General features: G+C 59.7%; 67 protein-coding genes and 1 pseudogene (1 of these 68 running past the window's edge). 30 read left to right on the top strand and 38 right to left on the bottom strand.

Annotation, left to right across the window (positions count from 1 at the left end; all coding sequences use genetic code 11):
• The 19 genes from HB376_RS03110 to HB376_RS03025 form a co-directional block, all read right to left on the bottom strand.
• Window positions 1-610 carry the 5' portion of a phage portal protein gene (locus tag HB376_RS03110; protein WP_213761968.1) on the bottom strand. 698 nt of this gene lie to the left of the window's left edge, so only the first 610 of its 1,308 coding nucleotides appear in the window; its start codon is at window positions 608-610; its stop codon lies off the left edge, out of view.
• 7 nt (window positions 611-617) lie between these two features.
• Window positions 618-2,330 carry a terminase large subunit gene (locus HB376_RS03105; RefSeq protein WP_213761967.1) on the bottom strand — a complete coding sequence of 571 codons (1,713 nt, stop codon included), beginning with the start codon at window positions 2,328-2,330 and terminating at the stop codon, window positions 618-620.
• Between the two features lie 3 nt (window positions 2,331-2,333).
• Window positions 2,334-2,804 (bottom strand): terminase small subunit, encoded by a 471-nt coding sequence (locus tag HB376_RS03100; RefSeq protein WP_213761966.1) that lies wholly within the window; start codon window positions 2,802-2,804, stop codon window positions 2,334-2,336.
• A gap of 179 nt (window positions 2,805-2,983) precedes the next feature.
• Complete coding sequence (locus tag HB376_RS03095) at window positions 2,984-3,379, bottom strand: HNH endonuclease (RefSeq protein ID WP_213761965.1); 396 nt, start codon at window positions 3,377-3,379, stop codon at window positions 2,984-2,986.
• Between the two features lie 282 nt (window positions 3,380-3,661).
• Window positions 3,662-4,210, bottom strand: coding sequence for a hypothetical protein (locus tag HB376_RS03090; protein WP_213761964.1), 549 nt, complete (start codon window positions 4,208-4,210; stop codon window positions 3,662-3,664).
• Between the two features lie 51 nt (window positions 4,211-4,261).
• A complete protein-coding gene (locus tag HB376_RS40755; RefSeq protein WP_255631137.1) occupies window positions 4,262-4,408 on the bottom strand; it encodes a hypothetical protein in 147 nt (48 codons plus the stop codon).
• A 27-nt stretch (window positions 4,409-4,435) separates the two neighbouring features.
• The gene (locus tag HB376_RS40750) at window positions 4,436-4,663 is read right to left on the bottom strand and encodes a hypothetical protein (RefSeq protein ID WP_255631136.1); all 228 of its coding nucleotides are present in this window, start codon (window positions 4,661-4,663) and stop codon (window positions 4,436-4,438) included.
• 26 nt (window positions 4,664-4,689) lie between these two features.
• Entirely contained in the window at window positions 4,690-4,926 is a 237-nt protein-coding gene (locus HB376_RS03080; RefSeq protein ID WP_213762303.1) for a hypothetical protein, read from the bottom strand.
• A 79-nt stretch (window positions 4,927-5,005) separates the two neighbouring features.
• Window positions 5,006-5,341, bottom strand: coding sequence for a hypothetical protein (locus HB376_RS03075; RefSeq protein ID WP_213761963.1), 336 nt, complete (start codon window positions 5,339-5,341; stop codon window positions 5,006-5,008).
• Window positions 5,338-5,712 carry a DUF1364 domain-containing protein gene (locus tag HB376_RS03070; protein WP_255631157.1) on the bottom strand — a complete coding sequence of 125 codons (375 nt, stop codon included), beginning with the start codon at window positions 5,710-5,712 and terminating at the stop codon, window positions 5,338-5,340. Before HB376_RS03070 ends, HB376_RS03075 begins: the two co-directional genes overlap by 4 nt.
• A gap of 56 nt (window positions 5,713-5,768) precedes the next feature.
• Complete coding sequence (locus tag HB376_RS03065) at window positions 5,769-6,128, bottom strand: DUF4406 domain-containing protein (protein ID WP_213761962.1); 360 nt, start codon at window positions 6,126-6,128, stop codon at window positions 5,769-5,771.
• Entirely contained in the window at window positions 6,125-6,673 is a 549-nt protein-coding gene (locus HB376_RS03060; RefSeq protein ID WP_213761961.1) for a hypothetical protein, read from the bottom strand. Before HB376_RS03060 ends, HB376_RS03065 begins: the two co-directional genes overlap by 4 nt.
• A 2-nt stretch (window positions 6,674-6,675) precedes the next feature.
• Complete coding sequence (locus HB376_RS03055; RefSeq protein ID WP_213761960.1) at window positions 6,676-7,239, bottom strand: DUF1064 domain-containing protein; 564 nt, start codon at window positions 7,237-7,239, stop codon at window positions 6,676-6,678.
• Window positions 7,236-7,430, bottom strand: a complete 195-nt coding sequence (locus HB376_RS03050; RefSeq protein ID WP_213761959.1) for a hypothetical protein — start codon at window positions 7,428-7,430, stop codon at window positions 7,236-7,238. The genes HB376_RS03055 and HB376_RS03050 overlap by 4 nt, the downstream gene beginning before the upstream one ends.
• Window positions 7,427-7,690, bottom strand: coding sequence for a helix-turn-helix domain-containing protein (locus tag HB376_RS03045; RefSeq protein WP_213761958.1), 264 nt, complete (start codon window positions 7,688-7,690; stop codon window positions 7,427-7,429). The genes HB376_RS03050 and HB376_RS03045 overlap by 4 nt, the downstream gene beginning before the upstream one ends.
• A gap of 154 nt (window positions 7,691-7,844) precedes the next feature.
• Window positions 7,845-8,846 (bottom strand): helix-turn-helix domain-containing protein, encoded by a 1,002-nt coding sequence (locus HB376_RS03040; RefSeq protein ID WP_255631135.1) that lies wholly within the window; start codon window positions 8,844-8,846, stop codon window positions 7,845-7,847.
• Window positions 8,843-9,121, bottom strand: coding sequence for a hypothetical protein (locus HB376_RS03035; RefSeq protein ID WP_213761957.1), 279 nt, complete (start codon window positions 9,119-9,121; stop codon window positions 8,843-8,845). The genes HB376_RS03040 and HB376_RS03035 overlap by 4 nt, the downstream gene beginning before the upstream one ends.
• A complete protein-coding gene (locus HB376_RS03030) occupies window positions 9,118-9,579 on the bottom strand; it encodes a phage regulatory CII family protein (RefSeq protein ID WP_213761956.1) in 462 nt (153 codons plus the stop codon). Before HB376_RS03030 ends, HB376_RS03035 begins: the two co-directional genes overlap by 4 nt.
• A 172-nt stretch (window positions 9,580-9,751) precedes the next feature.
• Window positions 9,752-9,913 carry a hypothetical protein gene (locus tag HB376_RS03025; protein WP_213761955.1) on the bottom strand — a complete coding sequence of 54 codons (162 nt, stop codon included), beginning with the start codon at window positions 9,911-9,913 and terminating at the stop codon, window positions 9,752-9,754.
• A gap of 89 nt (window positions 9,914-10,002) precedes the next feature.
• Between HB376_RS03025 and HB376_RS03020 the strand changes: the two genes are divergently transcribed.
• Window positions 10,003-10,293 (top strand): hypothetical protein, encoded by a 291-nt coding sequence (locus tag HB376_RS03020; RefSeq protein WP_213761954.1) that lies wholly within the window; start codon window positions 10,003-10,005, stop codon window positions 10,291-10,293.
• A 41-nt stretch (window positions 10,294-10,334) separates the two neighbouring features.
• On the opposite strand, the gene HB376_RS03015 is transcribed toward HB376_RS03020, so the two are convergent.
• A complete protein-coding gene (locus HB376_RS03015; protein WP_213761953.1) occupies window positions 10,335-10,700 on the bottom strand; it encodes a hypothetical protein in 366 nt (121 codons plus the stop codon).
• Window positions 10,700-10,963: a YdaS family helix-turn-helix protein gene (locus HB376_RS03010; protein ID WP_213761952.1), complete on the bottom strand. Its 264-nt coding sequence runs from the start codon at window positions 10,961-10,963 to the stop codon at window positions 10,700-10,702. Before HB376_RS03010 ends, HB376_RS03015 begins: the two co-directional genes overlap by 1 nt.
• A 70-nt stretch (window positions 10,964-11,033) precedes the next feature.
• Between HB376_RS03010 and HB376_RS03005 the strand changes: the two genes are divergently transcribed.
• The 20 genes from HB376_RS03005 (at window position 11,034) to HB376_RS02920 (ending at window position 23,855) form a co-directional block, all read left to right on the top strand.
• The gene (locus tag HB376_RS03005; RefSeq protein ID WP_213761951.1) at window positions 11,034-11,786 is read left to right on the top strand and encodes a S24/S26 family peptidase; all 753 of its coding nucleotides are present in this window, start codon (window positions 11,034-11,036) and stop codon (window positions 11,784-11,786) included.
• A gap of 84 nt (window positions 11,787-11,870) precedes the next feature.
• Window positions 11,871-12,479: a hypothetical protein gene (locus HB376_RS40745; protein WP_255631133.1), complete on the top strand. Its 609-nt coding sequence runs from the start codon at window positions 11,871-11,873 to the stop codon at window positions 12,477-12,479.
• A gap of 736 nt (window positions 12,480-13,215) precedes the next feature.
• Window positions 13,216-13,461 carry a hypothetical protein gene (locus tag HB376_RS02995; RefSeq protein WP_213761950.1) on the top strand — a complete coding sequence of 82 codons (246 nt, stop codon included), beginning with the start codon at window positions 13,216-13,218 and terminating at the stop codon, window positions 13,459-13,461.
• Window positions 13,462-14,204: 743 nt separating this feature from the next.
• Window positions 14,205-14,375, top strand: a complete 171-nt coding sequence (locus HB376_RS02990) for a hypothetical protein (RefSeq protein WP_213761949.1) — start codon at window positions 14,205-14,207, stop codon at window positions 14,373-14,375.
• Window positions 14,372-14,524: a hypothetical protein gene (locus HB376_RS02985; RefSeq protein ID WP_213761948.1), complete on the top strand. Its 153-nt coding sequence runs from the start codon at window positions 14,372-14,374 to the stop codon at window positions 14,522-14,524. Before HB376_RS02990 ends, HB376_RS02985 begins: the two co-directional genes overlap by 4 nt.
• The gene (locus HB376_RS40740; RefSeq protein ID WP_255631132.1) at window positions 14,521-14,646 is read left to right on the top strand and encodes a hypothetical protein; all 126 of its coding nucleotides are present in this window, start codon (window positions 14,521-14,523) and stop codon (window positions 14,644-14,646) included. The genes HB376_RS02985 and HB376_RS40740 overlap by 4 nt, the downstream gene beginning before the upstream one ends.
• A gap of 608 nt (window positions 14,647-15,254) precedes the next feature.
• The gene (locus tag HB376_RS02980) at window positions 15,255-15,782 is read left to right on the top strand and encodes a PRTRC system protein E (RefSeq protein ID WP_213761947.1); all 528 of its coding nucleotides are present in this window, start codon (window positions 15,255-15,257) and stop codon (window positions 15,780-15,782) included.
• A gap of 11 nt (window positions 15,783-15,793) precedes the next feature.
• Entirely contained in the window at window positions 15,794-16,006 is a 213-nt protein-coding gene (locus tag HB376_RS02975; protein ID WP_213761946.1) for a PRTRC system protein C, read from the top strand.
• The gene (locus HB376_RS40735) at window positions 16,003-16,185 is read left to right on the top strand and encodes a hypothetical protein (protein WP_255631169.1); all 183 of its coding nucleotides are present in this window, start codon (window positions 16,003-16,005) and stop codon (window positions 16,183-16,185) included. The genes HB376_RS02975 and HB376_RS40735 overlap by 4 nt, the downstream gene beginning before the upstream one ends.
• Entirely contained in the window at window positions 16,182-17,225 is a 1,044-nt protein-coding gene (locus HB376_RS02970; RefSeq protein WP_255631156.1) for a PRTRC system protein F, read from the top strand. The genes HB376_RS40735 and HB376_RS02970 overlap by 4 nt, the downstream gene beginning before the upstream one ends.
• Complete coding sequence (locus tag HB376_RS02965) at window positions 17,222-17,935, top strand: PRTRC system protein B (RefSeq protein WP_213761944.1); 714 nt, start codon at window positions 17,222-17,224, stop codon at window positions 17,933-17,935. The genes HB376_RS02970 and HB376_RS02965 overlap by 4 nt, the downstream gene beginning before the upstream one ends.
• Before the next feature lie 4 nt (window positions 17,936-17,939).
• The gene (locus HB376_RS02960; protein WP_213761943.1) at window positions 17,940-18,731 is read left to right on the top strand and encodes a PRTRC system protein A; all 792 of its coding nucleotides are present in this window, start codon (window positions 17,940-17,942) and stop codon (window positions 18,729-18,731) included.
• Window positions 18,728-19,456 (top strand): PRTRC system ThiF family protein, encoded by a 729-nt coding sequence (locus HB376_RS02955; RefSeq protein WP_213761942.1) that lies wholly within the window; start codon window positions 18,728-18,730, stop codon window positions 19,454-19,456. Before HB376_RS02960 ends, HB376_RS02955 begins: the two co-directional genes overlap by 4 nt.
• 1 nt (window position 19,457) lies before the next feature.
• Entirely contained in the window at window positions 19,458-19,817 is a 360-nt protein-coding gene (locus tag HB376_RS02950; protein ID WP_213761941.1) for a hypothetical protein, read from the top strand.
• A 188-nt stretch (window positions 19,818-20,005) separates the two neighbouring features.
• The gene (locus tag HB376_RS02945) at window positions 20,006-20,581 is read left to right on the top strand and encodes a hypothetical protein (protein ID WP_213761940.1); all 576 of its coding nucleotides are present in this window, start codon (window positions 20,006-20,008) and stop codon (window positions 20,579-20,581) included.
• On the top strand, window positions 20,578-20,778 hold the full coding sequence (locus HB376_RS02940) for a hypothetical protein (protein WP_213761939.1): 201 nt from the start codon (window positions 20,578-20,580) through the stop codon (window positions 20,776-20,778). Before HB376_RS02945 ends, HB376_RS02940 begins: the two co-directional genes overlap by 4 nt.
• Window positions 20,779-21,178: 400 nt before the next feature.
• On the top strand, window positions 21,179-21,766 hold the full coding sequence (locus HB376_RS02935; protein WP_213761938.1) for a hypothetical protein: 588 nt from the start codon (window positions 21,179-21,181) through the stop codon (window positions 21,764-21,766).
• Between the two features lie 20 nt (window positions 21,767-21,786).
• Window positions 21,787-22,344, top strand: a complete 558-nt coding sequence (locus HB376_RS02930) for a hypothetical protein (protein ID WP_213761937.1) — start codon at window positions 21,787-21,789, stop codon at window positions 22,342-22,344.
• A 219-nt stretch (window positions 22,345-22,563) separates the two neighbouring features.
• Complete coding sequence (locus HB376_RS02925) at window positions 22,564-22,764, top strand: excisionase (protein WP_213761936.1); 201 nt, start codon at window positions 22,564-22,566, stop codon at window positions 22,762-22,764.
• Window positions 22,761-23,855: a tyrosine-type recombinase/integrase gene (locus tag HB376_RS02920; RefSeq protein WP_213761935.1), complete on the top strand. Its 1,095-nt coding sequence runs from the start codon at window positions 22,761-22,763 to the stop codon at window positions 23,853-23,855. The genes HB376_RS02925 and HB376_RS02920 overlap by 4 nt, the downstream gene beginning before the upstream one ends.
• A gap of 207 nt (window positions 23,856-24,062) precedes the next feature.
• On the opposite strand, the pseudogene HB376_RS02915 reads toward HB376_RS02920, so the two are convergent.
• Window positions 24,063-24,341 (bottom strand): annotated as a pseudogene (locus tag HB376_RS02915) (response regulator); the annotation flags it as partial.
• Window positions 24,342-24,723: 382 nt separating this feature from the next.
• Here HB376_RS02915 and HB376_RS02910 point away from each other — a divergent pair.
• The gene (locus HB376_RS02910; RefSeq protein ID WP_213761934.1) at window positions 24,724-26,193 is read left to right on the top strand and encodes an MFS transporter; all 1,470 of its coding nucleotides are present in this window, start codon (window positions 24,724-24,726) and stop codon (window positions 26,191-26,193) included.
• A 129-nt stretch (window positions 26,194-26,322) separates the two neighbouring features.
• Complete coding sequence (locus HB376_RS02905; RefSeq protein ID WP_213762302.1) at window positions 26,323-26,493, top strand: hypothetical protein; 171 nt, start codon at window positions 26,323-26,325, stop codon at window positions 26,491-26,493.
• 81 nt (window positions 26,494-26,574) lie between these two features.
• On the opposite strand, the gene HB376_RS02900 is transcribed toward HB376_RS02905, so the two are convergent.
• Window positions 26,575-26,847 carry a hypothetical protein gene (locus HB376_RS02900; RefSeq protein WP_158936157.1) on the bottom strand — a complete coding sequence of 91 codons (273 nt, stop codon included), beginning with the start codon at window positions 26,845-26,847 and terminating at the stop codon, window positions 26,575-26,577.
• Between the two features lie 339 nt (window positions 26,848-27,186).
• Here HB376_RS02900 and motA point away from each other — a divergent pair, with 339 nt between their 5' ends.
• Complete coding sequence (gene motA, locus HB376_RS02895; protein ID WP_213761933.1) at window positions 27,187-28,056, top strand: flagellar motor stator protein MotA; 870 nt, start codon at window positions 27,187-27,189, stop codon at window positions 28,054-28,056.
• Between the two features lie 60 nt (window positions 28,057-28,116).
• Window positions 28,117-29,190, top strand: coding sequence for a flagellar motor protein MotB (gene motB / locus HB376_RS02890; protein ID WP_213761932.1), 1,074 nt, complete (start codon window positions 28,117-28,119; stop codon window positions 29,188-29,190).
• Here motB and HB376_RS02885 read toward each other — a convergent pair.
• Window positions 29,179-29,547, bottom strand: coding sequence for a nuclear transport factor 2 family protein (locus HB376_RS02885; protein ID WP_213761931.1), 369 nt, complete (start codon window positions 29,545-29,547; stop codon window positions 29,179-29,181). The genes motB and HB376_RS02885 overlap by 12 nt on opposite strands.
• 379 nt (window positions 29,548-29,926) lie before the next feature.
• Here HB376_RS02885 and HB376_RS02880 point away from each other — a divergent pair, with 379 nt between their 5' ends.
• The gene (locus HB376_RS02880) at window positions 29,927-31,102 is read left to right on the top strand and encodes a porin (RefSeq protein WP_213761930.1); all 1,176 of its coding nucleotides are present in this window, start codon (window positions 29,927-29,929) and stop codon (window positions 31,100-31,102) included.
• Between the two features lie 104 nt (window positions 31,103-31,206).
• Here HB376_RS02880 and HB376_RS02875 read toward each other — a convergent pair whose 3' ends face one another.
• On the bottom strand, window positions 31,207-32,862 hold the full coding sequence (locus HB376_RS02875) for a bifunctional aspartate transaminase/aspartate 4-decarboxylase (protein ID WP_213761929.1): 1,656 nt from the start codon (window positions 32,860-32,862) through the stop codon (window positions 31,207-31,209).
• Window positions 32,863-33,598: 736 nt separating this feature from the next.
• Between HB376_RS02875 and HB376_RS02870 the strand changes: the two genes are divergently transcribed.
• Window positions 33,599-36,268: an excinuclease ABC subunit UvrA gene (locus HB376_RS02870; protein ID WP_213761928.1), complete on the top strand. Its 2,670-nt coding sequence runs from the start codon at window positions 33,599-33,601 to the stop codon at window positions 36,266-36,268.
• 103 nt (window positions 36,269-36,371) lie between these two features.
• Here HB376_RS02870 and HB376_RS02865 read toward each other — a convergent pair whose 3' ends face one another.
• The 3 genes from HB376_RS02865 to HB376_RS02855 form a co-directional block, all read right to left on the bottom strand.
• On the bottom strand, window positions 36,372-37,433 hold the full coding sequence (locus tag HB376_RS02865) for an alkene reductase (protein ID WP_213761927.1): 1,062 nt from the start codon (window positions 37,431-37,433) through the stop codon (window positions 36,372-36,374).
• Window positions 37,434-37,502: 69 nt separating this feature from the next.
• Window positions 37,503-37,799, bottom strand: coding sequence for a metalloregulator ArsR/SmtB family transcription factor (locus HB376_RS02860; protein ID WP_213761926.1), 297 nt, complete (start codon window positions 37,797-37,799; stop codon window positions 37,503-37,505).
• Between the two features lie 121 nt (window positions 37,800-37,920).
• On the bottom strand, window positions 37,921-38,604 hold the full coding sequence (locus HB376_RS02855) for a dihydrofolate reductase family protein (RefSeq protein ID WP_213761925.1): 684 nt from the start codon (window positions 38,602-38,604) through the stop codon (window positions 37,921-37,923).
• A gap of 170 nt (window positions 38,605-38,774) precedes the next feature.
• Here HB376_RS02855 and HB376_RS02850 point away from each other — a divergent pair, with 170 nt between their 5' ends.
• Window positions 38,775-39,686 (top strand): LysR family transcriptional regulator, encoded by a 912-nt coding sequence (locus HB376_RS02850; protein WP_213761924.1) that lies wholly within the window; start codon window positions 38,775-38,777, stop codon window positions 39,684-39,686.
• Window positions 39,687-39,710: 24 nt separating this feature from the next.
• Here the strand turns inward: HB376_RS02850 and HB376_RS02845 are convergent, their stop codons facing one another.
• The 8 genes from HB376_RS02845 to HB376_RS02810 all read right to left on the bottom strand — a co-directional run bounded on the left by HB376_RS02845 (window position 39,711) and on the right by HB376_RS02810 (window position 50,212).
• Window positions 39,711-41,084, bottom strand: coding sequence for an MFS transporter (locus HB376_RS02845; protein WP_213761923.1), 1,374 nt, complete (start codon window positions 41,082-41,084; stop codon window positions 39,711-39,713).
• Between the two features lie 233 nt (window positions 41,085-41,317).
• Complete coding sequence (locus tag HB376_RS02840) at window positions 41,318-42,124, bottom strand: enoyl-CoA hydratase-related protein (protein WP_213761922.1); 807 nt, start codon at window positions 42,122-42,124, stop codon at window positions 41,318-41,320.
• A gap of 3 nt (window positions 42,125-42,127) precedes the next feature.
• Window positions 42,128-43,678, bottom strand: a complete 1,551-nt coding sequence (locus tag HB376_RS02835) for an AMP-binding protein (protein ID WP_213761921.1) — start codon at window positions 43,676-43,678, stop codon at window positions 42,128-42,130.
• Entirely contained in the window at window positions 43,671-44,213 is a 543-nt protein-coding gene (locus tag HB376_RS02830) for a 2Fe-2S iron-sulfur cluster-binding protein (protein ID WP_213761920.1), read from the bottom strand. The genes HB376_RS02835 and HB376_RS02830 overlap by 8 nt, the downstream gene beginning before the upstream one ends.
• On the bottom strand, window positions 44,210-45,025 hold the full coding sequence (locus HB376_RS02825) for an FAD binding domain-containing protein (protein ID WP_213761919.1): 816 nt from the start codon (window positions 45,023-45,025) through the stop codon (window positions 44,210-44,212). Before HB376_RS02825 ends, HB376_RS02830 begins: the two co-directional genes overlap by 4 nt.
• Entirely contained in the window at window positions 45,022-48,111 is a 3,090-nt protein-coding gene (locus HB376_RS02820; RefSeq protein ID WP_213761918.1) for a molybdopterin cofactor-binding domain-containing protein, read from the bottom strand. Before HB376_RS02820 ends, HB376_RS02825 begins: the two co-directional genes overlap by 4 nt.
• Window positions 48,108-48,731, bottom strand: coding sequence for a UbiX family flavin prenyltransferase (locus tag HB376_RS02815; protein ID WP_213761917.1), 624 nt, complete (start codon window positions 48,729-48,731; stop codon window positions 48,108-48,110). The genes HB376_RS02820 and HB376_RS02815 overlap by 4 nt, the downstream gene beginning before the upstream one ends.
• A complete protein-coding gene (locus tag HB376_RS02810) occupies window positions 48,731-50,212 on the bottom strand; it encodes a UbiD family decarboxylase (protein ID WP_213761916.1) in 1,482 nt (493 codons plus the stop codon). The genes HB376_RS02815 and HB376_RS02810 overlap by 1 nt, the downstream gene beginning before the upstream one ends.
• Window positions 50,213-50,464: 252 nt before the next feature.
• Between HB376_RS02810 and HB376_RS02805 the strand changes: the two genes are divergently transcribed.
• Window positions 50,465-51,385, top strand: coding sequence for a LysR family transcriptional regulator (locus HB376_RS02805; RefSeq protein ID WP_213761915.1), 921 nt, complete (start codon window positions 50,465-50,467; stop codon window positions 51,383-51,385).
• A 13-nt stretch (window positions 51,386-51,398) separates the two neighbouring features.
• Here HB376_RS02805 and HB376_RS02800 read toward each other — a convergent pair whose 3' ends face one another.
• A complete protein-coding gene (locus HB376_RS02800; protein ID WP_213761914.1) occupies window positions 51,399-51,791 on the bottom strand; it encodes a VOC family protein in 393 nt (130 codons plus the stop codon).
• Window positions 51,792-51,817: 26 nt separating this feature from the next.
• Window positions 51,818-52,186 carry a YciI family protein gene (locus HB376_RS02795; RefSeq protein ID WP_213761913.1) on the bottom strand — a complete coding sequence of 123 codons (369 nt, stop codon included), beginning with the start codon at window positions 52,184-52,186 and terminating at the stop codon, window positions 51,818-51,820.
• 220 nt (window positions 52,187-52,406) lie between these two features.
• On the opposite strand from HB376_RS02795, the gene HB376_RS02790 reads away from it, so the two are divergent.
• Complete coding sequence (locus HB376_RS02790) at window positions 52,407-52,805, top strand: DUF6232 family protein (protein WP_213761912.1); 399 nt, start codon at window positions 52,407-52,409, stop codon at window positions 52,803-52,805.
• Window positions 52,806-53,468: the final 663 nt, after the last annotated feature.

Genomic DNA, 53,468 nt, shown 5'->3' with positions numbered 1-53,468 from the left:
CATTGATTCCATCGAGCGACAAATCTCGAAGGTGGAATACCTCGCGCGCCGGAAGCGTGATCAGGTCGCCGGACGGAGTGGTGTAGTCATAGACCATCTGCCACGCAGCCGTCAGCCGGGGCTTTGTCGAACCACGATCCATCGGAATCAGCCGGATCGGCCTGTTACCCGACCAAATAGCGCGTGCAAAGGCCTGCCCGTCGAGCAGCGCGCGAAGTTGCAAAAGACTCTTGAATTCGATCGGCGTCTGCCAATCGTTCGGCTTGTACTTGAGCAAACGGTGCGCCGGGTTGTCGGTCTGCACTTGCTTCTTGTCGTCGCTGCTTTGCAGGTTCAACGGCAGCATGCCGATCGCTTCGGAGATCAGCGTCACGCATCGCAGGACGGCCATGTTTCGCAGCGCGTGCGCGGCCCGCGGATCGCGACCGTCAAGCTCGCCGCGCCGGATGTACTCAAGCAGGCGCGGGTCATCAAGTCCGGTGAAGGTGGTGCCCCCTTGTGACGTCTCGGCACGCGGGAGAATCGGCTCAGCACGTTCCTGAGTAGATTCTTGAGGACGAGTTTGGGCCTCCGGCGAAGCACTGCGCCGGAAGAAATCGAACAAACTCATTTACACCTCAAAGAAATCGGATACCGCGCGACTCATACACCGACTGGCCTTGCGCCGGCGGGTTGAGCGACATGAGCGATACCGCATCGAATATAGCCATCAGCGGATCAATCTTGCCCGTCCCGCTCGCCTGTTTTGTGATGTTCACTGCATTACCCACCGGCACAACACGCGCATTGCCGACGCACCACGCCATCAAACGTTGGCCGCCGTGAACTAGCACTCCGCCGTCCCCGATACCTTCGTCGAGGCCGCGGCCGCTCGCCGCGGCGACGCGTCGTTCAGTCGTCTTAATCGCGCCTGACAGTTTCCAGCCCTGCGAAATTCCGATCACCTTGTCTTCCGGCACGCCGGCCGCGCTGAGCGCATCAAGCACCCCACCGATACCGGCTGGATCAGCGCCAACCTTGTCCAGCAGGCCCGCCTTCTGGATGGTCGACACAATCTCCGCGACATCCTCGACGTCGTCGCCGATCTGCTCTACGACCGTCAAATCACCTTCCCGCTCGAAGTCGCGCAGCGTGTCGGCGATCTCCTTGCGGCGCTCAAACACGGATGGATGCGCCCATGCGTGCGTCCATGCGAGCCAGTTGCGCGTGCCGCGCTCGCGCCCAACGACCGCGAGCCCGAGCAAGTCATCCAATCCGCCACCGTCGATGCCGACGTCAATCACTTCGCAGCGGTCGATCAGACCTTCGAGCGTCAAGCCGGGCACATGCGCCGCATCCTCCCAAAACTCTGCTCCCGCCCAACGATCACTGCGCAGTGCCAGGCCGATTTCCACATTGGCGTGCTTGGCGAGGAAGCCGCGGAACGATCCTTCGCCGCCCTCTTGGGCCTTGCGAAACTCGCGCTCCAGATATGCCTGATCAACCGAATAGCCGAAATTCGGATTGACCATCGCGAGGTTTTCGACCCGCAAGTGCTCTTTGCGCTTCACCATTTCAGGCGGGTGCTCAAAGATCACCGGCACGAAACACGGGTCAAGGATCTTTCCATCGCGCACGTCGCGCGCGTAACGCAACTTCTGCAAAAAGACGCCCGCCGGCGGATCGTTCGATTGCGTCGTAAGGTAAATCACGAAGCCTTCTGGCCGCGACGCAAGTCCGCCGGTCGCCTCGCGCAACATGTCTTCGGCATTCGGCTGCTTTCCGAACAGCCAAAGCTCATCAATCAGCGTCCCAACACTCTTCTTGCCGCTGACCGTGTTCGCGTCAGCAGCGACGACCTTCAGCGCTGCGCCACTGACGCGGTGCGTGATCGTCTTGATGTGCGTTTGCACCTGGAACAGTTCGTCGAGATCTCCCTCGTGCTTCACCATGTCCCGGCTCGGCGCGAAACTGTTGTTCGCGACCTCGATCGTCGGCGCGAGGATCGCGTATTCGGCAGACTGGCGCCAATTAAGGATCATCGCGGTCATCATGATCCCGGCCGCAAGTGTCGACTTGCTGTTCTTCTTCGGGATGCACACAAACCACTCGGTAATCAGGCGTCGCCCGCTGTCAGGGTCGTATGCGCCGAAGATCGAAGCGACGAGATCGAACACCCATTGTGCGCACGATTCGCCAAACGTCGGACTACCCGGTGCATCGACGATCTTGAGCTGCCTGAAAACGTTCAGTGCAATCTCGGCTTGCTCCGGAAAGATCGGTGGCGGGATGATCGAGCGTCCGGACCGAAGCCGCTCGGGCCAGTCCAGGCATGCAGTTGACCATTCCATCCGCTATTTCCGGTTGTTGACGACAAGCTTCGGCGTCGCAAGCGACGCAAACTTGTTAGCTGCTTTCTCGGCGGCCGCGCCCTTCGCATCCTTCTTTCCAGTCTCACCGACCTTCGCATGCACGAATGGCATGAGCGCTTTTGCGGCGTCGACGCGCAGTTTCGGTTCGGTCCGACCGTCGTTCATCGCGGCAATGAGGAACGCCTTCGGATCGGTGAAGCTCGTCATCGCGTCGATGTCGAAATCAGCGGGTGCGCGCAAACCGCCGGTCGAATTTCCGGCCGGAGCAGGCTTGGATTCCTGCTGAATCTTGTGCGCGGCCATGTACAGCACCACGTCCTTGTCTTTAACAAGGCGCGACCCTGCTGCCGATGCCGTCGCGGCACTGTAACCTGCCGCGATTGCCGCGTCCTTATTGGCTTTGCCGGCCAAAACAGCGTCGGCGAAAAGCCTCTTTTTCGCTGTTAAAGCCATTAACAAAAACCTCAAAAGGGGAAATTTTCTGCGCGTGCGGGAACTGGCGGTCTAGCAGATTTTACCTGCTAGACTTTCGACACCCCCTATCCGCGTAAATATTTCAAAATAGATCGAAAACGCACCGATTTGGTGCTAATTTCGTGGAACGGTCTAGAATGTTGGTTTCACGCAACGCCTCACGTCAATCCGGCTTCCTGCCGCTGCTTCTCGCCGGAGTGGTGCGTCGAGCACAGCGACTGCCAGAGCGCTTTGTCCCAGAACAGCACCGTGTCTCCACGGTGCGGCACCGAGTGGTCAACCACCGATGCGTACGGCACCGCGAGGCGGCGCTCAGCGCACTCAAGGATCACATCCTCAATGCTCGACGCCACGATGCCAGCATCGCGCAGACAGAAAACACAAAACGGATGACTGCGCAGGTGTCCGGCACGCGCCTTCTGCCATGCGTAGCCGTAACCACGTGCCGCACTGCTCTGCTTGTCGGTCCGCCATGAACCGGGCTGCATCACGGCCATTCGCGTGCTTGCCTGCTGTAGCCTCGGCTTCAGCGTGGTCAGCTTGGGTCGCGTCATGGTGCGGTGGTAGTAAGTTGAGAGTTGCGACCGGAAGAGCAACGGCAACGCTATCCGCCTGCCGCTATGGGTTTGTACCGGCCTTGCAACCCTCACGTCGAGCGCCTGAGTCAGGTCGTGCGCTTGTGCGCCGTTCGACGTGAGAATGCAAAAAGCCCACGCGGCGCAAACCGGTGGGCTTTCTTTGGGCGCACCTCGCGCCCGACCTCGTCAATATAGCGACATTCGCCGCTGTTTACAACTTCTTTTTACTGACTGATGCTGGTCTCAAGCTGGTTTCGTTCACGCGATGACGGGCACTCCTTGAATCGGTCCGTATCCGTTTGGATAGCGCTGCATTGACTGTTCAAAGTTACGCTGGAAAATCTCTTCGTTGCGTACAGTTTGAAACCAATCCAACGCACCTCCAATTACATCGTGAGTGAACTCCCGAACATCGATGTTTAGATAGTCGTTCAACAGATTGTTGTGCATCACTACGCCGTTTCCCGGCTCGCGGAAAATGACGCGCACGTCTCCCGGCCGATCATTCTCAAGTCTTCCTTGGTGCAATGCGGCACATCGGAGACCGTAGCACTGTCGACCAGTGAGCGAAGGGACTCGGTCAACACCCGATCCGACAAAGTACTTCGGCGCCACCCAAATATCGAACCAAGCCATATATTTCGCGCCCGTTGCTTTCCCATCTTGCGATTCAAGGGCGCCGCATATATCTGGCACAGATAGCGCACCCATTAACGCCATGAAATACAAATCTTCGGCGTCAGCACAGAGGCCAATTTGATTTAGAAAAAACGCAAATGGCTCGATTCGATCAGTAGGCACGTTCATGATGGTCTCCGACGTTGTGGTCAACACGTTAACGGCCAAAAAACACGGCACTTAAATAACTTCGGTTAACTTGATCATTCCGCGTTTGCGCAATACAGGAAGCAACGTTTCCTTTGCCGACTGATACAGCACATGCACTTCTTCAAGCGTCAGACGCATGTTTTTCCAAACGTCGCCGCCGCAGAATTTGTTCTTCATGTGCGTCTGGATCGCAGCTCGCTGCTTTCACGTGAGCGTGTCCACGCACAAATCGACGATCTCGGCTTGCTTGCGCTGCGCCTTGCGCTCCGCTTCGTGCGTACGCTCCTCAATGGTCGCGTATCGGTCGCTTTCATCGAAGTTGCGGCACGCTGGGTCAACCCGACCAGCGCCAAGGTTGACCGTGTATCCAGACTGCCACTCGTACCAGGTTGAGAGAATCTCTTCAATTTGCGTGCTTTCGTCGTTCGACATGCTCACTCCAGTTTTAATCGCGTCTGTCACATAACCACCCGAAAACAAATTCCCCAATGCACGAGCCACGAGACGAGCGATTCGCGGATCTCAATTGCGCGCGGGAATGGAAACTCGACTTCGTCGGCGCTCTCGACGCCCACCAGCGGACAACCGATGAATGCGATCAGCGCGGCGTGCGTGTCGCCGTCGATGCGCCGCGCCGCGGTATCGGTCAGCGGCCGGGGAATGTCGGTGATCTGGATATAGACGAAAGCGCTCATTGCTTCGGCGCCTCGACTGGCAACGGCTTGCTCCAATCCCGCGAGCGAATGCCAAGCGCGTAATACAGCGCATCGAAACTCACAGCACCACCTCCATTGATCCGGTTTCGAGCGCGCCGCTATCCAGAATCGGGCGCAGTGTGGTCCGGTTGTGGTTCACGACAACGCGAAAACGATAATTGCCGTCATCCAACTTGGTAAGCGCCGGCGCGAAATCGATGTACCGGTCGGGCAGCTGCGCAACGGCCCAAATCTCGGCAGGCTGATTACGTCCCGGATAGCGGACCGGACCGATTAGCTTCGACGGCGTGATCTGAAACATTGCCTGGCGGCCGCTTTGCTTGAGGCTCCACAGGAACCGCGAGCGCGACCTATAGACAGGACTCGGCAGCACTACGCTGACCTCTAATTTCATTCCGTGCATTCGACCTCCTCGACCATTCCCATCTTCTTGGCGCGTACGAAACGCCATTCCTCATAAGCTGCGTCCCACACATCGAACTTCACCTGCCTCGGCGTGCCGACGCGGTTCTGATCGATCCACGCGTGGCACGGGCCGCAACCAGGCACCGTATAAATGTTGTCTGCTCTGCGACCGCCAGCTTTGCCATGACGCGATTGGTTCGAATGGCAATCGACAACCGTGTCGTGCGACCAACCACGACTGACGCATACGCCGGGCACGCGGAGATAGCACTCCTCGCCGCGGCACGCATCGATGTACTTCAAGCCTTCCGCGACCGTCGGCTTACGCTTCGCGCGCTTCTTCATCTCCGTGCGCTTCATGCGCGCCTTCGGAGTGGCGAAGCTACTGAATGGCGAGCCAGGTTTGCGAGCGAACGTCATGCTGCCGCCAACAGTTCAACCAGCGCTTTATCCGACAGCACTACCATGCCCGCGATCAAGTCGATGATGTGCGCCGACGTGTGCACGCACAATCCGAGATCCCGAGCGAGACCTTGCTCAATCGGCGCACCGCGCGATTTCTCCCAGCCAGGCAGCAGCGCGACACCATCGCAATCTACGAGTGCCTTGATGTCGACGCGCATGCAGGCGAGCCAGTCGCCATCGCTGCCTGAGTTGAGCTCGGCGGGATTGACAACCTCGAATCCAAGCGTACGCAGGCGAGCCGACTCTGCGGCAAACGCAGGAAAGTTGAATTCCGGATAGCCCGTCATCGGGCCGGCGAGATAAAGCTTCATGCCGACGCTCTCCCGAACAACGCGTTAGACAGCGCGTCCGGTCGAACCCGGCCGAGCTTGATCTTTCGATTGAGCGCGTATTTCCTGCGCTTGAACGCATACTCAACAGGGTCCACTTGCCTGCGGAATTTCAGCGCGCGCTCTGCAAGCGTCATCGCAGGTGCAAGCCTTGCGTTCCGGCCTTTTCCCTTCCTGAAAGCCGCCGTCGGCGTGCCGTTGACCGGCCTCGGCCGATACATAGCAATATGGAATTCGCCTGAATCGCAGGCCTTTCGCAAAAGCTTGTTGGTCCGCGACTGGCTAGCAAACAGCACTCCGGCGATCTCTTTCACGGTCCGCGCCTTCTTATCGTCCATCAGCACGCAAATGCGCTCGTAAAGCGGCGACTCGGAATGGTTCTTCGGGCCCAGTTCGAGCAGCCCCGCTTGTCGTTGCACGCTCCACGGTGAACGGCCTGGCAACCTGTCCATCTGCTGCTTCAACAGGACGGGTGACGCCCAAATCTCGCGAACAATCTGCTTTTCCTCTTCCGAATAGCGGCGCACTTCTATATCTCCTTTACCGTGATGCCGTGCTTTTCCAGCATCAGCTTTCGCTTCTGGATGTACGTGCGGTTTTTCCGAGTGGCAACCGACTTCACGTCCTCGACAACCTGCTTGCCCGTGGCGACGACGATGTAGACGAAATCAGCGACATATTTCGATGCACGCTCCCATGTGCCGTCGTCGCGCTGGCGACGCTCGGTCAGAACGAAAGCAACTTGCAATTGCAGATCGCGGATGATCCCGGCCGCCTGCTGCTGGATCAGGTGAAACCAGCGCGATCGCTCTTTCTGGCTGTCGAACTTGATGCCGTCGTGCTCGCACTTCGTGTTGCGGTACTTCGCCGGCTTCTTCGCGGCCAGCGCGACCGGGTGACGCCGGATCAGTGACGGGTCGAATGGATCGGTCGGATCATCCAGCGCGCTCGATTGCGGCGGGTTTCCATTCATCTCGTAAATGAGGCGCTGCGCTGTCGTCATGCGCAGTGGCGATTCGTCATGAACCGTTGCCGTTCCGACGTTTTTTGTTCCGGCCGGAACCACCATGGGCCATGCAGTGCGCTTGCTCATGCCTTCGGCTCTCGCTTGTAATACGAGTCACAGCCGCAATCAGGGCAGACGAGTTGTCGCGCGTTTTTCAGCGTTTTGTGCTGCACACCAACCAAATCCGAGTGCATGCCCTTCCAGCCGCATTTCCGCACCTTGCTGCACTCGATTGCGATGTCGTGCTCGTTCGCCTTCGTGTTATTGATCGCGCTCATGCCCACGTCTCCAAACGCAGGCAATAGCTGTTCGGCGCCGCGTGCTCGCTACGATGCACAGTCACAAGGTTCTTTTCCTCGAGTGTGGCAACTCCCGCGTACACCGTCATGAGCGTAGTGCCCAGCTCGGCGGCAAGATCGGGCGCGGACACCGAGCACACGCCGTTCGTATCCTCAGACCGGCGCGCCAAGATCAGCAGCAGCAACTTTGGGGACGGCTTGAGCGCCTTAGTCCATGCCACTTCCGTGAATGTTTTCATTGCTTCTGTTCCCATTTCGGCGGATTGAGACGGCACTCGGCGCTTCCCGAGACGTACTGGTACGTCGGCAAGTGCGCACAGTTGCGAAAGCCGCGGCTGTAAATCGCGGTGTGGCCGGGTTTCGTGTTGGCGTGCTGACATGTGCGGCAGGTGTTCATGCGGCCTCCGCAGGCTTATCGCGCGGGATGTCGTTGAAATACGCGTACATGGCCTCGTACCGCTCCTCGCTTTCGCGGCTCACCGTGCGCAACAGATCTTCCATCCATTCGCCTGGGCCGGACGCCTTGCACACCTTCGCTTTGAACTGCTCAAAGAACTTGAATTTCGAGCGATCGATGCCGAGTTGCTGGCCACGCGCCAGATAACCGCTTTCCGTCTTCCACCAGTTATCCGGAGCTGATGCGGCGCCCGGCGTGCCGACGGTCTGAACCTTTACCGGGAACAAGCCGGTCCAGCCACGAAGCACCGCCTCTTCGATCGTGGCTTCGGGACTTTGGCCGTCCGCAAAAAGCCTCACAAGACGCTTAATCGAAACCTTTGCGGCCGGTCGTGTCCATGGCGCATCACCGTCTTTCGCTTTCGCTTCGCGGTGTTCGCACCACATGTCCCAAACGTCGAAGGGAATGGTTTCGGGAAGTTCAAGGTTCAAAAGCTCGGCATGCAACGCAACTCGCGGCGCACGCCGCGCAGGTTGATGGTTCCTTGATGATTCAGTGGTGGTTCCTGATGATTCGGGTGCAAAGCTATTGCACCCTTTAGCGCTCTGGTTTGCACCCTTTCCGTCGTCAGTTGCACCCTTTCCTGCTGGAATTGCGCCCTTTCCATTGGGTGCATTTTCTGCACCCTTTGAACCATCGGAAATGGGTGCAAGTTCTGCACCGTTTATCCATGCCGGGCTGATCCGATACTCGCGCGCTTTGCCACGACCGCCGCCAGCGTGAGCAACCAGAATGAGGAAGCCGGTCTTCTCCATGCGGCGAATCTGGTACTGAACCGCGCGCGGTGACTGGCGCGTTTTCTCAGCGATATATTTGATCGACGGATAGATGTGGGAGCCATCATCGTCGGCATGGTCAGCCAACTTCAGCGCAACCAACATCTCGCCGCCGCCCTCGGGATACCGGTCGAACACCGCAGTCATTAACTTGACGCTCAAGCCGTCACCTCGAGCGGCAGGCCGACCGTCTCAACCATCACGCCGGTTTCGATGCATTCACGCTTGCCGCGCACCGCGAGCATCTCGGCGTCGAGCAGCTCGCGCACGCGGCCGCACACACTCGACATCGCCATGTTCGTGCGGTCGGCAATGTCGCGACGCGTGAGCATCGTGGTGTGCGCCATGAACAGGTCGAGGACCATTTGCTTCTGCGCGCTCAACTGGCGACCAGGCATAGCGTGGTACGCATCGATTTGGGTTTGGGCTGCTCTCATTTGTGCTCCGTCATGCCTTCGATGCGCCCGACCAGACCAAACAGAGCGCGGATGTGGGTGAACACTCGATCTTTGATTCGCGTGACTTCGTGCTGCTGGACGATGTTGTCTTCGAACGTGCGATTCACCTCCTTGCCGATGTCGCCGTTGGTCTCCCATGTTTTTGCCATCAACTCAAGCACGGCGCTATCCGAGCAGTGGTCGGCAGTCGGAATCTCAATGAGGGCGTAGCCGCGTTCCTGCGCCCAAGCCTCAAGGATTCGATCGTCGCCAGTCAGACTGGTCATCTTCACGGCTTCTGCCAGCGTCAAGACGTTGCGGTTATCGGGTGAACGATTCAGGTTCACCTTGTTGCGCAACAGAGCGCCCGAGGAAAGACCCATGCGTGAAGCCAGTGCGTCAGTTCCACCGTGGGGATAGTCGTGCGCTACTGCGTGTGCTGCGTCGGCTGTGTTCAAAGTGACCTCAATCGAATGTTTCTTCGTACGGTTGGCGCCGCTAAAGTGGCATCAACAACAAAAACAACACGGGGTAAAACAAAAATGAAAAACGGGAACCTCGGACCGCACGGGCGGCGACTTAGTAGTCCTTCAGAAGATCGGGTGAACCCGGCCGAAGGACCTTCGTCGATTACTTCGCTGTTGCTGCTGGCTTCGCTGTCGCCGCTCTCAACGCAAGAAACTGGTCAATCAAATCCTTCTTGGCTCGATCCATTTGCGCGCCGATGCAGCCTCGGGCCGCCATCTCGCACAACACAGCGCGTATCTCTTTCAACTCAGTCGCAGTAAGCACGCGCGCTCCTTTCAGTAATTGGGCGGGGTCTCAAGCCTCTGGCAGAATCAGGCTCCCACACCATGAAACAACTTTGAACCGGAGACCCCATGAACGATGACAAACAAATCCAAATAGCGGCCGAGGCGGCTGCGGTGAAGCATGTCAGCGCACTAGCACTTGCAATCGCCCATTGCAACAGCGGCGCGATCGACGACTCACTAGAAGCCCAAAAAACCGAACTCCTTATTAATTTTCAATCTGCAATTGAGTCAATCGGATGGGACTCCCCAGAAACGACCCTTATTCAAGCCAAGCTATCCGTTGCTTTCGAAAGATCTATCGAATCGATCATCGGCATTTCTTCGAATCTCGTCCGATCCATCCGTTCGGGGAGGTGAGATACCTCGCGCGAAGGGTGCGGCTCAGATTGCTCCGTCTTTCACGAATTTTTTTTCGCTAACTGCGCGTCGATGGCATCCATTAACTTCCCCAGCTGGAGGCCATCCGTATCGGCGGGTCGAAGATGGAGCGCCCACCGCTTTTGTCCGCCTGGTACAGACTCATCCACCAGCACGCAATCCGCAGGAAACGTGATGACCACCTTGTTAGATTCGACTTCAGTGCGGGGAACGGCCTGCGGCCTGATGGCTGAACCATCCCGGCGAACTGTCGCAAGGCACATTCCGCTGGCGACCGAGGAAAGATCGGTGGCATCGATCTCGCGCGTGCCTGTGGCGCTGCGCGCTTGTTTGGCCAGCGCCATAGACCAGCGGACAAACCGCGCGTATAAATTCTTGGGTGCCATTACGCTGCCTCCGTTGCGCGAGATGCCAAGCAACCTTCGGGACCGGCGATCTCGGGCCAAATGCGGCGCCAGTTGTCCGGGAAGGTGTCGCGCCGCGCGACGGCGCCGTGCGTCTCTTCTTCGAGTCGCACCGCCCTTTCTGGTGAAATGGGCGCAAGACCAGACGCCATCTGCGAAAGATAGGATGGCGAAACTCCTAACCGCTTCGCAAGGTCCTTGGCAGTGCCGCGCTTTCCGGAGTTGATGTAGGTCTTGAGGTTCATTCCCACAGTTTAGTTTCAACTAAACCCACGGTCAAGTGAATACTAATTTAGAGTCGTCTAAACTTCCGGTATGAAGAGCAATGAAATCCGCCGGGCTCGGCTGAGGATATGGACCGAGACCCACGCTATTCCGCAAAAAGAGAAAAGCTACTTTTCGCAGCTTTTGGGCGGCGCATCGTTTGGCGAAAAGGCAGCTCGCCGGCTGGAGAAAGACTATGGAATGGGAGAAGGGTATTTAGACAGACCCTTCCGTGACGGCGACGCGGCAGAAAGCGCTGCGAATGTCAATCCGACGATTACAGATACAAAACAATCGCTTTCTTTTGCTTCAAAATCCAGCGATATTCGTAAGCTTGTGGAAAGAGAACTACCTAACCCAACAGAAGACGAGTTCGCGTTCGTGCCCCAACTTGATATGGCCGCAGCATGCGGCGAGGGTCGCTTCCAAGATCACGTCGTAGTAAAGGGCGGATTGGCATTCAAACGATCAAGCCTGCGTGACTTTGGCGTCCCCGAACACTCCGCGCGGATCATCTATGCCGCTGGCGGCAGCATGGCGCCCACCATTCAGGATGGATGTGTCGTGCTTGTAAATACGGCAGACACGACGCCGCTCGACGGAAAGGTGTACTTGATTTGCAAGCCCGATGACGGGTTGGTATTAAAGCGACTAGTGCGCGACTATCACCCATCGATTGGGGCTCAAGCCTGGATCATGCGCAGCGACAACCCTGACAAGATTGCGCATCCCGACAAAGTATTGCCGCCCGATGACAGAACAATGATTGCCGGCCGCGCCGTGTGGAACGACAACAGGCTTTAGGGTTGGATTTCGGGCCAGAAGCCCAGCTCGGGGCCTCGAACGAGGCGCGCCCAATTAGTGCCTGTTCGACAGCAAAAGTAACCTATGAAAACAAAAATTATCTCACTCGTACTGGCCGTCGCCTCTATATCAGGCTGTGGCGTGGCCCACCCGCCAATGTCGCGCGATGAATTCTTATCAACTACCCGGCGCGACTACGCTGACATTTCGCCAGATCAGGTCTTTTCCGCCTCGGAGAAACTGTTTAGGCTCGCCGATGGAAACGACTTCGCGATCAGTTGGACCGATGATTCAGTGATTGCCAACCGTAGCTGGTCTATCTACCTGGTCTTCGCCGCATCATTCGGGACCGACTACTGGATCGTTAAGGCATCACCGGCGAACGGGGCCACTCGCGTACAAGCAACAGTCGGCTCCGCCGCCTCCCCCGTGTTTGGCATGCCTACAGGCGGGGGCGGAGCAAGCGCGACTACACTCCCAGGCGGAGTAATGCCGATCCAAGGAACTGCAATTTACGAGGTATTCTTCGCGAGGCTTGAATATCTACTAGGCAAACGGAGCGATTGGATGTCCTGCCAAGAATCAAACGACCGAGTGAAGGCCGGTACGGTATGGGGCTCTAATGATGCCCTGTGCAATAGCTTCAACATGACCGACACCGATCCGACAAAGCCAATGGCGACGAGCAATTAATGCAACTCTTCGCGATGTCGAAAGCGATCGAAAACGCCGGTACTACTTTCTGAAGTGGGACAGAGGGTGAAGTGAGTCGCATGCCTCGCGGAATAATAGCGATCTAAGTCTCGAGCCGAGACCCACCACGGGGCGCAGGAGCGCTCCTAGATCGCAGCGGCGGCGAAGCATGAGACGTAGTAAGCGCACGACTAGCGAGCGCTCGGTAGAGAAGAGCGATAGCCCACTTCTAAACGCGTTGGATGCCGAAGCTCGACGAGACTCGATATTCAACGTCTTGGTGGTTGCAGGATCAGCAGCCGTTTTGTTAGCGATTGTGGCCGTAGGGGTGTTGATTTGGACGCTGCCAACCAAGGACAGAGGTCCCTGACGTGACATTTGGATCGTACATCGCGGCAGCCTTACATCGGCGACTGTTGATGGCCTCCTTTATGCGTGACGGCGACATATCAATGTCTAACACCGCGCCCCCGAAAAGCCCCGCCCTGAGCGGGGCTTTTATTGTCTGGTCTCGTGGACAAGGGCTGTACATGCATAATGTTGATGCCGCGTCTCAGCGCGGCGCAGTGTCCAACTTGGCCCGCCTTGTGCGGGCTTTTTTTCGCCTATTGATTGTCCGCGGTCAGCCGTTGCAGCAGGCTTACCGTTCGCCCCATAAGGCACAAGTCCCTATTGTGTTTCTGTTGATTTTCTAAACATAATAAACATACAAAAGCAACAAACGCCGGGGAATTCCATGGACAACCTTGTTGACGACGAGCTGGCCCATATCGAGGCAATCCTCGGCACGTGGCTCCCGGAGATAGAGACCAATCCGGTGCTGACATCAAATTATTGGCGCGAGCGCATTTTCTTGCTAATGGGCTTGAATCACCTCTCCCCATCCCAACTGCAACGAGCGCATGCCGTGCTCGCGATTCTTGATCGCTTCGACCAGACGTGCGCGTTCGCGCAGGCCGGAAACGATAGCAGATTCGTCTAATTGACGAGGACTTTGAGCGCACTACTCGGCCTTTTGGTCTGTAACCGCCGTCTCCCGTGACCCTGCGGGCTTTTCTTGTTCGGCGGATAACGGCGCCTTTACGCGAATCCTGAATAGGTGCAAGTAGGTGTATGCGCGAAGCTCCGCGATGCTTACTATTTGCTTGCCTTCCGAGGGTAATGCGCCGGCCAATAAAAAATAGTACCGAGCGCACCAGGTCGTGAATTCAAAGACTTTGCTGAACGTTAAGCCTGCTTCGTGCAGGCTTTTTTTCGCTTAACATTTTGCAGTTACTGACTTTCGTTATGGCCGATTGAGCCTATGATCGCTCTAATTCGGTTACGTTTGGTTACAGGTATGCGCTCATATGACATCGTGATCGGGATCACCTTGTTGCTCCTCGCTGTTACTTGCCTCGGCCTGCTCGCGGCTGGGTGATTGGTGCGCGAGACTGCGAGCCGTCGGCTTCCTGCACTATTTAAATGGGTGCAGCATAATGACTGCGCCCGCTGTTCACTGCGGGTTTTTCATCGTTGGTCTCCTCCTTTGCCCGCTTCCCTGCGGGCTTTTTTACGTCCCGAATCCTCCTTAGATCCTGCGGTTGCTGATGTTACAAATTAGATGGATGCTGGTTTAGTTTTTACTTTACTTGTAGTTTAGTGTTCGCTAATATTCATCCCATGCACTCACCGAACACGGCGAGATTCGAATCAAGGGGATGAATGATGGCCGAGAGGGACGCAGTGACCGAGCTTCGGGCGGCGCATCGAATTATCAGCAACGCGCTTAGCCTGATGTCGGCAGAGCAAAAAATCGAATGGGCGCTGCTGAACGAGCGTGACGGCGTCGCCGGCGAAGGCACGACGCGCGCTAACGAGCGTTTAGAAGTCTTTGTTGCGGCGGGTGCAGCATGAACCGCGCTTCCTGCGATAACGCCCTGCTCCACTCGTGCGACCGCGTTCACGCAAAGCTGACGAAGGCAGGTGCTTATGGCCTCTTCGTTTGCGTGGGCGTCGTCTGGTTCCTGTGCGTTGCCATCCCGGCCGGAGCGATCTGGAAATGAAGGCATACCTGAAAGCTTGGGCGCTGGCACTGATCGCGCTCGCCGTCTGGTGCGCGATGTCCGCCGAGCAGGATTATCAGAAGGCGAAATTCGAGCGCTGCTCTGTAACTCGCTGCGCATAAATCAATCTCCCGCAAAGGCTCACCATGCACACAAACCTGATAGCAGTCCTTAGTGCTCTCCTGCTTCTGTTTTGCGTTGTGGCGTGCTGGCTAGTTCGCGGCGGTGCGATCAACGAGCGTGAAGAATTGAAGCGTATCAAAGCAGCGGAACGCAACATCCAGTGGCCTGTTTCGCACTGAAAGAACGCCCCTGCACGGAACGCCGCGGTGGATCTAGGCGTGACAGCTCGGAGAGACGGCAACAAACAACACGCGCGCCGCACATCGCGCTAACCACTGAGGACTTTGCTGTGTCGCGTTATCACTGTCGATGCCGCAAGTGCGAAAAGCGAAAGGTGCTGCGGCTGAAGCCCGAAGAACATACCCGGCCACCGCGATGCCATGACTGCGGTTCTTCCAGCTTTCGCATTGACGCATGGATGATGAAGCGCGATACGCGCGCTATGGGATGCACATGCGCAGGCTACCACTTCATGCATCGTCGCGGCAGCTTGTTTTGCTGGCATCGCGCCGATGGGTCTGATCGATACCCCGGCGATGCTGATTTCGCCGATCGCAATTATGACGGCCTTGCGGCCTGATTCAACGCAGCACAACACGAGGTGACCATGTCCCTGTTCGCATCACTTTACCCGCTGGCGCAAAAGACAACGCTCACGCTTTTGATCACTGCTGAAGGCGATCAATTGCGCGTGAACGTAACCCCGCGCGCCAATGACGACGCCAAGGGCGAAAAAACGCTCTACCCGCTTTCCATCCTCGCCAAGCCCGACGAGTTGGACCGCGACTTTGCAGCGGCAGTCGAGATTTATGAACCGAGCACGTTGTCTGTGCTCGACCAGGCGCGCGCCGCTAGCGCCGCAAATGGAAACGCGTCGACGCCCACTGCACTTCCTGCTCCTGCGCCGAAGGGCAAGCGCGGCCCCAAGCGTGCCACCGAAACGCCGGCGCCGACTGATTCGAGCGGCAACGCTAGCGCTGCCGACGAACTGCCGGTCGATCCGCGTCAAACCCAAATTCCCGGGATCGATGCCGACGCCGAGCCCGCCACGTCCGAAACGCCTGCAGTAACCAGTGAGCAGGATTCCAGCAACGCGCAGCCCGCCGCCGAAGACGACGGCGTCGACCTTCTCTAAGGACCCACACCGTGAAAACCGAAACACTCGCTCGCGAGTTTCGCTACAACGGCGCGAAGCTCACCGATCCGTCGCCGGGTTTCTCCCTTCAGCAGGTTCGCGATTTCTACGGCAATACGTATCCGGAAATCGTCAACGCCGAAATTGAAGGTCCCGATGTCGTCGGCAACAAGAACGTGTACACGTTCCGCCGGGCCGTTGGAACTAAAGGAACGGCGCTGTGACACTCGATCAGATTCGCGCCGAGCTCGAACGCGGCCCGCTCTCACCTTCGACGACCCATTGCGTCGATATGCACCTGGTGAACGATCGCGTTGCGGAGAAGCTCCATGTAGTGGCGACGAAGCGTGCCGCCGGCGTGCGTCTGCAGTTACCTGTTTCTCATATGCCGGTGTTGCCATGACCTTTTCTGCTCTCGCGCTGCCGTCACTCGCTGATGTGCCCGCTGTTTATACGATCCGGTCGGCCGAATCGTTTTCGCATCCGCTCGCGCTTTCGATGCTCGACTCGGGCGTCATCACCGAGAGCGACGTTCGCCAAAGGCCGAAGTCTGAAATCGCGCTGATACAGACGGCACTTTCGCGTAGGTGGGAGCGGATCACTGAAGGGATGAACCTCTTCGATTGGCACCTGCGGATCGAGCAGGCACCGGAGCACGGTTTCCCGCAGCACAGAGAAGAACACCTTTGGGCGCTGATTCAGACGGCAAACGGCCCGGTGTCATGTCGAGAAATCCTGATCGGGCGCGGTATGGAAAAGCTGGAAGCTATCCGTGCTGGCCTTGGTCAAACGGTGCTCGCGACGCTTCAGGACGCATTTGGCATGCTGCCCTCCGTTTGCACTCCAGGCTTCACCTTGAGCCTCGCGGAATACATGTACTGGTACGGTGAATCGGACGAACGCGAGGCGATGGCGCAAGCGGCCGAATTGAATGGATACGACAGCGTCGAAGAGCTACTCGAAACGAACGACTTTTTTACCCGCGCGCAGTTTTTCGACGGCATGCCTGAATGGGCGGCGGCACCACGGCGTGTACTTACCCGCCGTCAAATCGTACTCGCTGCCGGCCGTGATCCGTTCGCCCGCGAAGTGGTCGACGCGATGGACACGGTTTGGAACATCGCCCGGTTCTATGGCCCGTTCGCCGACGTGCGGTCGGAAGACGTTGGCGCTGACCTAATTGATTTCGGCCTGATCGTCCGATGGAGTGGAGACGACATCGTCGGTCGCGTTGTCGATGACTATTTGCACCAAGCGTCGGAAGGCGAATACGTGATCGCGTCTTCAGTTACTCCGCTGAAGATCGTCGGCGCCGACATTGCCGATTGGTTGAAGCGCATGGAATCAACGGCGCTGCTCGCAAAGGCGGTCGAGCACGTCCTTTCGATTTTCGACAGGGATGAATTCCAATCGCCGCAGGCTCGCGTGCAGGTGCGGGTATGAGCACCGTCTCGATTGCCCACGAAAACGATGTTGAGCTCGCACTGGATAGCGCGCTCCTTTTCTACCGTGCGCAGGGCACACACCTCATTTACGCGACTCAACATAGCGCGCGCGTGGTCGACGGCAAGCCGACGCTGCTGGCCGGCGTGCCGATCACGCTCGACCAGCTGGCGGACATCGCCGACCTTGCGGCCCGGAAAACGAGTTATCGCGGATTTATCCACGACCGAGTTGTGTATCTCGCGCCGAACCAGCTCGCTTGGTGGGTGCCCGCATGCACGCGCCGCGTGTGGTTCAACAGCAAGGACAAGATCGGCGAACGTGCCGGCGACGCCGCCCACCCGCCGCTCGTGTTCATCGTCAATCGCACGAGCTGGTCCGTGTTCGCATTACGCGATAACACGCGACCTGGCCCGGCAACAAAGCTCTACACGGCGCCGTATTACAACGTTTGGGAAGGTGGCGAGATCTGCGTGGGCAACGTGCAAACGCCTGACGCAATCAATACGGACAGCATCAAGCCATACGAAGACGCGTTCTTTCGCAGTCGCTTCACTCACACGAACAACGACCGACTTATCCACAGGCGCGGGGGCGCTGAACGTCTGTGGCTGGATTTGCTCGACGGCGCCGAATTCCCACTTGACCGCATGATCGACGCGAAACAAACCCTCGCGAAAGCGATCGGCTCCAGCACCAATGAGGACTGACACGATGGACAAGCTACTCGCTTCATTTCAGAACGCCACGCAAGCCGGGTTGCGGGACATCGCAACTGCGCTCGAGCAATTTTCGTCTGGCGTCGCCGACGAGCTGGCGCGCGCAAAGCCGCGAGCGATCGCAGCCGCCGAGGATGACGAATCCCTGCCGCTCGACATCGCGTTGTTCGACAGCGCTCCGACCGTTGCCGTGCCAAAGCACGCCAAGTTCGCGCCGCTTCTCGAAGTAGGCCATCGCTTTTTGATGACGGCCGAAGGCGTCTTTGTCGAGGTGCGGCGTCCATGGCTGCACGTAATCCAGCGCTTGTCTGCTCATGCCGGAACAAGCCCGCGGCCACCGTATGGCGACATCGAGCCGAAGATCGAACTGGCTTTCGGCCGACTCGGCGTCGCGCTCCCCTTCGTCCAGGCATTCGCCGAGGAAGCGCGCAGTGCGCTGCCGAACGAGCACGCAGCGTGGATCGTATGGGACCACGACAAACAAGAGCTTGCGTACAAGGCGCTTCACGTGTCGGAAGCGACACCGGGCGCGATCACGTTCGATCGGCCAGTGCTTGCGCCGAATGAGTCGCTTGCGATCGACATTCACAGTCACGGCGCTGGAATGGCGTACTTCAGCCTGCAGGACGACACGGACGACGCCGGCGAAGTGAAGATCTCCGCGGTGCTCGGCGGCCTCGATGCCGATGGCACGCCAAGCGTCGCGTTCCGCCTTTGCGTGCTCGGCATGTTCATTCCGTTGAAAGTGCCTGCGGCCGCAGTCTTCAAGGTTCCGGAGCCGGCATGACGCACATAACGCCCGCGCATTTCCTCGACCGGCGCGTGAACATCGCGCTGATCGGGTGCGGCGGCAATGGCTCGCAGATGCTCACTGGTTTGGCGCGGCTCAATCACGCGCTTACGGCGCTCGGGCATCCCGGCTTGCACGTGACGGCTTTCGACGGCGACACGGTCAGCGAGGCGAACATCGGCCGCCAGATGTTCAGCCCGGCCGATGTTGGCCAGTACAAGAGCGTCGTACTTGTGCACCGGTTGAATGCCTTCTTCGGACTCGACTGGCATGCGCGTCCAATTCCGGCCAGCTTGCAAGAGGTGATTCACGTGGGCCCGGGCATCGCAATTATGTGTGTCGACAGCGCAGCTGCTCGGGCAAAGCTTGAGCCGGCCCTTTCTCGCGCGGCCGGGTATGTGATGGATCTGGGAAATCGGGCGAGCGATGGCCAGGTGATATTCGGGCATAACAAGTCGACCGTCGAGGATGGCAGTACGCCGCTGCGTTGGCCTTATGCGGTGCTGCCCGAATTGATCGATACGACGATCCCGGAAGATGACACGCCGAGTTGCGGGCTGGCCGAAGCGCTCGAGCGGCAAGAACTCTTCATCAATCAGGCGATCGTGACGCCGGCGCTCGGGATCCTGTGGGAGTTTTTCCGGCACGGCCGTCTCAGCTGGTGCGGCGCATTCGTCAACCTGAAGACTGGGCACGTCCGGCCGTTGCCTGTGGATAACTGAGATGCCACTCGATCTGATCGGCGGCCACCACGCCGGACCGTTGTTCGTGCCTGTAAAGCGCCGCGCTCCGCTGATTGTTTCCGGCAAGACGGCCGGGCGCCGCCGGCGCATGCGTGAGCGGCGTGCGATGCCGCCGTGGGTGCGCTTGGCTGATATTCGCCCGTTCTATCGCGAAGCAAAGCGCCTTACGCGCGAAACGGGGGTGTTGCATGTCGTCGATCACATCGTGCCGCTTGACGGAAAGATCGTTTGCGGTTTGCATGCGCCGCACAATTTTCAGGTTATCCCATGGCGCGAGAACGCAATCAAAGGCTGGTTCTTCTGGCCCGGCATGCCGTTCGAACAAATGGAGCTTTTGTAAATGACCGCCGATCCACTAGGCCGCGCCGCTCACCGCGCGATAGATGCGTATTGCTCATCCGCAAAACCGAGCGCACAGCTTGAGCACGCCGTGTTTGAAACGGTCATGAGCCTGGTTGCAGCCCGATCCGGTCTAGTGGTGACGCTGCGCGTTGGCGACGGACAGATAACTCGAACAGGAGTAACGAAATGACCACCCCCTCACCGATCTCGGACCAAGCGGCAGGCGAGCTTCCGGGATGGCGCAAGCCGCCTGAAAACGAGCATCCGTACGCTAAGAAAATGCGTGAAGCGCACGAAAAGAAGTATGGGAATCTCGCCGGCGTCGTAGATGCCTTCAATATCTATCGAAACGTCATCGAACGGTTCCGGCGTCCGTATAACGGCGAAATGTCGGATTGCGTAACCAATGCCGATCTCGATGCGGCCGAACAGGAGATGCTCTCCAACGTCCGTGAGGAAATCCGTTGGATCTCCACCGCTCCGACCACTGGAAGCGCGCCAGTAGCCAATACCGACGAATGGCACGCTGGTTACACGGCTGGTTATATCGCAGCGGAGAAAGACGCCGCCCCTGCCAGTCCCGCCGCGAACGTGCTGACGGATGATCAGCGATGTGCGGCGAGATATAGGCTGATTCGCGCGGGTTTCGGTGATTTTGGTCCTGAGGCGGATTTGCACAATGCGTTCGTAGATGGCGGCGAAAAGTTAGACGTTGCGCTTGATGCCCTCCTTGCATCGTCTATGGGCGGAGATCCAAAATGACCCTCGATGAATTTCACGTCGCAAAGCGGTTCAGCAAGGACGGTGGCGACTGGGTTATCAAGTGCGGCCACCGCAAGAACATCATCGGCGTCGAGGACGGCGAAGACGACGGCACCCCGCGAGGCGAGCAATACAGATGCCGTTGTGGTGGTTGGAATGAAGTAGATCGTCACGCTAGCTTTGCGAGGGAACTATGAAGTTTGAGACTTCGTTCGACTCGACAGCGTCTTGGATGACAGTTTTCGGCGAGCTTCTTGAACCTATCCGATGTGCTTTCTTGCCATACCGGTAGCGATCGTTTCTGCGTGGGCAACTGCCTGGTCTTCGTTTTGATGAACTACAGCGATCTCGAATCGGGTTTCTTTAGGCGGCACTACTGAATGGTCAGTGTGAGTGATGCTAGCCCGCCAACGTCCGCGGATCAGCGGCACAGCGCTGCACACGTACTTATGAGATCCAATGCGAAATTCTGTCTGCATTCCACCCTCGCTCGTGGGGTAATCCTAGCATGACGCAGCACATAGATGCTATTGCGCATCAACGAAGCGGGAACGTGCAAGCTCCTCTTACAAGTTGGGAAGGGAGAATGAAACCGATATGACTATCACCGCATACCCGCTGCATTGGCCGACCGGCCGCAAGCGGACCGAGCATTACCGCCGGGCACGCGCGAAGTTCGAAACCTCGTTCGCCTTGGCACGTGATGAACTGATTGCCGAGGTGCGCCGGCTCGGTGGCCGTAACCTGGTCATCTCGACGAATATCCCGCTGCGCCAGGACGGCTTGCCCTACGCGACTTACAAGAAGATCGAGGACGAAGGCGTTGCCGTGTATTTCAGCTATGACGGCCAGTCGATGAGCTTCGCGTGCGATCGATGGGATTGGGTCGAGCACAACATGCAGGCCATCGTGAAGACAATCGACGCGCTGCGCGGGATTGCTCGGTGGGGAACCGGCGACATGATGAAGGCGGCGTTCACAGGATTCACGGCGTTGCCGTCACCCGAGGCCAAACGCACGTGGCGCGAGGCGCTTGGACTCCATGCCGGTGAGCGGAACATGGAGATTGTTCGGGCTGCATACAGGCGGCTCGCTAGTTCTGCCCATCCCGACAAGGGCGGATCGCACGATGCCATGACGGAGCTAAATGCCGCTCTGGCCGAGGCCGAGAAAGAACTGAAGTGACCACAGCAGAGGGAGCGGAGATGAAAGAGGGCCCGATTTTATTCAGCGGCGCCATGGTGCGCGCGTTGCTCGACGGCAGCAAGACGCAAACGCGGCGCGTTATCAAAACAGCCGGCATTGTCGACGCTCGGGCGTTAGGCCCAAAGGCCGCTTGCTGCCCATACAGCGAAGGACAGAACCTGTGGGTGCGGGAGACCTGGTATTGCGACGACTACCGGGTTCAGCGTGGTCCTTATCTGAAACCTGACGATCTGGACGTCGAGGAGGCCCGCGAACACGGCACCTTGGTGTACGCCGCAGACGGCCTGCGCCCGTACGAGGCAAAGCAGCCGGTGTGGCGTCCGTCGATTCATATGCCGCGCTGGGTGTCGCGCATCCTCCTGGAAGTTACCGGCGTGCGCGTCGAGCGGCTGCAGGACATCAGCGAGGACGATGCATGGGCCGAAGGCTGTCCGGAGGATGCCACTTGGCCGCTCGATTGGTATCGCTCGTTGTGGGACCGCCTCAACGCCGCACGCGGCTATGGCTGGGACACTGACCCGTCGGTATGGGTCATCGAATTTAAACGGCTAGGCTGAGTAACTCCCGCTACTAGCGGGGCAACGGGGAATTCAATGGCACCTGATGAAGATAGCTGGGACGAACCAGAGCGCGCATACGAAGACGCGCATAAACCCTGTCCGCATGGCGTCACGCCGGCGCGCGACTGCGATTGGTGCCGAGAGCAAAAAGATTGAAGCAGCATATAGACGCGGACGCGCTATTGCGCATCACAGCAACTCACCTTGGAAGGAAGCATGGCGCGATTGATACCGGTATCTGAGTGGGCCGTCGAGGTCTTCGGCGAAAAGTATAGGCCGCACGCCAACACCCTGCTTCGCTGGATCCATGACGGCCGCATCCGTCCGCATCCAAAGAAGGTCGGACGCACATACTTTGTCGAGCCGAGCGCCGAATATATCGACGCGACCGCCGACTTGCTTGAGAGGATGCTTTGAACGCACGTAGACGACAGGCCGCGCGCCGTAGTTGGCCGACGAACCTCTACCAGAACACCAAGGGGTATTTCTGGTTTCGCAACCCAGAAAACGGAAAGACGGTAGGCCTAGGCTACGAGTTGGAGAAGGCGAAGCGTCAAGTAAAGCTGGCGAATCTAGAAATGGCGCGTCGGCGTGAAGATCGTGACCTGGTCGCCGCGACTAGCGAGAGCAAAAAAACACTGCGGTCATTCTGTAGCGACTATGAGAAAGACTACGCGTCGGAAGGCAAGAAAAACACACTGAACGCCATGAAGTCTTCGCTGAACGCTATACGCGCTGATGAGAGATCTGAGAAGGCACTTGATCAATTCACGCCAAAGGACGCGGCCGACATGATAAAGGCTGCCGTGAAGGAACGTGGACCGTGGAGCGCGAAGGTCATGCGGCGGCGCCTGGAGGATGTGTTCCGCGATGCTATTCAGCATGGCCTGATCAAAGTTGGACAGAATCCAGTTGCCTCAGTACTCAAGCCTAAGACTCGAGTGAAACGCGCACGGATGACCGAGGCAGACTTTGCTTTGTTCCTAAAGCATGCTGAAACACCGCTGCAAAACGCCATGATGCTTGCGCTTATCACCGGCCAGCGAATCAGTGATGTTCAGAAGATGCGCTTCGATGACGCTCGCGACGGCTTCCTGTGGGTCGAGCAGAAGAAAGGCGGCAAACGCCTAAAGATTCCGTTAAGCGTGATGCTGAACGGCACCACGCTCGGGACGATCGTCGCGCGCTGCCGCGATCGCGCCGCCAGCCAGTATCTCGTCCATTTTTCGATCGAAGGTTTCCAGACAAAGCGTGGCGCGCAAGTTTCCCAAAAATCAATCGGGAATGCGCTGCGACGCGCGCGAGCCGCTTCGGAATACGTGCCTCCGGAAGGATTGGAGCCAACATCGTTCCACGAGATTCGATCTCTCTCCGCGCGCCTGCACAAAGAGCAAAACGGCGCCGACTTCGCACAAGCGATCCTTGGACACAGCACTGCCGCGATGACCGAACTCTACACCGACGTGCGAGGCCAACAGTGGATCGAGGTGAAAACCGGCACACATTGATTTGGAATAATTTTGGATCAACTTTGAACGCGCTCGCGGAGGCCCGTCAAATAAGGCGCTCATGACTTGGCTCATACCGAAGCGATACGGGCCCAGTTCCGTGATGGCGGCAGTGTTCGCCGGATACGCCCGCCGCAGCAGCGCTTGTACGCGTGCCCCGAACTCGGCGGAACGCACGGGATGAGTGACGAAGTCGTCGGCGCCCGCGGTCAGCGCACGCACCACGTTGCTCTCGCCGCCATCCGCCGAGACGAACATGACCGGCACACGCTCGCCGATGCCCGAGCGCATCGACTTCAGGAGGTCGAGCCCGGACAAGCCGCTGGAATGCCAGTCGAGGATCAGCATGTCGACCGTGGAACGGGACAGCGCTTTCGACATCGACAAACCGTCGCTGAACGGAATGCAGACATGGTTGAGCCGTTCGATGATTCCGCCGACGACGAAGCGGTGCTGTGGATCGGATTGAAGAATTGCGATGCGCATGATAGCGAGACCCGTGAACCTGCAAACGGTGACTTCGGGACGTACTGAAATAACGTTATTGAAGACACCAAAGAGGGCCTCATGAGGCTCCACGAGACCGCTTTAGACGCGCGAATTCTGCAGAGCGGTACCGGGTTGATCCATCGGAAAACTCTTAATCTCGGTCGCCGGATCGTCACAAATGCTTTCAATATGTCTCGCGAAGTCACTGTTTGTGCCGACACGTAACGGCGTCAGACACTTTCGAACAAGTGTTGCCCGGAAGCCATTTCAGGTGTTTTAAGCGGGCGCACAAGGGCGCGCACGGCTCCCGAAAAGTCGTGCATGCATATTTCACGAATCACGGAAACGTCGGACGCTCCGGGTCGATAAGCTGGTCTCCATGAACTCGAACCATATCTCCTCGCGCACCGGGCTGAGCACACGCCAGGCGCTGATCGTCACCACGGCCAGCATGGGTTTCGTGGTCTCTCAACTCGATGTCACCATCGTCAATGTGGCGCTTGCGAGCATCGGAGGCGACCTGCACGCGGGCGTGGCGGGCCTGCAGTGGACCGTCGACGCCTACGCGCTCGCCTTCGCCGCGCTGATGCTCTCGGCAGGCGTGCTCGGCGACCGTTTCGGCGCACGACGCTTGTTCGTCGCGGGCCTGATGCTGTTCGGGGTGGCTTCCGCCGCTTGCGGCTTTGCAACGGACGCGACCCAACTGGTCGCTGCACGCGCATTGCAGGGCATAGGCGCGGCCGCGATGCTGCCCAACTCCCTGGTGCTGCTCAACCAGGCTTGCGGTCACGACGGCGGCCTGCGGGCGCGTGCCGTGGGCTTGTGGACGGCAGCGGGCGCAGTGGCGATTGCCGCCGGGCCGATCGTGGGCGGCCTGTTGATCGCCGCGTTCGGCTGGCGCAGCATTTTCTGGGTCAACGTGCCGTTATGCGCGGCAGGCATCGCGGCGACCTACGTATGGATCGCCGATAAAAAGCCCGAGCAGCAAGCGCGCGGTATCGATTTGCCCGGGCAAGTGCTCGCGACCGTTGCGCTGACCGCCTTCGTCGGCGCGATGATCGAGCTCCGGCCGTTGGGGCTGACGCACCCGCTGGTGATCGGCGGCATTGCCGTGGCGCTTCTCGCGGCCGTGGGACTTGTGCTGGTCGAGCGGCGCGCGTCAGCGCCCATGCTGCCGCCTGCGCTGTTTCGGGACCCGACGTTTAATTCGGCCACAATGTTTGGCATCTGCGTGAACCTCACGTATTACGGCATGGTGTTCGTGCTGAGCCTGTACCTGCAGCGCGTGCTTGGCCATACGCCTTTGGAAGCCGGGCTCGCGTTCCTGCCGCTCACCGGGGGGTTCCTGTTGTCGAACCTTGCGAGTGGCGTGGTTGTCGCGCGCTTCGGCTCGCGCTTGCCGATGATCGTTGGCGCATTGATCGATGCAACTGGTTTTGCCGCGCTCCTTTTCGTCAATGCGTCTACGCCCGTGGTTGCATTGCTGTTGCCCTTCTTGCTGATACCGACGGGCATGGGGCTCGCCGTCCCCGCGATGACAACCGCCGTATTGGGCACGGTTGCGCCCGATCGGGCGGGCACGGCGTCGGCGGTGCTGAACACGGCGCGGCAAGCGGCTGGCGCAATAGGCGTAGCCGCATTCGGCGCGCTGGCGAGTCATTCCGTTATGGCGGAAAGCGCGCAGATCGTGATGGGGGTAAGGGTGTCGGCGGGGGTATCGGTGGCGTTGCTTTTATTCGCTGCAGTCCTCGCGCGGCGGGTGGTCGAGAGCAAACGGGCCAAGGGCAATAAGGACGATAAGGCGCCTGAGACGGTATCGGTTAAATGCGGCACGGGAACTCGCCACTGAGCATGATGCCGGCACGCTATGGGCGAATGAACCACGCCGGGAACGCTCGTTGCGTCTGGTGTGGCATATGCTTCTTTATGCACTTGTCGTGCAACGCGCGGTCCGCAGGCCGCTAATGAGGAACTGGACATGTCCACGCCGCCGCCGGACCCGACCTACTTGCCGATCGAACCCGATCCCGACGAACTGCTCGACCCCGATTCACCACCGCCCCCGGACGATCCCGACTCACCCGATGGTCCGGATTCCGCGACGCCAGTGGTTCCTGCAGATCCGAACAATGGTACGCCGCGTCTTTGATTTTGCAGCCTCGGAACAGCCAAAAAAATGCCCGCCTGCGTTCAGGCAGGCGGGTATTTTTTCTGGCCGATGCTATACAAGTTAAAGGGTCGTCGTCAGGATTTCGCCCGATGCGAGCGCTCGCTCGATAAGCCCTTCCTGCTGTGCCTTGCGCACGGCTTCGGCGACAAACGTTTCCGGCGCTTCGACCTCGGCTTTGATCGCGCCAATGATCCCCGACGCCTCGACAATGACCAATGACTTCGCCGAATCCGCCCGGCTGATGATGACGCGCTGCGGACTGCCGCCGTCTGCGATGCTTGCACAGAACTGCACCGACTTGCCGTCGATGGTTTGCTCGAAAGTTTGAATCATCGCTAGGGTTCGCCTGTAGTAAATGGGTATCGGGCCAAGCACGCATAAAACGTTCCGCACCCTGTTCGTCCCTGTTATCTATTGAGCATCCAGCGCGACGCAGGTTCAAAAAATGGCGATGAACCAAGGCGCGCCGCGATCCTGGTTGTCCGTCGAACACAATCATCTGAAGATTAGGCAAAGCTGTTTCGATCGCTACTCAGGCAGACCTTTTTGCCGTGCTCCTCCGACATCAGGAAAAAGATACCTCTGCTCTACCCTAAATCTGCTGGCCCGCTTGCCGTTAAGGTCTAGGACAGCTTCATTCAAACGAAGCATAAAAAATCAAGCGGAGAGAGCATGTTCGTCGTTATTGGCTGGGTCGTCGTCATCGGGTCGGTGATCGGCAGTTTTGTAGGCGTAGGCGGCCATCTGGTCGCACTGTTCCAGCCCTTCGAGTTGTTGTGCATCTTCGGCGGGGCAATGGGTGCGTTCGTCGTATCGAATCCGGTTACGACGCTCAAGAAGACCCTCAAGGTCCTCCCCAGCGCGTTCAAGGCGGGAGGCTACTCGAAGGAAAAGTACGTGCAGCTCATCGCGCTGCTGTACGAGCTGCTTCAGAAGGCGCGCAAGGAAGGCATGATGGCGCTCGAAGCCGACGTGGAAGCGCCGCAAAACAGTCCGACGTTCAAGAAGTACGAACACGTGCTGAACGATCACAATCTGCTGGAATTCATTGTCGACTACCTGCGCATGATGTCGAGCGGCAACATCAACGCGCTCGAGATGCAGGACCTGATGGACGAAGAACTCGAGACGCATCACGCGGAAACATCGCTGGCAGCCGATGCAATCCAGAAGATGGCCGACGGCCTGCCCGCGTTCGGCATTGTCGCGGCCGTGATGGGTGTCGTGCATACCATGGGCTCAGTGGGCGCCGCGCCCGCGATACTCGGCGAAATGATCGCGGGCGCGCTGGTCGGCACGTTCCTCGGCATCCTGCTCTCGTATGGTTTCTTTGGGCCGCTGGCCGATCTGCTGGCGGCAAAAGGACAGGCCGAAGCCAAGCCGTTCCAGTGCGTGAAGTCCGTGCTGCTCGCGTCGATGAACGGCTATGCACCGGCGATTGCCGTCGAGTTCGGGCGCAAGGTGCTGTTCACCGCGGATCGTCCGACCTTCAAGGAACTCGACGACGCCGTGCGCGCCACCAAGCAACCGAAGTCGGCGTGACGAGCCTGTCCTGCCCGGCGCACATTAGCCGCACCACGCAGATCACCAAGAGGTTCGCTCATGGCTGACATCCCCTCCCGCGAGCCCATGCAATCGGTGCTGGCGCCGACCGTCGTAGTGCGACGCAAGAGGAAGTCCAGGCATGCTGGCCATCATGGCGGTGCATGGAAGATCGCCTACGCGGATTTCGTGACGGCCATGATGGCGTTCTTCCTGCTCATGTGGCTGCTCGGCTCGACCTCGAAGTACGACAAGCAGGGTATTGAAGACTATTTCAACACGCCGCTTTCAGCGGTCTTCGGCGGCAAGGACGGCAGCGGCGCCGCTCGCACGAGCGTGATCGAAGGCGGTGGACGCGATCTCTCCAGTTCGCGTCCGGGAGAGGCGACCAAGAGCCAGCCTCAGCCGTTGCCGACGACGGCCCAACGTGCGGCCGCGGCCGCGAGCGCGACTGCGGCTGCCGCAGCCAAGGACGACGCGCAGCGCTTGCAGCAACTCAAGCAGAAGCTCAGCGCGTTGATCGAACACACGCCAGCACTGGCCGCGTACAAGGATCAGATTCGTATTGACATCACAAGCGAAGGATTGCGCATAGAGATCGTCGATTCACTCAAGCGGCCTATGTTCCCCTCAGGCAGCGCGAAGCTGGAATCGTACGTGGTGACCATCCTCTCGCAGATCGGCGCCTCCCTAAACGACGTGGACAACCGCGTGTCGATCGCCGGACACACGGACGCCGTGCCGTACTCGGGCGGTGAAGCAGGTTATTCGAACTGGGAGTTATCGAGCGAACGGGCGAACGCCGCACGCCGCGCGCTGATCGCCGGCGGCATGAACGAAGGCAAGATCCTGCAAGTACGCGGACTAGCCAATGTATTGCCGCTCAACAAGGCAGTCGCCGACGAACCCACTAACCGGCGTATCAGCATCCTGGTTTTGAACAAGGCCGCCGAGCAAACGTTCTTTGCGGACGGCGGCCGCACCGCCGTGGATGAGTCGCGGCCGGCCAGCTCGATGATCCCGGCAGCAGTCGGGGCACAGCCCGCAAGCGCTGTGATTCAGGCTGTAGTGGAGGAGCAACTGGCCAAGCCGCGTGCTGTGTCGGCAAGCGCCGGGCCAGCCTTAAAAAGCTAGCACGCTGCAGTGAGCGGCGGCGATCCGCCAGCCGCTCTCCGTCTCCACCCACATGCGCGTGTAGCGAAGGTTGGCCGAGAGCGGCACGCCGCCGAATTGGCCGCTTAGCGCCGCATGCGTGAGCGTCACGGCGCTCTTGTCGTACACGCGCACTGTCTGTTCCTTGATCTCCAGCCGCTCGATCCGCTGTATCCCGTAGCGATGCGCATTCAGGTCATCGGCCTTGCTCCACACCTTGCCTGTTGCGTCGACGAACGTGAGGTCGTCGGCGAGCAGCGTATCCAGCACATCCACGTCCGATGCGAGCATGGCGTCCCGCAAGCGCCCTTCCAGTTCCGCAATCACGCTCTCGGTCATCGCTTCGCCCCTGGCTTGAAGATGAGCCGCCAGCATAGCGCAACGACTGGCGAAAGCGCGCTTACGCGCTCTCTTTCGATACCGGACCAAGCCGCTCGACGAGCAGCTTTGCATGGGTCGATTCGTTGGCTGATTTGTCGGCTGACTGCTCGCCAAATAACCGGTCCAGAGGCTTGCCGGAAGTATTTTTTTCTCTGGCCGTAGCTTAAAAACAACTGTCATATACCTTACATATTCATTCGATAAAGTCCGCCCGTCGCGAGCTACGGACCGTCAGAGTCCGATGCCGTGCATCACTTGTTTGCATCAGTTACTTGAACCGATTAGTTGCGTCACTTACTCACGTCACTTACTCACACCCACGCTTAGGGAGAACGTTTTGAACCGTAAAACACTGCTCGCCACTGCTGCAATGGCGGCATTCGCTGCATCGGCTACTTCCGCTCAGGCTCAAAGCAGCGTCACGCTGTACGGCCTTGTTGACGCCGGTATCAGCTATGTGAACCACAGCATGGTCGGCAACGGCAGCTCGAAGAACTTCAAGTATGACGACGGCGTAGCGCAAGGCAGCCGTTGGGGCCTGCGCGGCGCTGAAGACCTGGGCGGCGGCCTGAAGGCGATCTTCACGTTGGAGAATGGCTTCAACAGCGGCAACGGCACGCTCGGCCAGGGCGGCGCGGAATTCGGCCGGCAAGCGTTCGTGGGGATTTCGAAGTCGGATGTCGGCTCGGTGACCCTCGGCCGGCAATACTCGTTCTCGACCGATTACCTCGGCGGTTCGTATTCCATCGGCGGCCAGACGGTTGCAGGCAACTACGCGTACCACATCAACGACGTCGACCAGCTCACGTCGAGCCGCATCAACAACGCGATCAAGTTCAGCAGCGCCAACTTCCACGGCGTGACATTTGGCGGCTTGTACGGCTTCTCGAACCAGGCTGGCGCATTCTCGGGTTCGCCCACCACGACAACCGCCGGCGTCACGACGCAAGGTTCATCGCGCGCTTATAGCTTCGGGGCGAACTACGCGACCGGCCCGTTCAGTATCGGCGCAGCTTACACGGACATCCACTACCCGGGTTCGTCGACGCCGACGTTCAGCACCAGCATTGCGAACGTCTCGACGGGTGGTTCGAAGGATCTGCGCACGTTCGGTATTGGCGCCAGCTACAAGTTTGCTGCTGCAACGGTGTTCGGCCTCTGGACCAACACGCGCTTTGAGTCCATCACGGGCGCGACGTCGAAGTTCAACGTCTATGAAATCGGCGGCAAGTATGCATTCACGCCGGCCCTTACCGGCGGCCTCGGCTACACGTACATGAAGCTCACAGATGCGGCGACAGGCAAGTGGCAACAGGTCGATGCAAGCGTGGACTATGCGCTGAGCAAGCGTACCGATGTGTACGCGCTGGCTATCTATCAAGACGCGTCGGGTTCGAATGCGGGCACACCTGTGCAGGCTCAAATAGGTTCAAGCACGAGCTACTTCGGCAACTCGGGCAAGGGTACGACTAATCAGGTCGCTGCACGCGTGGGTATTCGCCACAAGTTCTAAAGCAGGCGTTTGATGATGAAACGGGCCACTGGGGTTACTTTTCCCCCAGTGGCCCGTTTTTCGTTTGACGCTCGTTCAGACGCTTCTCTCGAAGCGCCGTTGCCTCAAAGCACCTTGTTCTTATCGAGCGACTTGCCCGTTGCGGCGTTATAGCGCTCGACATACTCCACCATCAGCTTGCGCATCGCGCGGCCGATTGCCTTGTAGTCACTCTCGTTGAGGTTGGCGAGCGACACGCGGCCCGATGGGTGTTGCGTGCCGAAGCCACGTCCCGGCAAGAGCACCACGCGTGCTTCCTTCGCGAGCCGGAACAGCAGTTCGGAGGGCTCGGTGTTCTCGAAGAGCCACGTGACGAACTCCGGCCCATAGGCACGATTGCCAAGGAATTCGAGGTCGATGATGGTGTAGTAATCGACCTGGTTCACATCGCTGTCGTCAAACGAAATCCCTATCTCCCTGTACAACGCCTCTTTGCGGCCGCGAATCAGGCGCTTGAGCGCGTTCTTGTAAGCCTCAGGCGTATCCATCAGCGCGAAGAGCGAGAACAGCACCATCTGCACCTGCTGCGGCGTGGAGAGCCCTGCGGTGTGGTTCAGCGCGACGGTACGGCTGTCGGCCACCAGGCGGTCGATGAACTTCAGGTTCTCCGGTTCAGTGGTGATCGACTCATAACGCTCATGCAATTCCTTGCGCTGCTCCTTTGGCAGCTTGCGGATCAGTTCGTCGATCACGTTCTCGCGATGCATGGCGATCGTGCCGAGCCGCCAGCCAGTCGCGCCGAAGTACTTCGAATACGAATACACGAGGATGGTGTTCTTCGGACAGAGCGCGAACAGCGAGACGAAATCGTCGGCGAAGGTGCCGTATACGTCGTCGGTCAGCAGAATCAGGTCCGGCCGCTCTTTCACGATCTCCGCGATGTACTCCAGGCTCTCGGTATCCATCTTGACGGAAGGCGGATTGCTCGGATTCACGAGGAAGAACGCCTTCACCTTCGGATCGCGCAGCTTGTCGAGTTCCTTCTTCGAGTATTGCCAGCCGAGTTCCACATCGGCGTCCAGGTTGACTACGTTCAACTGGTAATCGTTAAGCGTCGGGATTTCTATGTACGGCGTGAAGATGGGCGAGCCTAGCGCGATGGTGTCGCCTGGTTTGATCAGGTGATTCTCGCGCATCGTGTTGAAGATGTAGGTCATGGCGGCGGTGCCGCCTTCGGTCGCGAAGATATCGAAGTCGCCAACGAACGGGTGTTTGCCGATCATTTCTTTCTTCAGGTACTGCGCAACAATCACCTCCGACAACTTCAGCATCCGGTCCGGCACCGGATAGTTCGACGCGAGAATCCCCTCGCACATTTCGTACAGGAACTCGCCGCCGTCAAGACCAAGCTGGTCGCGCACATATGACAGCACGCCGCGCAGGAAGTCGATGCCGGCAACGCCTTTGTTGTCGCGTGCAAAAATTTCAAAGCGCTCTTCCAGTCCTTCGTGTTTCGGAAAGCCGCCCAACCCTTCAGGCATGTGGGCGAACGAGCGCTCCGACTCGCGCATGGCGAAAAGGCCGAGTTGCCAGAAGCCGTGGCGCGGAATGGTGGCGAGGAAGTTCGGATTGCCCCGGCCTGCGTTAAGCATGGCCGCGTTGGCGGGGCGCTCGACCGCGCCGCCGCCGGCGGCCTTGATCAATTCATCCTTGAGTTCGAACGGGCTGAGCGCCGCGATCTTGGATTGTTCCTGCGAGCCCGCCTTTGTAGATTTTGCCATCCAACACCTCCAGAAATGATCGACTGCTTGAAAGAACGACGTTCTCGGGTAAACGTCAGTCCCTTTGGGAGAAAAGCGGCAATGAATTTTCAGGTTTTGCGTCTTTGATTGCAGCCCGATTGCAGCTCATTAACCGGGCACTACACCACTCCTTTTCAACTGAACTTCGCAACAATTCCGCAAATCAATACACAGATTGTTTATGCATTATGATCACGATAATTTTGGGCAATGAAATAATCAAGATACCGTCCGCAGGCTTGCGAGTTAATAGTCTAGGGGAGAAAACTTCAAACGCAATCGCTTTATGTTTTCTCGTGGGGCTTGCGCGCGATGGCCTTTGCTGGCAAAGGCCATCGCGCGCAAGCAATCAAACAGCGTTTAAAGCGCTGATACCCAAGCGTGCCTGATATTCGACCGTATTACCGATTGCAATGATGGACAGACTCGCGCATGAAGGAGATTACGTGTTGAACAGAAACATAACAGACTAATTAGCCGATTTGATCGGGTTGCTTAAAACCTTCCGAAAACCCTGGTATATCCCGGATATCAGAACGCAAGTATTCGGGCACGCGCCGTGCGCCCAATGCCAATGCCGGATCGACAGCAATTTCGCAAGCCACTTAAACTGTCTGCAATCCGCCAGGCCAGGTGTCGCGCGACTGCTTCACCGTATTCAGACACGTCCTCGCTACCGTGCAGGCAAACCGAACCACACAACAGCGTCAAGCGCATGCCAACTCGAAACAAGAAGCCCGAACACACACCACCCCATCCATCCCGGACCGGCTTCGTGCGGGTGCGGGGCGCGCGCGAGCACAACCTTCGCAACATCGATGTCGACATTCCGCGCGACGCGCTCGTCGTCTTTACCGGCGTCTCGGGCTCGGGCAAGTCGTCGCTGGCGTTCGGCACGCTCTATGCCGAAGCGCAGCGCCGTTATTTCGAATCCGTGGCGCCCTATGCGCGTCGCCTCATCGATCAGGTCGGTGTTCCCGAAGTGGATTCCATCGAGGGCTTGCCGCCCGCTGTCGCTCTGCAGCAGCAACGCGGTACGCCCAACGCACGCTCGTCGGTGGGCAGCGTGACCACACTGTCCAGCCTCGTGCGCATGCTGTACTCGCGCACCGGTACCTACCCGGCGAAGCAACCTATGTTGTTCGCCGAGGATTTCTCGCCGAACACGGTGCAAGGGGCGTGTCCCACGTGTCACGGTCTGGGGCGTGTCTACGAAGTGACCGAGCAATCGATGGTCCCCGACGACTCGCTGACTATCCGCGAGCGCGCAGTCGCTGCGTGGCCGCCGGCGTGGCATGGTCAGAACCTGCGCGACATCCTGGTCACGCTGGGGTTTGATGTCGATACGCCGTGGCGCGACTTGCCGAAGAAAGACCGTGACTGGATCCTGTTCACGGACGAGACGCCGACCGTTCCCGTGTATGCCGGCATGACGCCGCAAGAGACGCGCGCGGCGCTCAAGCGCCACGCGGAACCGAGCTACCAGGGCACGTTTACAGGCGCGCGACGATATGTGCTGCACACCTTTGCCAATACGCAAAGCGCATTGATGAAAAAGCGCGTGTCGCGTTTCATGGTGAGCAGCGCGTGTCCGTCGTGCCATGGCAAGCGATTGAAGCCCGAGGCGCTGTCCGTGACATTCGCGGGACTTGATATAGGCGAGTTATCGCAGATGCCGCTCGCCCGTGTCGCCGATGTATTGCTCCCTGTTGCTCGCGGTGAGGCGCCAGCGGGCACGACAATATCGGCATCGGCCGGTGAAATATTGAGCAAAGACGAGATGCGCGCAGCCGTCGCACAACGGGTCGCATCCGGCGGATCGGAACACAAGGCCTCTCCCGATATCAGACGGACTACGAATCAATCCAGGGAGAAGCAGGTTGCGGCGCAACGGATTGCGAGCGAGTTGCTCGAACGCCTGACCACGCTGATCGATCTCGGCTTGGGGTATCTGGCGCTGGACCGGGGCACGCCGACTTTATCGTCGGGCGAGTTGCAGCGGCTGCGGCTTGCGACGCAGCTCGCATCGCAGTTGTTCGGCGTGATCTATGTCCTCGATGAACCCTCCGCCGGTCTTCACCCCGCCGACGGCGAAGCGTTGTTCAGCGCGTTACTGCGCCTGAAGGCCGCAGGCAATTCACTGTTCGTGGTCGAGCATGATCTGGAGATGATGCGCCGGGCGGACTGGCTGGTGGATGTGGGTCCGGCCGCGGGCGCGGCAGGCGGCCAGATCGTATATAGCGGGCCACCGGCGGGATTGGCGGACATCGAGGAATCACAAACGCGGCTGCATCTGTTTGGCGATTACCGGCCAACCCCGCGTTCGAAACGCACGCCGACCGCCTGGTTGCGGCTTGAGAAGGTGACGCGTAACAACTTGCACGACCTGGAGATCGCTTTTCCGCTCGGCTGCTTCACGACCGTCACGGGTATCTCGGGCTCGGGCAAATCAAGCCTTGTCAGTCAGGCGCTGCCGGAATTGGTCGCGGACCGGCTTGGCCGGCCGATCACAGCAGAAACGGATGAAGAGCGCGATCCGTTGCTGGATGTCGAGGACATTCCGACCGGTGGCGAAATAACGGCCGGCATGGAGCGAATCCGGCGACTGGTACGAGTCGACCAGAAGCCGATCGGGCGCACGCCGCGTTCGAACCTCGCGACCTACACCGGCCTCTTCGATCACGTGCGCAAATTGTTCGCGGAGACGCCTACAGCACGCCAACGCCGCTATGACGCGGGCCGGTTCTCGTTCAACGTTGCGAAGGGCCGCTGCCCGACGTGCGAGGGAGAGGGCTTCGTGAGTGTCGAATTGCTGTTCATGCCGAGCGTATATGCACCGTGTTCAACGTGCGGAGGAACGCGCTACAACCCGGAAACGCTGGAGATCGAATGGAAGGAAAAGAACATTGCGGACGTGCTGCAGATGACCGTGGACACTGCATGTGCGTTCTTTGTCGAAGAACCGCAGATCATGCGCGCGCTCACCGTGCTAAAGGACATTGGACTGGGTTATCTGCGCCTGGGCCAACCGGCCACTGAACTGTCCGGCGGCGAGGCGCAGCGGATCAAGCTGGCGACCGAACTTCAGCGAGCGCAGCGGGGCGAGACCCTTTACATCCTGGATGAACCCACGACCGGACTGCATTCCACGGACAGCGACCGCTTGTTGATTCAATTGCAGGGTCTGGTCGATGCGGGCAACACAGTGATCGTGGTAGAGCACGACATGCGCGTGGCGGCCCAAAGCGACTGGGTCATCGACATGGGACCGGGCGCAGGAGAGGAAGGCGGAAAGATGGTGGTCAGCGGCACGCCGGAAGACGTAGTGAAGCGGGGGAAAACCAGCAGCTATACGTCGAGGTATCTAAAGGCCTGCCTGCCCTGAGGTTTCGGCTGAGCAACTGAGCGAGGGCCTGGAAACAAAACAGCCGGTGACTCCCTATTGAGCCACCGGCTGCTGGACACCAAAACCGGAACGCTTAGTCCACTTAGTCCATCGTCTCGAGCGTCGGATAGTCCGTGTACCCTTCAGTGCCGCGAGCATAGAACGTCTCGGGGATGGGCGCATTCAACGCGGCGTCGCTTTCGAAGCGTTTCACGAGATCCGGGTTGGCGATGAACAACTGCCCCCACGCGACGGCGTCGGCGTCACCCCGGTCGAGCGCTGCCTGAGCGCTTTCCTTGGTGAACTTCTCGTTAGCGATATACACGCCGCCAAAGGCTCGCTTCAACTGCGGTCCGATCGAGTCTTCGCCCACGCGTTCACGTGCTGCGATGAAAGCGATCTTGCGCTTGCCCAACTCACGTGCCACGTAACCGAAGGTAGCGGCGCGATCGCTGTCGCCCATGGTGTGCGAATCGGCGCGCGGTGCGAGGTGCATGCCAACCCGGTCAGCGCCCCACACTTCAATACACGCGTCGACCACTTCGAGCATCAGGCGTGCGCGATTTTCAATCGGGCCACCGTAGATGTCCGTGCGTTTGTTCGTGCTGTCCTGCAGGAACTGGTCGAGCAGATAACCGTTCGCGCCGTGCACCTCAACGCCGTCGAAACCGGCAAGCTTCGCGTTCTCGGCACCCTTGCGGAACGCCGCGACCACCCCTTGGATCTCGTCGAGTTCGAGCGCGCGCGGCGTCACATATTCGCGCTGCGGACGCACCAGGCTCACATGGCCTTGCGCCGCAATCGCGCTAGGCGCCACGGGCAAGTCACCGTTGAGGAAGATCGGGTCCGAGATCCGGCCGACGTGCCACAGTTGCAGCAGGATCGTGCCGCCTGCGTCATGGACCGCCTTCGTCACGAGCTTCCAGCCTTCGACCTGCTCGTCGGACCAGATCCCCGGCGTTTCAGCGTAACCCACGCCTTGGGGCGTAACCGACGTCGCTTCGCTCAGGATCATGCCGGCTGCAGCACGATCGGCGTAGTACTGCGCCATCAACGCGTTGGGCACACGTTCAACACCCGCGCGCTGACGCGTGAGCGGCGCCATGATGATGCGGTTACGAAGATTAAAGGCACCGGCTTTGAGCGGGTCGAAAAGATTTGGCATTTTGAAAGTATTCCTAAATAGGGTGGAATGATATCCGGCAACCAGAACACGGGGACCAAGTTGAATGCGTCAAAGGCCGTTGCGAAGCTGATCGAGAAACGCCTGAATGACCGCTTCGTCGCGCTTGAAAAATATCCACTGCCCAACCCGCCTGGAGGTCACCAGGCCCGCTTTGTGAAGCGTGGCCAGGTGAGCCGACACCGTGGATTGGGACATATCGCAACGTGCGTCGATCTGCCCGGCGCACACGCCATTCGCGAGCGGAAACTCCTGCTCGGGGAAGTAGGCTTCGGGCTCCTTGAGCCACACGAGAATCTCGCGGCGGACCGGGTTAGCCAGGGCCTTGTGAATGGCGTCGATATCCATGGAAAAACGGCTTAAGTAGAATCGCGATGAAACGAAGTATATTTCGTAAAAATCCGATATACAAGCAATCCAGTATAGCCTGTAGGGGTAATCCCGAATCTCGCCGCTTGAGCGTTCCCCGTTAGGTCGTTTTGCGCGTATAGCGTAGCCAGACCGTGTCGTGAGCGACCTGCTCCACTGATGTAAGGGCCAGATATGCGGGACTTTTCCATGCGTCCATCGCAACCTCGAATGAGGACGGATGTTCGCTGCGGCCATCCACGAGTGGCAGGATCAGCACACTTACTTCATCGACCAGACCGGCATTCACAAACGCACCGCTCACGTGCGAGCCACCTTCCACGATCAGCTTCTTCACACCCAGTTCGCGTTCAAGCGTACTGACTACATCTGCCAGGTCGATGTCGGTCTTGCCACCGAAAACGTATGACACGCCAATCGACTGAAGATAGGCGAGGAAGTCGTCGGAGACCTGTTCCGTCACCACTTCAATCACGTGCGACTTCAACGCGGTATTCGACTTCCATTCAACGAGTCCCTTCGGGTCGATGGAAATGGCGTACTGGTCCGCGCCCCGTTCGGCGAAGTGATTCCTGCGAGCAACCGGCTGCTTCGCGAGGCCCTTCGGATAACCCTCTCCGTGGGCGATTTCCTGCATCGTAACGCGGCCGCAAATCCAGCCGTCGGCTTCAAAGGTGCCGGCCGTGTTCTCGTAGAGATCGGACGCAAAGTCGAGATGCCAGCCGTCGGTGAGACTGCGGCCATCGACGGAAGACATCATGTGGCAAACAATATAGGGCTTCATGGGCGTTGGTTTGGACGTTGGGGGAACCGAGCAATGCAGCAAGTAGCGTTCCGCGCCACCACCGAAAAAAGCAGGATGGAACCTTCCTGAAAGCCAGAACACGCTGGCGCCGGGAGGATGCTTGTGGTTTCATTCGTCCTTTGGATCGCACGGACAACGCGCCGCCATTCATGGACCTGAAGCAGATTCACTATTTCATCGCGCTGTTCGAAGACGGCTCGGTCACGCGCGCGGCGAAGCGGCTCAACATTGTGCAGCCGGCGCTCAGCATGCAGATATCGAAGCTTGAAGCAGAGCTTCACCAGCCGTTGTTCGAGCGCGGACCGCATGGCATGACGCCGACCGAAGCCGCGCGCCTGATGTATCGGCTATACGTACCGATCATTCGCGATATCGAACACGCCCGCGAGCAACTCAGCCGCAGCGACGTGATCGTCACCGGGCGCGTGGCGCTCGGCATGGTGTCGTCCGAAGCGGAGAGCGTGCTGCCCGAATCGCTCGCGACCTTCAACGCGCTGTTTCCGCAAATGGAAGTGTCGGTGGCGGACGGCTTCAGCGCGCAATTGATCGATGCGGTCGAGGCCGGGCGCCTGGATGCCGCGGTCATCAACAAGCCGCGCGGGCGCCTGTCACTCGACACGCGTTCCTTGCTCGACGAAGAGATGGTGCTGGTCACCAGCGCCACTCATGGACGGCCGATGCCCGAGGCCATCGACCTGGCTGAACTCGGTGATCTGGAACTCGTGCTGCCCACCCGCCGCAACGGCCTGCGCGGCGTGCTGGATGCTGCGCTTCTCAACGCGGATATAGTCATCCAGCCGAAGTTTGAAATCGATCTGCTGAATACAATCGTGCAGTTCGTCGAACAGAGCAACGTGGCGACCATCCTGCCGCGCGTCGTTGTCCAGCGGAAAGTGGACGACGGTCTGCTGCGCGCTTACCGCATTGCGTCGCCGGGGATCGTGCGGCATATCGTGTGCGTGAGTCATCCGAAGCGGCCAATTGGCGCCGCGACGAACGCGCTCATCGAAATCATCACCGACAACATTCGTCGCGTGACCACGACCGCTACGTCCGCTTGATTCGACGGTTCGGGCTCGAGAACGTCAGCTCACCTGCGCCGAACGATTCTCGAGCTTGCCCAGTGTCTCCGGCACGATGAACGCACCGCCAAGAAAGATCACGCTGATCACGCCGACGAAGATCGCCAGCGTCATCGGCAATTCGCCCGGGTCCTTCGCCACCAGCGAGACGGCGGTGGGCATCATGCCGCCAATCGCAAAGCCGATATTCCAGGACAGCCCCGTTCCGGTTGCACGGATGGCGGTCGGGAAACGCTCGTTCAGGAAGATCAGGATAGGCGCATACCCCGCGCTGCCGAGTGCGCTCAACACGACCGCATAGACACAGATCATCGTGATGCTTTGTGCGGTGGGCAACAGCAGGAACAGCGCGGGCAGCGCGACCAGGCGCACCAGTCCGAGCCAGATAAACGCCCCCTTGCGGCCTATGAACGTGCTCAGGTGCCCCGCCGCCACCGACGCGATGAGTACCCCCACGCTCGCAATCATCAGGATGCCAGCGGCCACGCCGTTAGGCACGTGGCTGACCACTTTGAGGAAGGTCGGCAGGTAACCCGAGGTCAGGTAATAACCGCTGCCGCCACCGATCGTGAGCAGCAGGTTGACGAACAGAATGCCGCGATAGTCCCGCGAAAATAGCGTCTTGATCGGCGACCGGATGATTTCCACCGGCGCGGAAACATCGCGTGCCGCGGCTTTTGCGGCCTTCTCATCCGCCAGCTTTTTCCACAACGGCGACTCTTCGAGGCTATTGAACACGAACAGCCCAAGCGCTGAACTGATAATGCCGGTGAAGAACATGCAACGCCAGCCCCAGACGTCGAAGAGCTCACCCGGAAAGATCGACGACATGGTCAGGTAGACGATAGAAGCGAGCAAGGCGCCCAGCCCCGCACCGCCGCCGCCGATCAGCCCGGAGACCGCGCCGCGATACTTCGGCGCAACGGATTCCGTGCCGATGGTATGCGTGGACGCTACCACGCCACCCACGAACACGCCCTGCACCAGGCGCAATGCGAGAAACAGGATTGGCGCTGCCAGGCCGACTTGCGCAACGGTAGGCAGGATACCGAAAAGAGCCGTCGATATCCCCACACCGACGACCGCGAGAATCATCGCGCCCTTGCGCCCGTGCCGGTCCGCGTAGGAACCGAACCACGCGGAGCCGAGCGGGCGCATCAGCAGGGTCACGGCGAATGACGCATAGACCGCAGCCAGCGAAAGCATCGCATGTTGGGACGGAAAAAACAGCCGGCCAACCACGGGAGCCACATATAACAGCACGAACAGATCGAATAGATCGAGTGCCCAGCCCAGGCATGAGGCCACGACTGCGCCCATCACCTGCCGCGTGTTTACTTCGGGCATGGCGGCGCTTTCCTGTGCTGCTACGGACATGTTATCTCCTTGAAGGTCGCGGTGCCCTCTCTCGAATGGCACCGTGTTTTTGGCACATCGAACTGTCGTGCTCTCGTTGGCGTTTAAGAAATCGTTGGGTGTATTGAATGCCGGTGCTGTACGCGCGCACCGGAACTGACTTGCATGCTCAGCATCGGGTGCCCGCGCTTTAGCGCCTTACTCTGGTCTCATGCAAGACGGTTGCTTATAGTGCAATGCAACCGTCGCCACCCTCAGCTACCGCGAAACATCGGCTTGCGTTTGCCATGAAACGCTTCCACACCTTCACGAAAATCGTCCGATGTGCGCAGCCGGCTATAGCTGTGCCCTTCGAGTTCGATAGCGATCGAGAGCGGTGCATCTTCCGTGTCGTTGAGCAGTTTCTTGGCTGTGCGTTGTGCGAGCGGTGAGAACGCGCGCAGTTCATCGACGAGTGAATCAGTCGTGGCTTCCAGCTGCGCATCCGCTACGCACTCCACCGCGATACCCCACTCATACGCCTGCTTGCCGGGAATCCGGCGCGAGCGCATCACAATGTCCTTGGTCCTGCCAATGCCCACCATTTGCTGCAGACGCGCCGATCCACCCGATCCGGGGATCTGGCCGAGCTTCTGTTCCGGCAGCGCGTAGAAGGTCGTGTCGGTCGCAATGCGGAAGTCGCAAGCGAGCGACAACTCGAAGCCCACGCCGAAGCAGAAGCCGCGATTCGCCGCGATCACCGGCTTCGAGCAGCGAGCGGGCGCCGCGATATTCCACGCCAGTTTCGACACATGTTCCGGCGATGCCTCAAGGAAACCCTTGATGTCGCCGCCGCTCGAAAAATGCTCGCCGTTGGCGCGAACCACGATCACACGCACGCGGTCATCCTCGTCGAGTGCTTCGAACGCCGCGCGTAACTGGTCGCGTGCATGCATCGAAATGACGTTGAACGGCGGACGATGCAAAATGATATCGGCGCGCTCGCGTTTTTCATCGATTTCGATCGAGAAGCCGTCCAGGTCCTGCAACAGCGTCTGGCCGCGATGGGTCAAGTCAGTCATCGGTTACTCCTTCGTTGTTTCGGTAGGGTTGTTCGTGGTGTCGATGTCATATTCACCGGCAGACAATTTGCGGCGCAGGATCTTGCCGACCGGCGACTTTGGAATGTCGTCGACGAAAACGTAGTCGCGCGGACGCTTGAAATTCACGAGATCCGACTCGCGGCACCAGGCATCGAGCGCACCGGAATCGACGTAATCACGGCGCTTGATGAACGCGACCACGCGCTGTCCCCAGCGTTCGTCCTTCACGCCCGCGACCGCCACTTCGTCCACGGCTGGATGCAGCGACAACACTGATTCAATATCCACTGGCGAGATGTTTTCTCCGCCGCTGATGATCATGTCGTCCACCCGGCCGCTCACGAAGAGGTCACCGTCCTGGTCGAAGAAACCCGTGTCGCCGGTGAAGTACCAGCCGTCGCGCAGGGACTTCGCATTCGCGTCCGGACGATTCCAGTAACCTTCAAATGCTTCGTCGCCAAGCAGGTCCGCAATGATCTGGCCTTCCTCGTGCACGGCCGCGAAATCGGCCGGCGAGGCGGCATCCAACTTCACCACGCGCAGCCGCGTGTTGATCCCCGCGCGTCCCGCGCTGCCCGGTTTGCGCGTGGCGTCCTGGTCGATGCTGAACGTGTACACCTCGGACGAGCCATAGTGGTTCACGAACAGTTCGGGCTTGAATGCGGCGGACAGGCGCTTCAGCAGGCCATCGCTCATGGGTGCGCCCGCGAAACCGAGCTTCGTCACCGAACCTATGCTTGCATTTGCAAAGCCGGGCGCGGCCAGCAGGTCGTGATAAAGCGTGGGCACGAGATACAGACACGTGAGCTCGAACGCGCCAATCGATTCCAGCGCCAGTGCGGCGTTCCAGCGCCGCACGCAAACGAACAGGCCGTCGACCAGCGCCATGGCGAGCAGCGAACGCACGCCCATGGTGTGATACAGCGGCATGACGCCGAGCGTGCGCTCGCCGTAGCGGTACAGGTTCTGTGCGACGTGCGCTAGCGCTGCAGCGCGCTCATGCCGGTGGCGGCGCGGCACGCCCTTTGCCTTGCCCGTTGTCCCGGAGGTATAGAGGATCAGCGAGATGTCGTCGGCCGTGGCTTCTGTCGTGACGCTCGCTGCCTGTCCGCTCAGCAACGCATCGAACGAAATTGTGCCGTGGGCATCGTCCAGTGCGATACGCGGCAGCTTCTGCGCCGCCTCGCTTGCATAGACGGCATCGGCGGAAACCGGTTCGAACACGACCGCTTTCGCGCCCGCATCGGTCACGCAATAGTCGAGTTCGTCGGGCTTCGCGCGCCAGTTCAACGGCGTCATGACAATGCCCGCGAACTGGCAGGCCCAATGCAAGGTCGCCATCTCCCAGCGGTTTTGCAGCACTACGAGCAAGCGGTCGCCGCGTGCGAGACCCAGCTCGCGCAAACCACCGGCCGCCTTGAGGATGGTGTCGTGCCACTGCGCGTAAGTCAGCCTGATGTCGCCATCCACGAGGGCAAGCGTGTTGGGGCTGCGTTCAACGCTTTGCAAAAAAGTCCGGCCGAGATCAAGCATGTTCCGGCTCCTTCTTGCTGTGCTCGTTCTTCTGGTTACGCAAAGCTGCAACATCAAGCACTGCCGCCACGATCGGCGTGTAGCCCGTACACCGGCACAGATGGCCCGACAGCATCTCGCGTACTTGCGTTTCCGTCGGGTCGGGTACACGCTTCAGATAGTCCGCGCACGACATGAGAATGCCCGCCGTGCAAAAGCCGCACTGCAATGCATGATGACGCTGGAACGCCCTTTGCAGATCGCCCAGCGTCTGGTCGGGCGCGAGACCTTCAACCGTGTCCACACGTCGGCCTTCCACCTGCACCGCCAGCATCAGGCACGACCGGGCCGCGACGCCGTCCACTTGCACAGTGCACGCACCGCATACGCCATGTTCACAACCCACATGTGTTCCGGTTGCGCCCAGTTCATGACGCACGAAATCGGACAACAGGTCGCGCGATTCGCAAAAGCCCGTACGCTCCCGTCCATTGAGCGTCAAGGTGATACGCCTGCGCTCGCCCCGCGCAAGCGTGGTCGATGATGTCTTGCTCACTTCGCCTCCTCTATCACGCGCCATCCAAGTTGCCGCACCAGATGGCGTCTATACGTTGCGCTGACATGGGTGTCGTCCTGCGCATTCAGCTTCCAGCTCAAGTCGTTCAGCGCGCCACGCAAGTCATCGCCGTGCAGCCTTGGCCATTGCTCGACCACCGGCCGGTCCGCTACGCCGCCCACGGCGATCCTGATCGATGTATCGGTGACCACGGCGGCGCACGCGACCATCGCGAAGTCGCCGTGGCGGGCAGAAAATTCGGTAAACGCGTATCGCTCGCCGGCTCGCTTCAGCGGGAACCGCACACCTTCAACCAGTTCGTCGGGCTCGCGCGCGGTCATCAACATGCCCTGGAAAAAGTCTTCCGCCTTGAGCACGCGCTTGCGTTTCTTCGATCGCAACATGACGTTGCCGCCGAGCACCGAGAGCACCAGCGGCAACTCCGCGCTGGGGTCGGCATGAGCGATCGAACCGCATACGGTGCCGCGATTGCGGATCTGAAAATGCGAGATGTGCGGGAACGCGAGCGCGAGCAAGGGGACTTCGTTCTGCAGCGACGGCCGCCATTCCACGCTGCCTTGCGTGGCGGCAGCGTTCACTACAAGAGAATCGTGGTCAATGCTCACGCGGTCGAGTTCCTCGGTGCGCGAGATATCGACCAGTACCCGCGGTTGTGCAAGCCGCATGTTCAGTACTGCCATCAGCGACTGACCGCCTGCGAGAATGCGGGCCTCTTCGCCGGTTTGCGCGAGGGCCTCGAGCGCGTCGTGCGTGGAAACGGCGCGCAGATAATCGAATGGCGCCGGCTTCATGACTTCCTCCTGAAGCGCGCAACGAGCCTGCCGAGCCACGAAGCGCCACTCTTCACGGGCTTGCCCGCCGCCTGACGTCCCAGCGATTCAAACAGTTGGCGCAACACGACCTTCGCCGCGCCTTCAAGCATCCGTCCGCCTACCGCTGCGACCTTGCCCGATACCTGTGCCTCGTAGTCGTAGGTGAGCCGCGTGCCGGTACCAACGGGCGTGAGTTCCACGAGACCATTGCCACGCGCGCTGCCAAGCGACGACATGCCGGCGCCAGCGAGACGCAACCGGTGCGGCGGATCGAGATCAGACAGCGTGATCTCCGCTTCGAAGCGCGCCTTGATCATCCCGACACCCACGGTCACATCGGCGCGATACGCGTTCTCGCCCTTCGCTTCGAGCGCATGACAACCGGGGATCACCTTGGCAAGCGCGTTCGGATCGAGCAGTACCGCGAAGATCGCTTCCGGCGATGCAGCAAGATCCACGCTGCCTTGCGCGGTCAGTGCCTTGCCGCCGGGCAAGACCGGCTTCTTCTGCTGCGTCTCCCGGAACTCGGGCCGCGATGGCTCCGGGTCATCGATACCGACCAGCGCCATCACCTTCGAAGGCGTGAGCGGCAAACGGATGTCATCTACACCGAGCGCGTCGGCCACTGCATTCGCCACGCACGGCGGCGTGCTCATGTTGTTGCCTTCGCCCAGTCCCTTGGCGCCAAGAGGCGTGAAAGGCGATGGCGTCTCCAGATGAATGATCATCGGATCGGGCACTTCGCAGGTGGTCGGCATCAGGTAATCGGCTAGCGTGCCGGACTGGAAACTGCCGTCGGCACCGTAACGAAACTCTTCCATCAGCGCCGCACCGAGCCCTTGCGCGAACGCGCCGCGAATCTGGCCGTCGGCGAGTGCGGGGTTCAGCAACGTGCCGGCATCGTGTGCGGTCACATAGCGGTCGATCCGCACGCGCCCCGTTGCACGGTCCACTTCCACGCCGCACATATCGAAGGCAAAACCATAGGCCGCCGATGTATTGATGCGGTCCTGCTCGTCGGGTGCGTCCATGTTTTCCGGCGTCCAGAACACCGTCTCGCGCAGACCCGGTTCTTCGCCTTCAGGCAGCAACGCAGGCGCCCAATGCGGGGCGTTGCTGGCCACGCGGCCGAAGGGCATTGCGCGGGTTTCGTCGCCTGCTTTGTAGATGCGTCCGCCTTCGAAACGGATATCGTCCGGCTTGCATTTAAGCTGCGCTGAAACAATCCGCGCCAGCTTGTCGCGAACGCGCATGGCCGCGAGATGTACCGTGCCGGCGACAGCTCCCGCAAAGCGGCTTGAATAATTTCCCGCCGCCACCGACCACGCGTCCTTGTAGGTATCGAACTCCACGTTCACCACGATCTCGTGCGGCGCGAGCCCGAGCACGTCCGCCACCACTTGCGCGCACACGGTCATGTGCCCCTGCCCCGCCGGCGTCGACGCCACTGTCACCACCACGCCGCCAAGCAGGTCGACGCTGACTGTCGCGCTCGCAATCGCACCGCTCTTAGGTCCTGCCTTCTTGCGTGCTTCGGCGGGCATCACCGTCGTGATGTAACCCATGTTCGATACCGACGGCTCAACGATCGCCGCGAAGCCGATGCCGTACAAACGGCCTTCCTTGCGTGCAGCTTCGCGGCGTGCCTTGAGCTCGTCGTAACCGCCCTCGGCGAGCGAGCGTTTCAACGCTTCCTGATAATTGCCCGAGTCCAGCAATGCACCGGCCGCTGCACGATAAGGGAAGGCGTCGGCGGGAACAAAATTGCGCCGGTACACGTCCAGCACATCCAGCTTCAACTCGATCGCGATGCGTTGCATCAGGCGCTCGAGCGCGAAATAAACCTGAGGGCCGCCGAAACCGCGTACGAGACCCGTAGGCGTCTTGTTGGTCAGCACGACCCTATTCCGCACCAGCAGCCCGGGAATGGCATAGGCGCCCGTTAAACAGCCGTGCATGCGATAAAACGTGGCAGGCTCAGGCGCACGCAGATAACCGCCGCAATCCTCGATCTGGTCGTAGTTGAGCGCGGTGATCCGGCCATCGTTTTCCACGGCCGCTTCGAGCGTGGTCAGCCGCGCCGTGGCCGAGGTCGCCGCGCTCAGGTGTTCAAGCCGGTCTTCCACGTATTTCACCGGCGCGTTCGCCTTGCGCGAGGCCAGGCACATCAGCACCACGTACGGGAACACGGCCTGCTTCACGCCGAAGCTGCCGCCCGAATCGCGCGGCGCCTTGTGACGCAAACGGTTAGCCGGCACGTTCAGCGCAAGCGCCATCACTGCGTGCAGCGAGAACGGCCCCATGAAGTTCGAGGTAACCTCGTAACCTTCGTCGCCGGAAAGGTACTCGGCCACGACCACGGCGCATTCGATCGGCGCACAGGTATTGCGCGGATAGTGCGCTTCCAGCTTCACGCGATGCGGCGCGTTGCTGAATGCCGCTTCGGGCTCGCCGTAGCGAAAACTGCGGTCACTGATCACGTTGGTCTGGACATTCGGATGCAGCACCGGCGCGTCGCTTTTAAGCGCGCCTTCTATCGATGTCACCGGGTCGAGCGTCTTGTACTCCACCTTGATCAGGTCGAGTGCGTCCTCGGCCAGCGCACGCGTTTCTGCCATCACGACCGCAACCGGTTCGCCGACATAGCGCACGCGATCGGTCGCAAGCGCCCACTGCTCCATCTTCGACTTCACGCCGACCACGAACGGGCGCGACCACGCAGCGAGGTCGTCACGCGTCAGTACCGCCCGCACGCCTTCGCATGCGAGCGCAGCGGTGGTATCGATAGAAATCAGTTCGGCATGAGCATGCGGTGAGCGCAGGACGGCCGCGTGCAGCGTCCCTGGCTTGATACCGAGGTCGTCGCCATATCGGCCGCGACCGGTCAGGATGGCGGGGTCCTCGAAACGTTCGTACGACTTCCCAACATGCTTTGTTTTTGGCTTCACCGGCTGCGCCAGCGCCTCTTGCACCACGGGTGCATCTTGCACCTCGTGCGCTATTTCGACCGCCTCAGACGCGCGCGCGTCGATACCGGCGAAACCGGTTGGTTCGCGCTGGTTCATTCGTCTGCTCCTTCGTCGCGTCGCGCGCCGAACTCATCGGCAAGACCACTCCATCGCCGGGCTATTTCACGGTGCTCGATGCTGAACAGATCGAGAATCCGGCCGACGGTATGGTCAACGACGTCTTCGATAGTCTTGGGATGCGCGTAGAACGCCGGGACCGGCGGCATGACGATCGCGCCCATCTCGGTCGCCATCGTCATATTGCGCAAGTGCGCGAGATTGAGCGGCGTTTCGCGCGCCACCAGCACAAGACGGCGGCGCTCTTTCAGCATGACGTCGGCTGCGCGCGTGAGCAGGTTATCGGCAAAACCATTCGCCACCGCGGCCAGCGTTTTCATCGAACAGGGCGCCACGACCATGCCGCTGGTCACGAACGAACCGCTCGCAATCGACGCGCCGACATCACGAACGTTATGCACGACATCGGCCAGCCCATCGAGATCATGGCGCGTAAGCCCGAGCTCCTGCGCCGCCGTCACCGCACCCGACGCCGACACGATCAGATGCGTCTCGTGCGTGCCGATCCGGCGCAACGCGGCAAGCAGCCGCACGCCGATCACAGCGCCGCTCGCCCCCGAGATGCCGACGACCAGACGCGGCTTTTGATCGGCGCTCATTACTTCGCGCTCAGGTAGGTGTCGAAGCCGTCGTTATCGGGAGCAACGAGCGCGTCGAGATCGACCGCGTCGTAGCCGGGAATCCGCACGCGGGTGAACACATGGCCCGAATAGACCACCGGGCGCGTGGCGTCGAGACCCATCTTCGCGCTGATGCCCTGCAGATGCGGGGGGGCATCGTCGGGATGACCGACGGTCGTCGACGGGTCCAGCGGCGACCCTTGCGCGCCTTCGATCAACACAAGATCGTGGTCCGCCTGGAAACGCGTGGCGATCGCCCATTCGATCTCGGCAGGATCATGAATGTCCACGTCGGTGTCCACCACCACGACCTGCTTGATGTCGTAATGCGCGCCGAATGCACACAGGATCACGTTCTTCGCTTCGCCCTCGCGCTTCTTCGCGAGCTGCACCCACAGGTGATATCGACATACGCCACCCACTGAAAGATGCACGTCGGTCACACCCGGATGACTGCGTTGAAGGTGCGATAAAAGCGTCGCCTCGCGCGGAATCCCGCCGAGCAACAAGTGCTCCATTTCGGCTGGCACGATGGTGTGATAGACCGGCTTCTGCCTATGCGTAACCGCCGTCACCTCGATCACTTCACGCGCTTCCCGCGCGCTGTAATACTTCGGAAACTCACCGAACGGACCTTCCGCTTCGCGCACGTCCGGCAGGATGCGGCCTTCGATCACGATCTCCGCGAACGCCGGTACGCGCACTTCGTTCGTCACGCATTTAACGACCGGCAAGGGCGTGCCGTGTAATGCGCCGGCAATCTCCAGCTCGTCGAAATCGATCGGAGAAATGGCCTGGGACGCGAGCATGGTCAGCGGATCAACGCCGATTGCGACGGCGATATCGAGCGCATCGCCAGCGGCCTCGGCTGCCTTCTGGAACGCATGAAGATGGCGCGGCAGCAGCAGGATCGCCATGCGGTCGCGGGCGTGCACCTGGATACGATTGATCGAAACGTTCTGTACGCCAGTGCGGGGGTTTCGTGCAATCACGAGACCTGCGGTGATGTACGGACCGTTGTCGTGTTCGCTATGGGTGGGGATCGGCAGCAGCGCGTGAAGGTCGATACCGCTGGTATGCACGACTTGCTGGCAAGCGGCTTGCGCGGCGGGCACTTCTTTCCATGGCAGCGGATGATCCGCTGCATCGCGGAAACGTTGCAACAGGTCTTTCTCCGCCACGCCCATAGCCTCGGCAATCCACGAGCGCCTGGACATAAAGCCGCTCACTACCGGCATGTCGTGGCCGCCGGGGGCTAGGAATACTGCCGCTTGCTTGCCGTCGAGCCGCTTCGCCACGGCCGCAAGCTCATGTTTCAGCGCGACCGGTTTGGCGATGGTCGCGACGCGTCCTGTGGCGGAGAGGTGGGCGAGCCAGCCACGCAGCGACAATACGTCGAAGGATTGGCGGGCAAGTGGGGTTGTTGCTGGGCCGTTCGTCGCGGCGTCACGTTGGTTCATCTGCGTCTCCATCATTTCTGAAATGAAGCGTAGCGACAACGCGATATAACTTCTAATACTGTTTTTTGATGTTCTCGATCAGTGGTCGTGATATCCGTGTTTGCCCTGATGTAAGTCTTTCGTTAGTGGAATATCAATACCATGGGACTTGGGCGCGGTACCCTCTGACCGCGCATCTGATAAATAGCGGCTGCTTCATTAGATCTATTGATAGCCTGGCCGCCGGGCCATTCTCTTTACGAGCCGACCTACATGGACCTGAAGCAGATTCAGTATTTCATCGCCCTGTTCGAGGACGGTTCCGTCACGCGCGCGGCCAAGCGGCTGAACATCGTGCAGCCAGCCTTGAGCATGCAGATCGCCAAGCTGGAGGACGAACTGCATCAACAACTCTTTGAACGCGGGGCACACGGTATGGCGCCCACCGCGGCGGGACGCCTGATGTACCGCCTCTTCCTGCCGATCGTGCGGGACCTTGCACACGCGCGCCAGCAACTGGTGCAGCGTGACGAAGTGGTGACGGGGCACGTATCGATCGGCTTGATTGCGTCGGTGACGGAGAGCGTGCTGGCGGATTCATTGTCGCGGTTTCACGCTCGTTATCCGCATGTGGAAGTCACCGTGTCCGACGGTTACAGCGCGACGTTTATCGACTGGGTATCGGGCGGACAACTCGATGCCGCGCTGATCAACAAACCGCGCGCACGCCTGTCACTCGACTCGCAGCCCTTGCTCGATGAAGAGATGGTGCTCGTCACCAGTGCCGTGCATGGTCCTGACCTGCCGCATGTCATCGAGCTTGCGCAGCTTCCTGAACTCGAACTGGTGTTGCCCACGAAGCGCCATGGCTTGCGCGGCGTACTCGATACCGCCGCCCAGCACGAAGACGTACTACTCGCACCACGTTTCGAGATCGATGTGCTGAGCACGATCGTCAGGCTGGTCGAAAGCACGCGCTTTGCGACGATCCTTCCGCGCATCGTGGTGGAGCGCGCGGTGCGGCTCGGCACGCTGCGCGCCTATCCCATTCTCGCGCCGAGAATCGTGCGCCATATTGTGCGGATCAGCCATCCACGGCGCCCATTGAGCGCGGCTGCCGAAGCGCTGATTGCAATCATCGCCGACGAATTGCGGCTCGTCTCCAGCGAGTCGACGATGGAGGCGCGAGCATGACCCCGGCCCTTCTTTACCGCTCTTCAAGCACCGAGAGAATATTGCCCGCCGGGTCCTTGAACCAGGCAATCACCGGGCCTTCGGGGCCACGGCAGATCCCTTTGGCATCGGTCTTGAGACTCGGCATGTCGTAGTGTTCGAACTTCACGCCGCGCGCGCTCAGTGTGTCGACTGCGTGGTCCACGCTATCGACCGGGAAGTTCAGTACGGTGTATGTCGCCGGCACATGATCGGGCTTGGGATAGACCAGTACGGTGTTGCCACCCGCCAGATGCAGCTTGAGAATGCCCATGGGATCGCTCGTCACTTCGATGCCCAATGTCTCGCTGTAAAACGCCTTCGCTTCAGCGAGATCCTTCACCGCGAAGCCGCTGAACGCCGGGCTGTCTTTCAATAGCGTTTGCATTGTTTGCTCCTTTCAGTTTGTGCAAGTCATGCGTCCGGCCACGACGCGCGCAACTCCCTGACCGGCCGCACTTCCACCCCGCCCAAGCGAACGACGGGGAATCCTGACGCGATGCGCATCGCTTCATTCATGTCACGTGCCTCAATCAGGACGAAACCACCTACCTGCTCCTTGGTCTCCGCGAACGGACCGTCCGTAATCGAAACATCCTCGCCACGGACCCTGAGCGTGACCGCTTCCTTGGCGGAGTGCAGCGCCTGCGCCGCAATGAGCTGGCGGGTTTCGCGCAGACGCTCATCGTATGCCAGGGATTCATCGACCAGCGCGTCGTACTGGCGTTTCGACAGATCGTCGAGCACGCGTTCGTCAAAGACAATGAGGCACAGGAATTTCATCGATGTCTCCGCTTAGGGGTGGCTTCACCCTGTAGACGCATGAGCAGGGTCGAAATCGACGAAAGCGGGTGCAAAAAAGTATCGAAATGTAACGGATGGGATTGGAGTGCATGACCCGCTTTGCGCCGGGGCGAACTCTCATGCGGCGATGTGCGGGATGCCCGGAGGTGGGCGTGTCTGTTAATCTGCGCCTTTCTTTCCGCCGACAAGACTTCGAACCATGCAACAGGATCTCCCTTTCAACGAACGAGGTATTACGTTTGCCCGCGCTGGCCTGAGTGCGTCGGGCCAGTTGTTTCCGTTGCGCGATTTACTCGGGGCAACGGTGGTGATGGTGCCGCGGCAGAAACCCTTGCCGATTACGCTGGGTGTGATCGGTTTGATCGTCGCGGTGACGGGTGGAATTCTCGGTTCAGGGCCGGCGTTGTTGCTGGGCGTGATGATTGCGGTAGTGGGATATTTGTCGTGGATTACGCAGGATGTGATTTACAGGATGTACGTCACGACGCCGGCAGGCGAACGTGAGGTGTTCACGACGAAGGACGAGGAGTTTGCGCAGCGCGTGGCGAAGCTGGTGCGCGAGGGCATTCCGGCAGTGGCCACGTCGGCGCCTATTTAACGTTTTCTTTACGCGGACTGTAGCGATCCATGCCCGTTGTTAATGCGTGGCTCGCTAAAGTGGTGTTGTTCCCACCACCGCCCGTCGCGAGACGGTGCAACATCCGATGCTTCAGGCAAGCGTTGTTTCCCCGGTCCGTTCCTCTTCTGTTCCTGCGGCCAAGCCGTTCGTGCGGGCCACGCGAAAGCTTCACACGGTAGTCGCGTTCGATCTCATCTTGCCGGGGCTTGACTCTAGCGGGCCGCGCCGCGTTTTACAGAAGGCGCTGGGGAGTGAGGCTCGCATGCAGGTGGTGGCGACCGATCGCCGGCATGATTGCGTCACGTTGCACGTTGAAGTGCCTTCGCGGACGTTGAATGATGTGATTGGGGTGGTGACTTCCCGGTTTGAACAGGCAACCTTGGGGCATGCGACGACGTTCACGCTGCGGCAATAAAGTGGTTGGTTTCGCTCGCGCCAGGGTTGGCTTTGCTCGCGCCGGTGGACGGGGTTTCGGGGATGCCGGAGCGCTGGTTCTTAGGGTTAGTGGTCAGGGTCGGCGCTGGATTTCCAGGTTCCAGGGTTAGTGGGTGGGGTCAGTGCCAGGTTGCTAGGTTCTGGGGTTAGCGGTCAGGGTCTATGCCGGGTTGCTAGGTTCTGGGGTTAGCGGTCGAGGTCAATGCC

The sequence above is a fragment of the Caballeronia sp. dw_19 genome, assembly GCF_018449515.1.
GTDB lineage: Bacteria > Pseudomonadota > Gammaproteobacteria > Burkholderiales > Burkholderiaceae > Caballeronia.
This window is presented reverse-complemented; position numbering and strand designations above follow the sequence as displayed.

What these genes read in the sequence shown, in the direction of transcription:
- HB376_RS03105 (WP_213761967.1), bottom strand. Translation starts at nt 2,330, where the DNA reads ATGGAATGGTCAACTGCATGCCTGGACTGGCCCGAGCGGCTTCGGTCC.
- HB376_RS03100 (WP_213761966.1), bottom strand. Translation starts at nt 2,804, where the DNA reads ATGGCTTTAACAGCGAAAAAGAGGCTTTTCGCCGACGCTGTTTTGGCC.
- HB376_RS03095 (WP_213761965.1), bottom strand. Translation starts at nt 3,379, where the DNA reads ATGACGCGACCCAAGCTGACCACGCTGAAGCCGAGGCTACAGCAGGCA.
- HB376_RS03090 (WP_213761964.1), bottom strand. Translation starts at nt 4,210, where the DNA reads ATGAACGTGCCTACTGATCGAATCGAGCCATTTGCGTTTTTTCTAAAT.
- HB376_RS40755 (WP_255631137.1), bottom strand. Translation starts at nt 4,408, where the DNA reads ATGAAGAACAAATTCTGCGGCGGCGACGTTTGGAAAAACATGCGTCTG.
- HB376_RS40750 (WP_255631136.1), bottom strand. Translation starts at nt 4,663, where the DNA reads ATGTCGAACGACGAAAGCACGCAAATTGAAGAGATTCTCTCAACCTGG.
- HB376_RS03080 (WP_213762303.1), bottom strand. Translation starts at nt 4,926, where the DNA reads ATGAGCGCTTTCGTCTATATCCAGATCACCGACATTCCCCGGCCGCTG.
- HB376_RS03075 (WP_213761963.1), bottom strand. Translation starts at nt 5,341, where the DNA reads ATGAAATTAGAGGTCAGCGTAGTGCTGCCGAGTCCTGTCTATAGGTCG.
- HB376_RS03070 (WP_255631157.1), bottom strand. Translation starts at nt 5,712, where the DNA reads ATGAAGCGCACGGAGATGAAGAAGCGCGCGAAGCGTAAGCCGACGGTC.
- HB376_RS03065 (WP_213761962.1), bottom strand. Translation starts at nt 6,128, where the DNA reads ATGAAGCTTTATCTCGCCGGCCCGATGACGGGCTATCCGGAATTCAAC.
- HB376_RS03055 (WP_213761960.1), bottom strand. Translation starts at nt 7,239, where the DNA reads ATGAGCAAGCGCACTGCATGGCCCATGGTGGTTCCGGCCGGAACAAAA.
- HB376_RS03050 (WP_213761959.1), bottom strand. Translation starts at nt 7,430, where the DNA reads ATGAGCGCGATCAATAACACGAAGGCGAACGAGCACGACATCGCAATC.
- HB376_RS03045 (WP_213761958.1), bottom strand. Translation starts at nt 7,690, where the DNA reads ATGAAAACATTCACGGAAGTGGCATGGACTAAGGCGCTCAAGCCGTCC.
- HB376_RS03035 (WP_213761957.1), bottom strand. Translation starts at nt 9,121, where the DNA reads ATGAGAGCAGCCCAAACCCAAATCGATGCGTACCACGCTATGCCTGGT.
- HB376_RS03020 (WP_213761954.1), top strand. Translation starts at nt 10,003, where the DNA reads ATGAACGATGACAAACAAATCCAAATAGCGGCCGAGGCGGCTGCGGTG.
- HB376_RS03015 (WP_213761953.1), bottom strand. Translation starts at nt 10,700, where the DNA reads ATGGCACCCAAGAATTTATACGCGCGGTTTGTCCGCTGGTCTATGGCG.
- HB376_RS03010 (WP_213761952.1), bottom strand. Translation starts at nt 10,963, where the DNA reads ATGAACCTCAAGACCTACATCAACTCCGGAAAGCGCGGCACTGCCAAG.
- HB376_RS03005 (WP_213761951.1), top strand. Translation starts at nt 11,034, where the DNA reads ATGAAGAGCAATGAAATCCGCCGGGCTCGGCTGAGGATATGGACCGAG.
- HB376_RS40745 (WP_255631133.1), top strand. Translation starts at nt 11,871, where the DNA reads ATGAAAACAAAAATTATCTCACTCGTACTGGCCGTCGCCTCTATATCA.
- HB376_RS02995 (WP_213761950.1), top strand. Translation starts at nt 13,216, where the DNA reads ATGGACAACCTTGTTGACGACGAGCTGGCCCATATCGAGGCAATCCTC.
- HB376_RS02985 (WP_213761948.1), top strand. Translation starts at nt 14,372, where the DNA reads ATGAACCGCGCTTCCTGCGATAACGCCCTGCTCCACTCGTGCGACCGC.
- HB376_RS40740 (WP_255631132.1), top strand. Translation starts at nt 14,521, where the DNA reads ATGAAGGCATACCTGAAAGCTTGGGCGCTGGCACTGATCGCGCTCGCC.
- HB376_RS02980 (WP_213761947.1), top strand. Translation starts at nt 15,255, where the DNA reads ATGTCCCTGTTCGCATCACTTTACCCGCTGGCGCAAAAGACAACGCTC.
- HB376_RS02970 (WP_255631156.1), top strand. Translation starts at nt 16,182, where the DNA reads ATGACCTTTTCTGCTCTCGCGCTGCCGTCACTCGCTGATGTGCCCGCT.
- HB376_RS02965 (WP_213761944.1), top strand. Translation starts at nt 17,222, where the DNA reads ATGAGCACCGTCTCGATTGCCCACGAAAACGATGTTGAGCTCGCACTG.
- HB376_RS02960 (WP_213761943.1), top strand. Translation starts at nt 17,940, where the DNA reads ATGGACAAGCTACTCGCTTCATTTCAGAACGCCACGCAAGCCGGGTTG.
- HB376_RS02955 (WP_213761942.1), top strand. Translation starts at nt 18,728, where the DNA reads ATGACGCACATAACGCCCGCGCATTTCCTCGACCGGCGCGTGAACATC.
- HB376_RS02950 (WP_213761941.1), top strand. Translation starts at nt 19,458, where the DNA reads ATGCCACTCGATCTGATCGGCGGCCACCACGCCGGACCGTTGTTCGTG.
- HB376_RS02945 (WP_213761940.1), top strand. Translation starts at nt 20,006, where the DNA reads ATGACCACCCCCTCACCGATCTCGGACCAAGCGGCAGGCGAGCTTCCG.
- HB376_RS02940 (WP_213761939.1), top strand. Translation starts at nt 20,578, where the DNA reads ATGACCCTCGATGAATTTCACGTCGCAAAGCGGTTCAGCAAGGACGGT.
- HB376_RS02935 (WP_213761938.1), top strand. Translation starts at nt 21,179, where the DNA reads ATGACTATCACCGCATACCCGCTGCATTGGCCGACCGGCCGCAAGCGG.
- HB376_RS02930 (WP_213761937.1), top strand. Translation starts at nt 21,787, where the DNA reads ATGAAAGAGGGCCCGATTTTATTCAGCGGCGCCATGGTGCGCGCGTTG.
- HB376_RS02925 (WP_213761936.1), top strand. Translation starts at nt 22,564, where the DNA reads ATGGCGCGATTGATACCGGTATCTGAGTGGGCCGTCGAGGTCTTCGGC.
- HB376_RS02910 (WP_213761934.1), top strand. Translation starts at nt 24,724, where the DNA reads ATGAACTCGAACCATATCTCCTCGCGCACCGGGCTGAGCACACGCCAG.
- HB376_RS02905 (WP_213762302.1), top strand. Translation starts at nt 26,323, where the DNA reads ATGTCCACGCCGCCGCCGGACCCGACCTACTTGCCGATCGAACCCGAT.
- HB376_RS02900 (WP_158936157.1), bottom strand. Translation starts at nt 26,847, where the DNA reads ATGATTCAAACTTTCGAGCAAACCATCGACGGCAAGTCGGTGCAGTTC.
- motA (WP_213761933.1), top strand. Translation starts at nt 27,187, where the DNA reads ATGTTCGTCGTTATTGGCTGGGTCGTCGTCATCGGGTCGGTGATCGGC.
- motB (WP_213761932.1), top strand. Translation starts at nt 28,117, where the DNA reads ATGGCTGACATCCCCTCCCGCGAGCCCATGCAATCGGTGCTGGCGCCG.
- HB376_RS02885 (WP_213761931.1), bottom strand. Translation starts at nt 29,547, where the DNA reads ATGACCGAGAGCGTGATTGCGGAACTGGAAGGGCGCTTGCGGGACGCC.
- HB376_RS02875 (WP_213761929.1), bottom strand. Translation starts at nt 32,862, where the DNA reads ATGGCAAAATCTACAAAGGCGGGCTCGCAGGAACAATCCAAGATCGCG.
- HB376_RS02870 (WP_213761928.1), top strand. Translation starts at nt 33,599, where the DNA reads ATGCCAACTCGAAACAAGAAGCCCGAACACACACCACCCCATCCATCC.
- HB376_RS02865 (WP_213761927.1), bottom strand. Translation starts at nt 37,433, where the DNA reads ATGCCAAATCTTTTCGACCCGCTCAAAGCCGGTGCCTTTAATCTTCGT.
- HB376_RS02860 (WP_213761926.1), bottom strand. Translation starts at nt 37,799, where the DNA reads ATGGATATCGACGCCATTCACAAGGCCCTGGCTAACCCGGTCCGCCGC.
- HB376_RS02855 (WP_213761925.1), bottom strand. Translation starts at nt 38,604, where the DNA reads ATGAAGCCCTATATTGTTTGCCACATGATGTCTTCCGTCGATGGCCGC.
- HB376_RS02850 (WP_213761924.1), top strand. Translation starts at nt 38,775, where the DNA reads ATGGACCTGAAGCAGATTCACTATTTCATCGCGCTGTTCGAAGACGGC.
- HB376_RS02845 (WP_213761923.1), bottom strand. Translation starts at nt 41,084, where the DNA reads ATGTCCGTAGCAGCACAGGAAAGCGCCGCCATGCCCGAAGTAAACACG.
- HB376_RS02840 (WP_213761922.1), bottom strand. Translation starts at nt 42,124, where the DNA reads ATGACTGACTTGACCCATCGCGGCCAGACGCTGTTGCAGGACCTGGAC.
- HB376_RS02835 (WP_213761921.1), bottom strand. Translation starts at nt 43,678, where the DNA reads ATGCTTGATCTCGGCCGGACTTTTTTGCAAAGCGTTGAACGCAGCCCC.
- HB376_RS02825 (WP_213761919.1), bottom strand. Translation starts at nt 45,025, where the DNA reads ATGAAGCCGGCGCCATTCGATTATCTGCGCGCCGTTTCCACGCACGAC.
- HB376_RS02820 (WP_213761918.1), bottom strand. Translation starts at nt 48,111, where the DNA reads ATGAACCAGCGCGAACCAACCGGTTTCGCCGGTATCGACGCGCGCGCG.
- HB376_RS02815 (WP_213761917.1), bottom strand. Translation starts at nt 48,731, where the DNA reads ATGAGCGCCGATCAAAAGCCGCGTCTGGTCGTCGGCATCTCGGGGGCG.
- HB376_RS02810 (WP_213761916.1), bottom strand. Translation starts at nt 50,212, where the DNA reads ATGAACCAACGTGACGCCGCGACGAACGGCCCAGCAACAACCCCACTT.
- HB376_RS02805 (WP_213761915.1), top strand. Translation starts at nt 50,465, where the DNA reads ATGGACCTGAAGCAGATTCAGTATTTCATCGCCCTGTTCGAGGACGGT.
- HB376_RS02800 (WP_213761914.1), bottom strand. Translation starts at nt 51,791, where the DNA reads ATGCAAACGCTATTGAAAGACAGCCCGGCGTTCAGCGGCTTCGCGGTG.
- HB376_RS02795 (WP_213761913.1), bottom strand. Translation starts at nt 52,186, where the DNA reads ATGAAATTCCTGTGCCTCATTGTCTTTGACGAACGCGTGCTCGACGAT.
- HB376_RS02790 (WP_213761912.1), top strand. Translation starts at nt 52,407, where the DNA reads ATGCAACAGGATCTCCCTTTCAACGAACGAGGTATTACGTTTGCCCGC.